At 54.7% G+C, this 56,665-nt stretch carries 58 protein-coding genes and 3 pseudogenes (2 of these 61 only partly in view); 31 read left to right on the top strand and 30 right to left on the bottom strand.

All coding sequences use genetic code 11. The annotated features are described in order from the left end of the window. The 4 genes from L901_RS08915 to L901_RS26995 form a co-directional block, all read right to left on the bottom strand. A protein-coding gene (locus L901_RS08915) for a hypothetical protein (RefSeq protein WP_245289631.1) crosses the window boundary here: on the bottom strand, nt 1-1,507 show its 5' portion. Its footprint begins 257 nt before the window's first position; 1,507 of the gene's 1,764 nt are visible here — the first part of the coding sequence; the start codon lies at nt 1,505-1,507; its stop codon lies beyond the left edge, outside the window. A gap of 9 nt (nt 1,508-1,516) precedes the next feature. Further along, entirely contained in the window at nt 1,517-2,041 is a 525-nt protein-coding gene (locus tag L901_RS08910; protein ID WP_059755723.1) for a hypothetical protein, read from the bottom strand. A 206-nt stretch (nt 2,042-2,247) separates the two neighbouring features. Then, entirely contained in the window at nt 2,248-2,481 is a 234-nt protein-coding gene (locus L901_RS08905; protein WP_059755721.1) for a hypothetical protein, read from the bottom strand. Nucleotides 2,482-2,755: 274 nt separating this feature from the next. Further along, complete coding sequence (locus L901_RS26995) at nt 2,756-3,073, bottom strand: hypothetical protein (protein WP_147401517.1); 318 nt, start codon at nt 3,071-3,073, stop codon at nt 2,756-2,758. Between the two features lie 211 nt (nt 3,074-3,284). On the opposite strand from L901_RS26995, the gene L901_RS08895 reads away from it, so the two are divergent. Further along, nucleotides 3,285-3,806, top strand: a complete 522-nt coding sequence (locus tag L901_RS08895) for a 2'-5' RNA ligase family protein (protein ID WP_059755715.1) — start codon at nt 3,285-3,287, stop codon at nt 3,804-3,806. Between the two features lie 40 nt (nt 3,807-3,846). Here L901_RS08895 and L901_RS08890 read toward each other — a convergent pair whose 3' ends face one another. After that, nucleotides 3,847-4,713: a dienelactone hydrolase family protein gene (locus L901_RS08890; protein ID WP_059755713.1), complete on the bottom strand. Its 867-nt coding sequence runs from the start codon at nt 4,711-4,713 to the stop codon at nt 3,847-3,849. Between the two features lie 472 nt (nt 4,714-5,185). On the opposite strand from L901_RS08890, the gene L901_RS08885 reads away from it, so the two are divergent. Next, nucleotides 5,186-5,893, top strand: coding sequence for a hypothetical protein (locus L901_RS08885; protein ID WP_245289630.1), 708 nt, complete (start codon nt 5,186-5,188; stop codon nt 5,891-5,893). A gap of 117 nt (nt 5,894-6,010) precedes the next feature. On the opposite strand, the gene aspS is transcribed toward L901_RS08885, so the two are convergent. Continuing rightward, nucleotides 6,011-7,327 carry an aspartate--tRNA(Asn) ligase gene (gene aspS, locus L901_RS08880; RefSeq protein WP_059755706.1) on the bottom strand — a complete coding sequence of 439 codons (1,317 nt, stop codon included), beginning with the start codon at nt 7,325-7,327 and terminating at the stop codon, nt 6,011-6,013. Nucleotides 7,328-8,149: 822 nt separating this feature from the next. On the opposite strand from aspS, the gene L901_RS08875 reads away from it, so the two are divergent. Further along, entirely contained in the window at nt 8,150-8,770 is a 621-nt protein-coding gene (locus tag L901_RS08875) for a hypothetical protein (protein WP_059755859.1), read from the top strand. A 337-nt stretch (nt 8,771-9,107) separates the two neighbouring features. Here the strand turns inward: L901_RS08875 and L901_RS08870 are convergent, their stop codons facing one another. From L901_RS08870 to L901_RS08860, 3 genes are all read right to left on the bottom strand, one after another. Further along, complete coding sequence (locus L901_RS08870; RefSeq protein ID WP_059755703.1) at nt 9,108-9,698, bottom strand: nucleotidyltransferase family protein; 591 nt, start codon at nt 9,696-9,698, stop codon at nt 9,108-9,110. Between the two features lie 126 nt (nt 9,699-9,824). Continuing rightward, nucleotides 9,825-10,211 carry a GNAT family N-acetyltransferase gene (locus L901_RS08865; RefSeq protein WP_059755701.1) on the bottom strand — a complete coding sequence of 129 codons (387 nt, stop codon included), beginning with the start codon at nt 10,209-10,211 and terminating at the stop codon, nt 9,825-9,827. A gap of 180 nt (nt 10,212-10,391) precedes the next feature. Further along, nucleotides 10,392-10,958, bottom strand: coding sequence for a peroxiredoxin (locus L901_RS08860; RefSeq protein ID WP_059755699.1), 567 nt, complete (start codon nt 10,956-10,958; stop codon nt 10,392-10,394). 356 nt (nt 10,959-11,314) lie between these two features. Here L901_RS08860 and L901_RS08855 point away from each other — a divergent pair, with 356 nt between their 5' ends. Beyond that, the gene (locus L901_RS08855; RefSeq protein ID WP_059755697.1) at nt 11,315-11,950 is read left to right on the top strand and encodes a hypothetical protein; all 636 of its coding nucleotides are present in this window, start codon (nt 11,315-11,317) and stop codon (nt 11,948-11,950) included. Nucleotides 11,951-12,687: 737 nt separating this feature from the next. Here L901_RS08855 and L901_RS08850 read toward each other — a convergent pair. Beyond that, a complete protein-coding gene (locus L901_RS08850; protein WP_059755694.1) occupies nt 12,688-13,062 on the bottom strand; it encodes a metalloregulator ArsR/SmtB family transcription factor in 375 nt (124 codons plus the stop codon). 132 nt (nt 13,063-13,194) lie between these two features. On the opposite strand from L901_RS08850, the gene L901_RS08845 reads away from it, so the two are divergent. Beyond that, a complete protein-coding gene (locus tag L901_RS08845) occupies nt 13,195-14,181 on the top strand; it encodes an acyl-CoA desaturase (RefSeq protein ID WP_245289629.1) in 987 nt (328 codons plus the stop codon). Nucleotides 14,182-14,321: 140 nt separating this feature from the next. Here L901_RS08845 and L901_RS26990 read toward each other — a convergent pair whose 3' ends face one another. Beyond that, nucleotides 14,322-14,978, bottom strand: coding sequence for a DUF930 domain-containing protein (locus L901_RS26990; protein ID WP_156430050.1), 657 nt, complete (start codon nt 14,976-14,978; stop codon nt 14,322-14,324). A 562-nt stretch (nt 14,979-15,540) separates the two neighbouring features. On the opposite strand from L901_RS26990, the gene L901_RS08835 reads away from it, so the two are divergent. From L901_RS08835 to L901_RS08815, 5 genes are all read left to right on the top strand, one after another. Then, the gene (locus L901_RS08835) at nt 15,541-16,200 is read left to right on the top strand and encodes a hypothetical protein (RefSeq protein WP_082710562.1); all 660 of its coding nucleotides are present in this window, start codon (nt 15,541-15,543) and stop codon (nt 16,198-16,200) included. 856 nt (nt 16,201-17,056) lie between these two features. Beyond that, a complete protein-coding gene (locus L901_RS08830; RefSeq protein WP_059755685.1) occupies nt 17,057-17,443 on the top strand; it encodes a transposase in 387 nt (128 codons plus the stop codon). Next, nucleotides 17,440-17,793, top strand: a complete 354-nt coding sequence (gene tnpB / locus L901_RS08825) for an IS66 family insertion sequence element accessory protein TnpB (protein ID WP_059755682.1) — start codon at nt 17,440-17,442, stop codon at nt 17,791-17,793. Before L901_RS08830 ends, tnpB begins: the two co-directional genes overlap by 4 nt. 68 nt (nt 17,794-17,861) lie before the next feature. Continuing rightward, complete coding sequence (locus L901_RS08820; RefSeq protein WP_059755679.1) at nt 17,862-19,406, top strand: IS66 family transposase; 1,545 nt, start codon at nt 17,862-17,864, stop codon at nt 19,404-19,406. A gap of 213 nt (nt 19,407-19,619) precedes the next feature. Continuing rightward, a complete protein-coding gene (locus tag L901_RS08815) occupies nt 19,620-20,441 on the top strand; it encodes an LON peptidase substrate-binding domain-containing protein (protein ID WP_059755676.1) in 822 nt (273 codons plus the stop codon). A gap of 145 nt (nt 20,442-20,586) precedes the next feature. On the opposite strand, the gene L901_RS08810 is transcribed toward L901_RS08815, so the two are convergent. Together L901_RS08810 and L901_RS08805 are read right to left on the bottom strand one after the other, a co-directional pair. Beyond that, nucleotides 20,587-21,210 carry a histidine phosphatase family protein gene (locus L901_RS08810; RefSeq protein WP_059755673.1) on the bottom strand — a complete coding sequence of 208 codons (624 nt, stop codon included), beginning with the start codon at nt 21,208-21,210 and terminating at the stop codon, nt 20,587-20,589. Nucleotides 21,211-21,371: 161 nt separating this feature from the next. Further along, a complete protein-coding gene (locus L901_RS08805) occupies nt 21,372-22,244 on the bottom strand; it encodes an ornithine carbamoyltransferase (protein WP_059755670.1) in 873 nt (290 codons plus the stop codon). A 266-nt stretch (nt 22,245-22,510) separates the two neighbouring features. Between L901_RS08805 and L901_RS08800 the strand changes: the two genes are divergently transcribed. Continuing rightward, nucleotides 22,511-24,736: an ATP-dependent endonuclease gene (locus tag L901_RS08800; RefSeq protein WP_059755666.1), complete on the top strand. Its 2,226-nt coding sequence runs from the start codon at nt 22,511-22,513 to the stop codon at nt 24,734-24,736. Continuing rightward, nucleotides 24,718-26,589: a UvrD-helicase domain-containing protein gene (locus L901_RS08795; protein WP_059755663.1), complete on the top strand. Its 1,872-nt coding sequence runs from the start codon at nt 24,718-24,720 to the stop codon at nt 26,587-26,589. Before L901_RS08800 ends, L901_RS08795 begins: the two co-directional genes overlap by 19 nt. Nucleotides 26,590-26,831: 242 nt before the next feature. Here L901_RS08795 and L901_RS08790 read toward each other — a convergent pair. From L901_RS08790 to L901_RS08780, 3 genes and pseudogenes are all read right to left on the bottom strand, one after another. Beyond that, nucleotides 26,832-27,751, bottom strand: a pseudogene (locus tag L901_RS08790) (ornithine cyclodeaminase family protein). A gap of 113 nt (nt 27,752-27,864) precedes the next feature. Next, nucleotides 27,865-28,353, bottom strand: coding sequence for a hypothetical protein (locus L901_RS08785; RefSeq protein ID WP_059755660.1), 489 nt, complete (start codon nt 28,351-28,353; stop codon nt 27,865-27,867). A gap of 103 nt (nt 28,354-28,456) precedes the next feature. After that, nucleotides 28,457-29,095, bottom strand: coding sequence for a CatB-related O-acetyltransferase (locus L901_RS08780; RefSeq protein ID WP_059755657.1), 639 nt, complete (start codon nt 29,093-29,095; stop codon nt 28,457-28,459). A gap of 668 nt (nt 29,096-29,763) precedes the next feature. Between L901_RS08780 and L901_RS08775 the strand changes: the two genes are divergently transcribed. Next, complete coding sequence (locus L901_RS08775) at nt 29,764-30,063, top strand: hypothetical protein (RefSeq protein ID WP_147401519.1); 300 nt, start codon at nt 29,764-29,766, stop codon at nt 30,061-30,063. Between the two features lie 426 nt (nt 30,064-30,489). Then, nucleotides 30,490-30,888, top strand: coding sequence for a hypothetical protein (locus L901_RS08765; RefSeq protein ID WP_059755648.1), 399 nt, complete (start codon nt 30,490-30,492; stop codon nt 30,886-30,888). Between the two features lie 319 nt (nt 30,889-31,207). Here L901_RS08765 and L901_RS08760 read toward each other — a convergent pair whose 3' ends face one another. The 6 genes and pseudogenes from L901_RS08760 to L901_RS08740 form a co-directional block, all read right to left on the bottom strand. Further along, nucleotides 31,208-31,663 (bottom strand): helix-turn-helix transcriptional regulator, encoded by a 456-nt coding sequence (locus L901_RS08760; protein ID WP_082710552.1) that lies wholly within the window; start codon nt 31,661-31,663, stop codon nt 31,208-31,210. 170 nt (nt 31,664-31,833) lie between these two features. Beyond that, on the bottom strand, nt 31,834-33,000 hold the full coding sequence (locus tag L901_RS08755) for an MFS transporter (protein WP_059755643.1): 1,167 nt from the start codon (nt 32,998-33,000) through the stop codon (nt 31,834-31,836). 242 nt (nt 33,001-33,242) lie between these two features. Beyond that, on the bottom strand, nt 33,243-34,838 hold the full coding sequence (locus tag L901_RS08750) for a hypothetical protein (protein ID WP_059755640.1): 1,596 nt from the start codon (nt 34,836-34,838) through the stop codon (nt 33,243-33,245). A gap of 222 nt (nt 34,839-35,060) precedes the next feature. Continuing rightward, nucleotides 35,061-35,597, bottom strand: coding sequence for a GNAT family N-acetyltransferase (locus tag L901_RS08745; RefSeq protein ID WP_059755636.1), 537 nt, complete (start codon nt 35,595-35,597; stop codon nt 35,061-35,063). Between the two features lie 436 nt (nt 35,598-36,033). Beyond that, nucleotides 36,034-36,153 (bottom strand): annotated as a pseudogene (locus L901_RS27680) (hypothetical protein); the annotation flags it as partial. 300 nt (nt 36,154-36,453) lie between these two features. Then, a complete protein-coding gene (locus L901_RS08740) occupies nt 36,454-37,086 on the bottom strand; it encodes a hypothetical protein (protein ID WP_059755632.1) in 633 nt (210 codons plus the stop codon). Between the two features lie 124 nt (nt 37,087-37,210). On the opposite strand from L901_RS08740, the gene L901_RS08735 reads away from it, so the two are divergent. Beyond that, nucleotides 37,211-37,735, top strand: a complete 525-nt coding sequence (locus L901_RS08735; RefSeq protein WP_147401521.1) for a hypothetical protein — start codon at nt 37,211-37,213, stop codon at nt 37,733-37,735. A gap of 28 nt (nt 37,736-37,763) precedes the next feature. Here L901_RS08735 and L901_RS27675 read toward each other — a convergent pair whose 3' ends face one another. Together L901_RS27675 and L901_RS08730 are read right to left on the bottom strand one after the other, a co-directional pair. Then, nucleotides 37,764-38,003, bottom strand: coding sequence for a helix-turn-helix domain-containing protein (locus tag L901_RS27675; protein WP_245289628.1), 240 nt, complete (start codon nt 38,001-38,003; stop codon nt 37,764-37,766). Then, the gene (locus L901_RS08730; RefSeq protein WP_245289627.1) at nt 37,907-38,518 is read right to left on the bottom strand and encodes a hypothetical protein; all 612 of its coding nucleotides are present in this window, start codon (nt 38,516-38,518) and stop codon (nt 37,907-37,909) included. Before L901_RS08730 ends, L901_RS27675 begins: the two co-directional genes overlap by 97 nt. Nucleotides 38,519-38,664: 146 nt before the next feature. Here L901_RS08730 and L901_RS08725 point away from each other — a divergent pair, with 146 nt between their 5' ends. The 4 genes from L901_RS08725 (at nt 38,665) to L901_RS26985 (ending at nt 41,137) form a co-directional block, all read left to right on the top strand. Next, on the top strand, nt 38,665-39,408 hold the full coding sequence (locus L901_RS08725) for a hypothetical protein (protein WP_059755857.1): 744 nt from the start codon (nt 38,665-38,667) through the stop codon (nt 39,406-39,408). A 122-nt stretch (nt 39,409-39,530) separates the two neighbouring features. After that, on the top strand, nt 39,531-40,289 hold the full coding sequence (locus L901_RS08720; RefSeq protein ID WP_059755625.1) for a hypothetical protein: 759 nt from the start codon (nt 39,531-39,533) through the stop codon (nt 40,287-40,289). Between the two features lie 84 nt (nt 40,290-40,373). Then, complete coding sequence (locus L901_RS08715) at nt 40,374-40,820, top strand: hypothetical protein (protein WP_059755622.1); 447 nt, start codon at nt 40,374-40,376, stop codon at nt 40,818-40,820. Between the two features lie 80 nt (nt 40,821-40,900). Further along, complete coding sequence (locus L901_RS26985; protein WP_147401523.1) at nt 40,901-41,137, top strand: hypothetical protein; 237 nt, start codon at nt 40,901-40,903, stop codon at nt 41,135-41,137. A 50-nt stretch (nt 41,138-41,187) separates the two neighbouring features. Here L901_RS26985 and L901_RS08705 read toward each other — a convergent pair whose 3' ends face one another. Then, nucleotides 41,188-41,847 carry an AsnC family protein gene (locus L901_RS08705; RefSeq protein WP_147401524.1) on the bottom strand — a complete coding sequence of 220 codons (660 nt, stop codon included), beginning with the start codon at nt 41,845-41,847 and terminating at the stop codon, nt 41,188-41,190. A gap of 167 nt (nt 41,848-42,014) precedes the next feature. Between L901_RS08705 and L901_RS08700 the strand changes: the two genes are divergently transcribed. Beyond that, on the top strand, nt 42,015-42,602 hold the full coding sequence (locus L901_RS08700; protein WP_283956562.1) for a recombinase family protein: 588 nt from the start codon (nt 42,015-42,017) through the stop codon (nt 42,600-42,602). 35 nt (nt 42,603-42,637) lie between these two features. On the opposite strand, the gene L901_RS08695 is transcribed toward L901_RS08700, so the two are convergent. Then, complete coding sequence (locus L901_RS08695) at nt 42,638-43,120, bottom strand: hypothetical protein (RefSeq protein ID WP_059755613.1); 483 nt, start codon at nt 43,118-43,120, stop codon at nt 42,638-42,640. A gap of 96 nt (nt 43,121-43,216) precedes the next feature. On the opposite strand from L901_RS08695, the gene L901_RS08690 reads away from it, so the two are divergent. From L901_RS08690 to L901_RS08680, 3 genes are all read left to right on the top strand, one after another. Beyond that, nucleotides 43,217-44,779: a hypothetical protein gene (locus L901_RS08690; RefSeq protein ID WP_120356931.1), complete on the top strand. Its 1,563-nt coding sequence runs from the start codon at nt 43,217-43,219 to the stop codon at nt 44,777-44,779. A 683-nt stretch (nt 44,780-45,462) separates the two neighbouring features. Next, a complete protein-coding gene (locus L901_RS08685; protein ID WP_147401526.1) occupies nt 45,463-46,131 on the top strand; it encodes a hypothetical protein in 669 nt (222 codons plus the stop codon). 72 nt (nt 46,132-46,203) lie between these two features. Beyond that, on the top strand, nt 46,204-46,767 hold the full coding sequence (locus L901_RS08680; RefSeq protein WP_059755604.1) for a hypothetical protein: 564 nt from the start codon (nt 46,204-46,206) through the stop codon (nt 46,765-46,767). 288 nt (nt 46,768-47,055) lie between these two features. On the opposite strand, the pseudogene L901_RS27670 reads toward L901_RS08680, so the two are convergent. Next, nucleotides 47,056-47,231, bottom strand: a pseudogene (locus L901_RS27670) (YegP family protein). Nucleotides 47,232-47,580: 349 nt separating this feature from the next. Here L901_RS27670 and rpsU point away from each other — a divergent pair. The 4 genes from rpsU (at nt 47,581) to chrA (ending at nt 51,768) form a co-directional block, all read left to right on the top strand. After that, a complete protein-coding gene (gene rpsU / locus L901_RS08675; RefSeq protein ID WP_035263866.1) occupies nt 47,581-47,811 on the top strand; it encodes a 30S ribosomal protein S21 in 231 nt (76 codons plus the stop codon). A gap of 316 nt (nt 47,812-48,127) precedes the next feature. Continuing rightward, complete coding sequence (locus L901_RS08670; protein WP_059755601.1) at nt 48,128-49,228, top strand: flagellin; 1,101 nt, start codon at nt 48,128-48,130, stop codon at nt 49,226-49,228. Nucleotides 49,229-49,549: 321 nt separating this feature from the next. Beyond that, nucleotides 49,550-50,362, top strand: coding sequence for a sulfurtransferase/chromate resistance protein (locus L901_RS08665; RefSeq protein ID WP_059755597.1), 813 nt, complete (start codon nt 49,550-49,552; stop codon nt 50,360-50,362). 5 nt (nt 50,363-50,367) lie between these two features. Further along, a complete protein-coding gene (chrA, locus tag L901_RS08660) occupies nt 50,368-51,768 on the top strand; it encodes a chromate efflux transporter (RefSeq protein WP_059755853.1) in 1,401 nt (466 codons plus the stop codon). Nucleotides 51,769-51,910: 142 nt separating this feature from the next. Here the strand turns inward: chrA and L901_RS08655 are convergent, their stop codons facing one another. Continuing rightward, the gene (locus L901_RS08655) at nt 51,911-52,510 is read right to left on the bottom strand and encodes an NADPH-dependent F420 reductase (RefSeq protein ID WP_059755595.1); all 600 of its coding nucleotides are present in this window, start codon (nt 52,508-52,510) and stop codon (nt 51,911-51,913) included. A gap of 26 nt (nt 52,511-52,536) precedes the next feature. Further along, complete coding sequence (locus L901_RS08650; RefSeq protein WP_059755594.1) at nt 52,537-53,289, bottom strand: 3-oxoacyl-ACP reductase family protein; 753 nt, start codon at nt 53,287-53,289, stop codon at nt 52,537-52,539. Nucleotides 53,290-53,400: 111 nt separating this feature from the next. On the opposite strand from L901_RS08650, the gene L901_RS08645 reads away from it, so the two are divergent. Continuing rightward, nucleotides 53,401-54,330 carry a LysR family transcriptional regulator gene (locus L901_RS08645; RefSeq protein WP_059755593.1) on the top strand — a complete coding sequence of 310 codons (930 nt, stop codon included), beginning with the start codon at nt 53,401-53,403 and terminating at the stop codon, nt 54,328-54,330. A gap of 27 nt (nt 54,331-54,357) precedes the next feature. On the opposite strand, the gene L901_RS08640 is transcribed toward L901_RS08645, so the two are convergent. Continuing rightward, entirely contained in the window at nt 54,358-54,882 is a 525-nt protein-coding gene (locus L901_RS08640; RefSeq protein WP_059755591.1) for a DUF6428 family protein, read from the bottom strand. A gap of 43 nt (nt 54,883-54,925) precedes the next feature. Between L901_RS08640 and L901_RS08635 the strand changes: the two genes are divergently transcribed. The 3 genes in view from L901_RS08635 to L901_RS08625 are tightly spaced (at most 52 nt apart) and all read left to right on the top strand, a layout consistent with a single transcriptional unit that may run on beyond the window. Further along, on the top strand, nt 54,926-55,267 hold the full coding sequence (locus tag L901_RS08635; RefSeq protein WP_035242396.1) for a helix-turn-helix transcriptional regulator: 342 nt from the start codon (nt 54,926-54,928) through the stop codon (nt 55,265-55,267). 17 nt (nt 55,268-55,284) lie between these two features. Continuing rightward, nucleotides 55,285-56,487, top strand: coding sequence for an arsenite efflux MFS transporter ArsK (arsK, locus tag L901_RS08630; protein WP_059755589.1), 1,203 nt, complete (start codon nt 55,285-55,287; stop codon nt 56,485-56,487). 52 nt (nt 56,488-56,539) lie between these two features. Next, nucleotides 56,540-56,665, top strand: partial view of a sulfite exporter TauE/SafE family protein gene (locus tag L901_RS08625; RefSeq protein WP_059755587.1) — the 5' portion only. It continues 681 nt past the right edge of the window; only the first 126 of its 807 coding nucleotides appear in the window; the start codon lies at nt 56,540-56,542; its stop codon lies beyond the right edge, outside the window.

Below are 56,665 nucleotides of genomic sequence, written 5' to 3'. Positions count from 1 at the left end.
ACCCCGTGCCACACCCAATCTGGATAAGGGTGTAACGGCCGGCGAAATTTGGTCCTTCGCGCATACCGTTACGAATACGAGTTCTGAAACTGTTGAATTCGCGATCACGTGCTTTGAAATCCGGCATAACGGTCTTGCCCGAAAACCGACCTCGAACGGGAAAACTGGACGGGTCCGGTCGCTTGAACGTCGGGCTCAACACAATCCCTGCCGGACTTTCCTGTTTATAGGATTTTGCTTCGCAGGCATGCCAGCGCATCTGATATCCGTATTCCCCCTCACGGCCGTAACACCATCCTGCAGCCTCCAGCTTGTCGCCAATGGCTTCTCGTCGTTCACAGGCCACATTTGTTTCCGGCAAGTCACCGCTGCCGCCGCGGCAGGCAGCATTCTGGTCCGCCCACTGGGCTATCAAACTTACAGGTTGAGAGACGTCCTTGTCCGTCTGGATAACTTTGCTCGTTTCGGAAAGGATCACACCAGCTCTCTGGTCCCAAACCAGAGAAAATTCGGCGGAGCCGGATGAAATCCGGTTCCCGACGTCGCGTTTTGTGTACCAGTCAACAATTCCGTCAACCTTGCAGGTTTCCGTGCATATTACCTTCGTCGAACCTGCATTCACGCTGTAGGCACGGACGGGCCATCTATTCGCAAAGTTGCGTTTTTCGTCAATCACGGCAGCCTTCGGCGTCGTTTTCCCATAGAAATCGACCGTGTCGGCATACGCATTTTCCATAAAGGCGAGCGCCTCCACATTCCTACGAGACCAGGCGTCATAGTATGCCGTGACGAAGGATGATGCTTTTTCCTCAGTTGTTGGTGGAGGAGCCTCGGTGGCGAGTGGGGCCTCAGTAACAGCTTTTGGAGCGACCTTGGACGCTGAAGCAGATTTGGTCAGATCGGCTAAGTTGCCCCAGGTGACTTTATAGTTCTGCATCTCGCTAGCCGTAAGATACCGCATATCGTCACTGGGAACCGACAGGCTCAGTTGAAGCAGTTTGGGATCGACATCCATTTCGACGAGGTACGTCATGATCTGGGCGGTTAGCGCCTGAACGGCCGCGACTGCGATGTGCCCTTCGAGACTGGATTCTGGGGAGAAAGAAGACTGGTGCACTCCGATCGCGCCGGGCTCCGCCTGTCGGTTTACACCTCCCACGAAAGCGAGTGCGCAGGCAGAAGCACATTCGGCAGAACGAAGCTGAAGCGTGGATAGTCCGAGCGAGCGTATCATCCTCCCATACGCCATCGCCGTTGCAACATTGCCGCCGTTGCTGTTGAAGGTGATCAATTTGGCACCGCTTGCGGCGACTTCACGTGCAAGTTGGTCAGGATTGTCCGATGTCGTGAACTCACCCTTCAGCAGGAGAACAGGCGAAGAGCCGTCGATTGGAACACGCTCAAAGGTGATATCGGCATATGCGGCTCCGACCCAAGCCAAACCGTGGTCACTACCAATATAATACGCTGAAACACGACCTCTGCCCCCGTCCGTCCTCAGGTGCATGCTATCGTGTCAATCACCACGCGCAATATGGAAAGCTGCCATACTGGGTTCGATGACTGCCTCCAGTAATTCAGCCGAGCCGAAATGCCGGTGAAGCACGTTCGGATAGACGAGCAGGCCATCCTCGCAACGATTAATGTTCATCATCTCAATGATGAAGGCCTTGCGGAATACGATGCCGAAATAGATGTGGTCTGGGTTCTGCTCCCATGTTGGGTCGATTGGGCAGCCATTCTTGTCGACAAGCCAAGCGTGCTGCATCGGGATCGGAATTTCGCCGTTGAACGCGTAGCCTTCGGCATAAAAAACGTCATCGCGTTCGCTGGCTAGTTTTGCCGCGTTTGCGAAACAATGTCTCTTGGGGCCGCGCTCAAGCCAGGCGGGGTCGTCTCCAGCGGAAGGGAATCGACGTCCATAGAGCGTAAGTGCTGAGACCGGTCCAAAGGCCCGCGCGTTCGCTGCACTTTCACGGAGATCATCGAGCAGGAGTTTCAGCGCCATTTCCGCTTTGGAGCCGTGAACGATATTTTCCATTTTTCAAAAGTCCCCGAGGCAACGTTCGCAATATGGCCGAAGCAATACGATTAAATGAGTATGGATGTTAAGCAGCAACAAATCTGTACTCGTAACGATGATCCGGCGTTTGAAGTCCGGCATTACAGTTTCCGCGAGCCTGCGCGATGATGGTGCGTGGCCTGGAAACGGCCACCCCTCGCTGTTGTAGGGGTGGCCAGAGGACGTCAGCGCAAAGTGCGCCTATTGGTGAGGTACTTTCTGCGGGTTTGGAAAATATTCCCGTCAAAAAGACCGAAAGATTTCCAACCGGCTTCCTTGATCTCACCATACAGAATACGGACCATGACAGCGCCATCACCAAGGTCCTCAATAATGGAAACCGTGAATGAGCCGCCGATCTCGGAATTCACGTCAAAGACGTCTTCGCCGACAACCGGCGTGGTCGCGATAGCTCGCATAAGTGCTCCAATGCTCGATGAAAATTCGGGCGTGGCGCACAAGCGAAAGGATGAACTCGCGCTTATGCGCTTAGAGTTCGAACTGCCTGAGCAAAAGTATCTGAGTCATGATATCCCGCTGTATAGAAATTCTCGCCGACGGTTTGTCGTAGCTGTCCTGCCACAAGCGACAAATGTCGTCAATCAGCCGGATGCAGCGCAAGTTATACTGACTCTGACTGTTCTCGGCCCTTCGCTGCCGTTGAATGTCACAGCAGAGTAAGAACAGTCGATGTCAACTGATACGCTCTTGTCCTGCTGCCTCGAAGAAAACATGTCCACCTTCGATGTGGCGATCAGTGACGAGTAATTTAACAGAAATCGAGCGAAACGGCTCACAGGTGAAGCTAATCGTGGCGATAGTTTCCTCGCCGATCGATGCCTTCCAATAGGTCCGCGATGCGTGTACACATGGCAGATATTCAAGAAGTGGTCCATTTTCGGTAAGGACGTCAGATAAGCGGGGCCTCGTGGCAAAGGTTACAAGCCGTGCGTTTGGCGAAAAAACATCATCACCGGCGCACACGCTGCTCCGCTCGAAGACGATCTCCATTTACGCTCTCCATGTTCGTTCAGCTCTGAGCGCCAGCCCGCACTTCTCGAAATTCCGATTACAAGCTCATTTGTTTTACTAGATTTTGCGGCCGCCGCAACGTGGCTAATGGCGCGATCCTGACATGACAGGCTTCGGCCCAAAGCAGACGCTCGACCCGCAGCACCTAGTTGATGTAAGGTCGAACAGAAGCGCACAATGGACGGAATAGATGCCTTATGGAATCTGCCTGAAGAGCCGCAACGCCACAGCAAGTGAAATCCTGAAACTGTGGGACGAGGCAAGCTTATTTGAGGCCAAAGGCTCGATGCAGGAATTGGGGTACCCGCCGCATTTGACGCTTGCCGTGTTTGAGCAATCGCCAGAAGACGTTAGCGCGATCATGGCGGAGGTGTTTTCGGCGCAGAAAGAACTTTTGATCACATTCGACGCAGTGAAATACTTTGACAATGAGACCATGGTTCTTTGGGCAAAACCCCGTTCGAACCACGCTCTGTCAGATATACACAGCAGACTGCACAGTCACTTTGATCCGCTGAGCTGTCACAAACATTACCGCACTGGTCGTTGGGTCCCTCACTGCTCCCTCGCGACTGCGGTGCCGCAGTCTGCCAAACCAGCAGCAATCCAGTGGGCCGAAAGCCGAAGGCTAAAGTTCACCGTCGAATTTGATGTAGCAGATTTTGTCCAGTTTCCGCCGGTCGTGGTGCGACACGAACTGCGATTGAATTGAATGTCCGTTTTCGCCCCCGACCGATCGTCGCTCGTTTCGCCTAATTTCCGATCTCATTGCGAAGGAAAGCAGAGACGTCACGATTAGATTGCGCGGTTGCTGCGGCATCATATTCGAGCTTATGGCCGAAATAGACCGTGCCGGCGTTCGCAGTTGGTACGTCGAAATCATGAGCAGCTCCAGAATACACGTGGAGCCGTATCTCTGGGCCGCTGCCACTCAAGTTCTCAAGGCGCTGTCGGCATAGCGCTGGTGGCCCCCAGTCATCCAACTCGCCTATCATGATAAGCATTGGAACAGTTGCATCGCCGTCATTTGGAGAACAGGTCGGGTAATACGCAACGGCAGCTTTGAACTTCCGCGTCATAAGCTGCTCGATGCCGTAAACCTTGGTAGCCTCCAGCGCGGTCACGCCGCCCGCCGAAAAGCCTATCAAGGCTACTCGATCTGCCGCAACGAAAGGGTACTTTGATAAATAATTCAACGCCCCATAAGCGTCGTAAACCCGATCAGTAGTCGTAAAAAGATTGTCACTACGGGTGTTTTGGCACGTCGATTTCATTTCACGGCTCGCAAAACTGTCGACCGCAAGTACCACGTAGCCTTGTGAAACCAGGCGACCTGCAACATCGTTCTTCAGCCTTGGGCCAAGTCCACCGCACCCGTGTAGGACCACTATTGCCGGGAAGGGACCCGCGCCTTCAGGCCGGCTCAGATAGCCCACCAGCGGAGTGCCTGGTTGGGACGGAACAGCTTCGCCCCTTTGCTTGGCAAGCCTTTCACGTAAGGCACTGGGCTTCACAGGTTCACTTGAAAAGTGGACCTCTTCAGCGGCCATGGCAGAGCCATGAGCCATCCCGATCAGGGTCGCAGCCGCCATCAATGCAGTGAACGTCTTGGAAAACATTGATCCTACCTCTGGACTGAAGAGATACTAAGCGCACGCGATCGGATCGACAATCACCAGTGTTGGCGGCGAGCGAGAGACGCCTATCGGCCCAATGAAGACATCTGAGGTAGGTCTCTGGTTAGTCCGACCGCATCGCGCTAAAACTCTGGCTACGACAACGGGAACTCCCGAGGATCGCATGCTGGTTGGTTTAAAGTCAGGCTTTACAGTCGATCCTCTACGTCGAAGTTGGGACGGGACAGCCGCTCGTCCTTTGGTCTGGACTGCGTGGTATCCTGCTGATGACGGATCAGTCGCTACTGTCCCCTTGGAAGCGTCTTGGTTCAGGAGAGAAGCCGTTGCGGCCAATGCGCCGGTATCCTGCGCCTACGCTTCTTTTCCGCTAGTCCTCCTTTCGCATGGGACAGGAGCCACGGGGGTCGCTCTTGAGTGGCTTGGCTTCCGGCTGGCTCAGCAAGGCTACGTCGCCTTGGCGATTGATCATCACGGCAACACAGGGTCAGAACCGTACCGCGCCGAAGGGTTTCTCTGCATGTGGGAGCGAGCCGCTGACTTCAAGGCCATTCTTGACCAGTCTAGCTGGCGGAGCGAGTTAGGAGTTGAGATCAATAATCATATATTTGCGGCAGGCTTTTCCGCCGGAGCCTACACCGCTCTGTTGTTGGCCGGTGCGCGCGTTGCATTCTCGCAGTTCGAACCGGACAACCCGTTGAAAAGCCCTGTCAGAGGGCCACGAGAGTTTCCGAACCTCGCCGATGAACTCCCGAACCTTTATGAAAATCCGGTTTTCCATGCTTCCTGGGATCGACGCCGCGCAGACTTCTCGGATGCTAGAGTCCGTTCGGCACTGGGCATTGCACCGGGACGCTCTGTCTTAGGCTTCTCACAAGACAGTCTTCGGCACATCACGATACCGATTCAATTGATAGGTGGGGACGAAGACACGATCGCTCCGCCCACGCAATGCTGCCAATGGCTGTCCGAACACATACCGCTTTGTAAGTCCAAGGTTCTAAGCGGCGGCGTTGGCCACTACACGTTCTTGCCCGAAGGTTCTGAAACCGGGCTGACCGCTGTCCCGGAACTTTTCGCTGATCCCAAAGGACTTTCAAGAACTGCTATCCACGACATCGTAGCGAGAAAGGCAGGAGACTTGTTTGCAAGCGTCTCAAAGTAGTTTTCTTGCTGGGCGTTTTCCCACGGCTTCATGTGGCCTAAAACGGACTTATGGGTTGTGAAGCAGCACCAGACGACGCGCGATCAACGCGCGCCGTCTGGTGCATGTAGCGGTCACTCAGGGCCGCAGCCGCTTCGGTGTTCGGCTGAGCAATGTGACCTCCCTTATGCTGGCGGCGTTGAGGAGGCGCATCATGATGCGACCAAGCCCAACCCCCATACCTCCGTGGGGCGGGCAGCCAAAACGAAAGAAATCAAAATAGTCGGACAGAGCGTCCAGCTTCAATCCTCGTTGCTCTGCCTGCGCAACAAGGCGGTCGTGGCGATGCTCCCGTTGCGCACCAGTCGTGATTTCTAGGCCACGCCAGAGGAGATCGAAACCCTTCGTAATGTCAGGGCAACCCTCATGGCGCATATGATAGAAGGCCCGGCTGCTCGCCGGGTAGTCAGTTATGAACAAGAACTCATGCCCCGTTTGTGCAGCAATATGTTCGCAGAGGATTCGCTCACCTTCAGCATCAAGGTCGTCCTGTCGCGTCAGCATGTGACCGAGCTGGCTGAGGATTTCGCGGGCCTGGGCAAAAGTCACCTGTGGAAATGGTAACGTAGGTGGAGCGACTTTCACGCCGAAATGAGTCTCGATCTCAGGGCCATGAACCTCCGCGACCGCCCGGATGGAATGAGCCAGCCAGTGTTGTTCAAAGTCCATCAGTTCATGGTGGTCTTTAATCCAGCTGATCTCCATGTCGATGGAGGTGAACTCGGTTTCGTGCCGCGAAGTGAAGGAGGGCTCAGCACGGAAGACCGGACCGATCTCAAATACCTTCTCCATGCCGCCTGCGATAGCCAATTGCTTGTAGAATTGCGGCGACTGCGCGAGGAAGGCCGTGGTGTCGAAGTATTTGACGGAGAATACTTCAGCTCCCGACTCGCTTGCAGTCCCCATCAGCTTGGGCGAATGAATCTCGCAAAAACCGTACTGCTTCCAGAACTCGCGCATCGCCTGTTCCAAGGTCGTCTGTACAGCAAAGACCAGTTGTTGCTCCGGATAGCGCAAACTTACCTGCCGATGGTCCAGCCATTTTTCGAGGCCGGAACCGCGCGCTATGGGTATAAGGCTGTCAGCCAGCCCGCACACCTCAGCGCCGTCGAGTATGACTTCCAGGCCACCGAGTTTTACTGCCGGGGCAGCAACGACCGTGCCGGTGGCCATGAGTGCACTTTCGGGTGTCAGAGTATCGAGTGCTGAGGCGAGAGCTTTATTGTCCTTGTTCTGAGTAAGCTGAACCTTGCCTGTTCCATCACGCAGGATGATGAAACGCATGTGTTTTTGATCGCGAATTGTGTCGACGAATCCATGCAGCTTGACATGCTGCCCAATGCTAAGGGGCAGTTCTGAAATCGGGCAATCGTGCGAAAGGAAGGGATGCGACATGACTTTCTCCAGGAAAAACCGATACGGAGAAGCCACACCTACAGCCCTTCCGAAACCGGCAGGGCTATGGTGATTAATGAGCTACGCTAAACCGCGCACACACCATCCATGACCCCGGAGGGGTCATTATTATTGACGGTCATGTTGTGTCGCGTACTCATAGGGCGATTTAGCCGCAATGACAGACCTTTGTAAACCGTCAATCGTAAATCCCGATACCACCTTGTGACGAACTATTTGCCTCGACGATCGCCAGCGTTTTGGCGGTTGCGAACGATATCCGGATTCGGCGCTGAGCGGCAGACACCTCTCGGCCCGAAGCGGTTTTTGCGGCTCGGGAATAGATACGCCGCCGCTCCTTCGCACGAATGGGAGCTACGGCACGATCGAGCTCCGGTAACCTCAAAGTGCACAGGCCGCTTTGTTTTCCTCTGAATGAGCGTAGTTAGGTCACGTATCGAGCTGCCGGACCACAAATGTGCGATCCTCGGCCTAATGAGATCACAAGCGTGAAGCTTGGTATCGATGGCGAGGTTGAAGAGGGCCAACTCCCGGATCGCTCCACTCATTTCCAGACGGACTCGGATTGAACAGACGTTCTTCGGCTGAAGTGGACGCTTTTGGCAGGCTAGAATGCCTTTGTTCCAGGGACAGCGTGCATGCAGTATGGCGGTGTCCATAACCAAATCTCCGCCACGCCACCGTCTCGTCGCCACATGGCCCCAGCCGGCCTATCTCATCATGCGTCGACATTGGACCGAAGCCGTGAGGGGATCACAAAAAATCGCTCGAATGACGATTTTTGCGCGTTATGGTAGCGGTATGCGATGCAGGTTAGGGAGGTCGGCTGTGCTGAGAAGTTTATTTCTGTTGGCTGGTATAGTTTCGGCGGTTCCAGCGTTTGGACATTGCTTGACCCCAAAGGAAACCAAACAGGGCGTGCTCCTCACCAGAGAGCAACCGTTCTTCTCCGTCTTCTACAAACCGACGCAGTCAGGGTTAACCGAGCAGCGCCTGATGGCACGGCACGCTTCACTAGAGCCAATATCGGCGGAATATCTGCACCCCCTGCTCGTCACCAAACGGATCAGCGCGAAGGGCTTGCAAGAAGTGACCTACTCGGATGCGACGACGCTCGACGATTTGCCATTAAAGGGAAATTGGCGATCCGGTACAACGCTGTTCGTAAATGGTCAAAAAACGGTTGCGGGCACGACCACCATCACCTTCGAGAGATGGACCGAGGAAACAATTGGTTTCTGCTCGTATCCCGTTTGGGTGGTGAAAAGCCGCGTGGAGCTGCAAGGACTGTCTCCGATAATCTTTGAACAATATTACTCTGCCAACCTGAACCTCGTGCTTCGCTCGATCAGACTCGATCCGTCGGGACATCCCATTAGTGAAGTCCGATTTGACCGGTTTCAGATTGGTTGGAGCAACTGACAAATGGTGACGGTAGGACAGGACTGCTTCGTCGGATATCCGAGACATTCGCCTACCCAATCTTGTCGATTTGGGATTATCACCAAAGCCTGCTCTCTGCACGACGGTGGTGCCTGCTTCGACGCGTGGGCCCAACGTGCTCGACTACCGTTACGGCCGCAGACGGGGTTGCCGCAGTCGACCTTGCGACGACTCGTGCTGGCGCATTATCTGCAAGCGTCCGATCTTCCTCTATCGGCCTATTGCGGACATACTCAGTCGTAAAAATCGGCCGCGAACTCTGAGTTTTGCGACAGAAATTCCCTTTTGATTTGAGTCGCGGCCGACTGTCGCGTAATTAGGATTTCTGCGAATCTTCATCACGCCAAGGCACAACGGAGAGGTCAGGCCAGACAGCGATCCACCGCGCAGTTTTAGCATCGTATATTTCGCGGGTGATTTGCTTCTTATTCGCTCGGACAACCCCGTTCACCAGATCGTCCGTTCCAAACGGAGCATTGAGGAGAAGGGAGTCTCCGATGGGCTTCACGCCGATTGCTGTCGCCGTGGTGGGAAACGTGGTGATGGCCTCGGCAGTGGAGGTGTATGGCATAATCTGATGCCCGAACTTGCCCTCGTACCACATATGCACCCGAGCTTCATTTTTCACATCGATCCATACTGGCAGATGTGAGAACGCCGCACGAATTCTTGCCGCCTGCCGCGCTTCCCCGTTTTCCGTAAGGTCGTCCGAGTCAAAATAAACGATATCAATATCGGAAATGCCGTGGGTAGATGGCAGATCGAACGTCCGGTTCCAAACGGTTTGAGCGATAGCGCCTGCGACCAACCAACAATCCGGTAAGGCTACGTTATCCCACCCATCGATGATGGGCCGAAGCAATGGACTAGCGAGAACAGCGGATCGAATTCCTTCGTGCTGGTCCATCCTTGTGATTTCCTTTCTTGTCAAGAAACTCCCGATTAAAGCGACGCTTGTTTTCCTGACATCTGCGACGGAACAGAACAAGGAGTTTCGCGGCGGCCGCAATGGCCAGAGAGCGACCGATTTAAATCACTTGAGCTTGATGAGTCCTGCCTTGGTCGGCCGAAATCCGCAACTCTGATAGAATGAGCTCAGATGCGGTTCGAAGTCGACATGTAACCAATTCGCTCCGCGCTCTCGCGCTACATTTGTGGCTTCTAACACCATGCGGGCAGCGATACCTCTTCGTCGCATCCGGGGAATAACGCAGGTGTCCAGGATGAAGGCGTGGACACCTCCATCCCACGCCACATTCACGAAGCCGACGAGGCGATCATCTTCATAAGCCGCAATATGGGCAAGGCTGCGTGACAATATGCTGGAAAAGTCTTTTGGCCCTTCGCTGCCCCAGGCTTCTAACCAAAGCACATTCAGCTCGTCTTGGCGCGGGAACGGATCAATCCGAAACGTCACCATGTTGCCGCTCTCCAGTTATTGTGCACGCGACGTTTTCGAAGATAGTCATGGTCAGGCAGTTTTCTACACCGTCTCGATCAGGAAGACTATGTCGTCGGAATTCGCTGCATCGAAGAGTTGCTTGTCCCAACAGACACTGCTTTCTGCCATGAGGATTGCCGCCGCAATTGGCCAAAACACTCATCCGCGTGCTTTCGAATGATAGTTTGTTTGCAACCAGGCGATCACTGCCTCGGCGTTTTTATCAGGCGGGTCTACAGGGTAAAAGACATGCCTGATCCTGCCATCTTCGATGATCATCGTCAGCCTTTTGAGCAAGGTGAAACCACCCGCTTCAAACGTCGGCAGGCTAAGGGCCTTCGCAAGAGAAAGTGAATGATCGGAAAGTAATGGAAACGGCAAGTGAAGCCGGTTTGCAGCCTCTTTTTGATACTCGGTCGTCTGCGTCGAAAGGCCAAAAAGATGGCTGGCCCCTAATCCCTTCAGCTCCGCGAAATGGTCGCGAAAAGCGCAAGATTGAGGTGTGCAGCCTCTAGCCCCGGGTATGGCATCCCATCCGTCAATCGCATTGCCACCCGGCGGGCTGGTGCGTGGGTAGGCATATACGACGGACAGACCTGGCCCTCTAAGGTCGACAGTCGTGCCGTCGGTTGCTGCCAATGTAACATCCGGCATTTCCATCCCTGGCAAATGCTTCGCTGCGCCATCGTCATGTGGGATCAATGATGCCACAAAGTTGTTTCCCATAGCCACGCCAATGTCCTCTCGGTCGTCAATGCGAGAAAAGCTAAACGAATTTCACGCCGCTGCAATATCTCCTATTGGCGCTCTTTGGCATTACAAAAATTGACCGAAGCGGTCATTGCAGGACTATGTCCGCGCTTGAAATAAAGGTGGAAAGCGGCATGTCGATTTCAGATTGGCTATGGAAGAAGCAGCCGTTCTGAAGCGAACCGGACTGCCCGGCCCTGCCTAGCCGCCAACCGCTTCGGGGAGAAGCAACAGTTACGAGCGGTCTGTTCCTGAAAGATGTGCCATGACAAAATATACCATCAACCGCTATCTTGCGAAATCCGCGAAGAGTTTTCGTACCGGAGAACTGCATGAGACATTTCAGACTTGTTTATCAGAAACATCCTCTCGACCTTTCAGTCGAAGAGCCACGCATCACCTTGCGGGCCTCAAGTGGCTCTTGGCCTGGTCAGGAGCTGGAGGACTACGTGGTACTGGATTTAGAAGTGAAATCGCCGAAATTTTTCTTCGATCCCAACAATGATCCCGAGGATGACGTCTCTCAGTGGTTGAATCCGGGTCTGGATACACAGTGGCTCAAAATTCCGTTGAAGCGCTTTAAGAACCGTGATTTTCGTAGCCTTGAAGAAATCTTGATAGATTTCCAGGGCGAAGGAACTCCAAACGCTTTGACTAGGGAAGATTGGTGGGAAGCCCCCGGCCTCATCACCATTTACAGCGACGAGTTCTTCTCTCGCGCGGAAATCTCCATCCGTTACGATGGTGGCGGCACGTTTTCTGTTCAGCTTTCTGGTACAACCCAGTTCGACACCGCCTTTGACATAGCCTTCAGTGCTCCTCTGACCGTCAAGCTGGTCGGCTATCGCAACTCGGCGACCGCAGACGATCTTTTGGGCTGGTTCGACCGCTTTTTGAGAAAAGACGACTTCACTTTCACGCCGCTGCAACGAGGTGAAGACCTCTATCTCGATGGTGCGGTCAAGTAACCGCCGCGCCAAGCGCGCTGAGCGTTTCGAGGGCGATCGGCGCAAATCCACAAATCATGTAAAGATCAAACAAGGACTATTAGGCAGCTTGGGACTTTGGGTCGGTCTTTAGGAATTGCGCGACAATCAATCAGAAAGGTGTCCATACTTCGCTGCCGTCAAACCCATAAAGCAGCCCCTCTTCCGATCCGACACCGAGAACGGTGGGCCATTGAAACGAAAAATCATAAATATACTCAGGAAGCGTATAGTATCGCCTCCTCCCAATATCTACGATGATGGTATGCCGTTCGTAGAGTTGCAACATCCAGCTTGCGGCAAAAAAGTTGGAGTCTGCTGTGAATGCAAAATTAGAACCCCAGACAAATCCCAGTAATCTAACCCCGTCTATGTATGCTTCGCTATAGCAATCGCCATGGGGTGGTTCACGGAGATTGCGCAGCATTACCTCATGGCGTTTGTCGGGAGAAACGAGAAGATAGTCACAAAATCCTCCGGCCTAGATACTGACGCCATCCGACTTAAACTCGATATGCTCCATTTCTATTTCCCAGTACCCTCATAGAATATCTGTTCCCTGGCGACTGATTTCTCACGAAATCCCGAAACCTGCCACAGGTATGATCCTAAGATGGCGGCGATCTACAAGGTCAGCTCTTAGTGGAAATCAGTACTCTGACCATGCCGCACCAATACAGCATCCGTTAAGGTAAGTACCTGCCAGCGCCACCCACTCGCTACCGTGAACTCGTTTTTGAATCGGCAATCTGGCGGCTTTCTTTCTTGAGCGGACGGGCGATCGGACAGACATCCTGTACAAAACTGTTCAGCGTGTTGGCCAAGTTGTTGGGAATGATTGAATAGTGGATGAACTGGCCTTGCCGTTTCTTGGCGATCAGCCCGGCATTCTCGAGGACGCCCAGATGCTGGGAAATTGACGGTTTCGACATGTCGAAACGTGCCGCAATCTCGCCCGCCGTCAACGAGGTATGTGCCAGATAAGCCAGAATACGCCGGCGCGGTGCCGAAGCCAGAGCTTCGAAGACGCGCTGGAAGGAGCCATCAGAACTCAACGCCTCTTCCATTCCCTCATTCGACTTCTCATTCGTCATGCCAAACCTCGAAAAATATTTTGTCTATTGCCTAAATACCTAAATTAAGGCAATAGGTATTTAGCTCATGAACTAAATATAGATTCATCCGCGATTTTGCAAGGCGAGAGCAATGGGAAGTGGGAGTTAATGATGCCTTCTGTAGTGACCCAGACCCTTTCAACCGAACGTATGATTTCCGGCCCAACAAGCAGTGCGATCGATGGCGATGTTGTTTGGGTGCCATCGAAATCAATCTGGACCTGTTCGCTGACGCTGATTGCATTGGTTTTTGGCCCGGCTACTTTCGGCTGGGACGCCTTTGCGCTGTTCGTGGTAACAACGGCGATCACTATTTGCGCCGGTCATTCGGTTGGCATGCACCGCCTGCTCATTCATCGTTCGTTTCGGACCAGCAAGACAGTCGAATACATTCTCGTTTATCTGGGCACGCTGGTCGGCATGGCCGGGCCCTTCGGCATGATCCATGCCCATGACATTCGAGATTGGGCACAGCGCCAGCACGAATGCCATCCGCTTCATGCCCATCGCCGCTGGTTCCTTGCGGACGCCTGGTGGCAGATGCATTGCGCGGTGAAACTGCGCCAGCCGCCCACATTTCTCATCGAGAAGGCTGTGCGCGAAGACCGATTCTACCAGTTCCTCGAAAGGACGTGGATGGCGCAGCAGTTGCCATGGGCAGCGTTGTTCTTCTTCGTCGGTGGTTGGAGTTGGTTGGTATGGGGGATCGCGGTGCGCGTCTCGGTCTCACTAACGGGGCATTGGTTGATTGGCCATTTCGCTCATCGCCGCGGCCACCAGGGCTGGAGCGTCGATGATGTTGCCGTTCAAGGCTACAACCTGCCCGCCTTCGGGCTGGTCACCTTTGGCGAGGCCTTCCATGGCAACCACCACGCTTTTCCGCAATCCGCACGCCTGGGCCTGGAAAGAGGCCAGATCGACCTTGGCTGGACCCTCATCCAGGTTCTCATGGCGCTGGGACTAGCTAAAGAGGTGAAGTTGCCAGAGAATACGCAGCCTCGCGACGGGCTGCGGCGCGTGGCGGGGGAGGAGGCTTATGTTCCACGAACCTGTTTGCAGACATGCAAAGGATGCCCGATTTCGGCGGGGCGGACTTGAACTCTCGGCGTTTCCGTCTGTTGTTGGGCTCGAGAAGACGCCTGTTTTGACCTAGTCAAATGACTCCTCTTCGTCTGGCAGGTTGTGATCGGCCCACTGTTCTCTTGGTATAGATTCGCCGACGACAAATTCGAATGCACTCACTTTTTTGTGTCTGGCATAAGGTCGCATTTAAATCGAAGGCGAATCCAGCTTTTCCCGCTATGCACAGCCGCTCCTTCAGCCAAGAACGAATTTCGTTCAAGCTTCGTATCGGCCATTGCGTAGGCGACAACGCGGTCAGGCTTTAGCTCCTTGTTGAATTCAGCAACTTGGGCCATCGCTTCGAGATTACAAAGTTGTTCGATCTGTTCGGCGGGAGCGAGTTGTGAAAGAGCTTCCTTAGCCTGGCTGCTACGACGATCAGCCAGAATTACTTCAGATAACATGCGCGTAGGCTTTACAGGCTGAGACGGATTGTCCGTTGGTTTTGATGGATTTACACCTGATTGTCCTGCGCTTGCTTCCTTGAACTCTCGCGCCTCTTCTACCTTTCCGGCTTTTGGGACAGCGACCTGTGGGAACACTGGTTGCGAAACTTTTGGCGTTTCGAGTTGCGGAATGATTTCGACCGCTATGCTGTCCTCTGGTGGAGCCGTTCCTTCAGGAGCGGAAGGTAAGAGCAATGCAGAGCGATAACGAAGATGGCGTGAGCCAACGCTGAAATGAAGATGACCTTGGGAGGCGCTTGGCGTTCTGGGGGCGTCGTACTGGCAATCGAGGTACGCCGTGTGTTGCCCAGAGCCATGGCGTTTCAAGCGTCCTACTGAAAGCTACAGGTCGCACCTGTCGCGACACTCAAATCACTCAACTATTCCTGATGATAGTGGGTTTTCTGACCTGTGCAACGTCTGCAATTGGCGCGAAGCAGAAAACGATTTTCGACATTGTCGCGTTCAAATGGCAATCACCGGTTAATGATGGCAGCATTGGACTGGTTCTTCACGAACAGATGGAATGAGGCATGGCCACCGTCCGTATCGCCAGTGCACAAGCGCCAGAATTCAGAGGTAACATCCGGGCTGCGCTAGCCATGCCGCCCAAGTCATGACTGAGGCATCGGCGCTCGGTGTTCGATTGCTTTGTTTTCCCGAATGCTTCCTGCCGGGTTATCTGCTTGATGAAGATGACGCACGGCAACGTGCGCCTGACCTATCACCGCCTGCATTTCGGTAGGCTACTTTCGGTTAGAACTGCTACTGTACATCAGTTCAGCGTGGTAAAATGACTCAATGTCATGGAGATACAAGCGCACTCATGCTGAAACGACGTGATCTTGTGGCCGCGGGAGGTGTCCTGGCAACCCTTGGATGGCCGCGAATGGCGACTGCGTCACGCTATCCAGCGCCTGGAGATACGCCGGGGGCACCGTTCGACGATCCTAACCTGAAGCTCGCGATCCTATCCAGTCTGATCGACAAGCAGCTGATCGATCTCGGGACCCCACAACAGCTTGCTGAGCATGTTCTTGGACGGCCCGTCGATCTTGAGAACGAAGGCTACAAGCCCATTCCCGCAGTTCGAGCCTATCTGGATTGCTACCCTCTCTCGCCAGACCTTCTGAATCAGATCGACGAGCTTGTTCTGGATGGAGGAAGCTCCATCTATCGATATGTCTGGTTCTTCTGGGATGGAGAGGACGATATCTTTGACGTCAGCAGCCTTGCCGGGATCAAGCACTGCCCGAACATCAAGAGTCTTGATCTAACGTCGATGATCGGGACTGTGGACCTTCGTGACCTCCTGCCGCCATTCAAAGTCGAGACCATCAATGCAGGGATTGCGTTAGAGAACATCCCGGCTCTGCTCGGCATGCCCAGTCTACGAAGCGTCCGTATCCTCGACGACCAGCTCTACGAAGAGGTCACGACTCTGGGGCATCCCAATCGAGAGGTGATGGAATTGTTGAAGGCTAGGGGAGTCTCCGTCTGGGTCCATTGGGTGTCCAGTTACGATGAGAACCGCCCCGCATACCAATAACTGTGATCCTGGGTGCGCTTTCGGAAATTGCCGCAGCCAAGCGGACCATAAGGACATCGAAAGCGACCTTCACGAAAGATTTGGGTTGATGCCTTCTATTGGTGCTGAGCACGATGATGACTTTTGGGTCTTGGCGGTCATCAATGAACCAGAAATCGATTGACGAATAATTCGCACGCCACTGACTCCCCCTTGACCTCAACTTCGGTTGAGGTCGTACGAATTTGAGGCGGTCGCAGCCCATCGAAGGCGACCACTTCAGAGGAGGACGTCTTGGTCACATATTTTCGCTATTCGAAACCCAAATATTCCTACGGAACGCGTCTCATCGGAACCGTCGTTTTGCAGTTACTCGGCACCGGATTGTTGGCGTTCATCTTTTACGTGCTGGATACGCTTACAGCGAAGCCAACGATAACTTTCGGTCACTTTGTGCCATGCTTGGTGGGGAGCGTCGCTGGCTTTCACTTTGTGGCTTTTCGTCGGCCAGCCACGGACGGCCAGCTTAGCCGTATCGCACCATCGTTCTTGGCATTTGGGGCCTTTTATTGGCTTGTGTCCTATTCATTGCCTGACCTTTTACTGGCAAGATTGCTATCTGGGTTTGGAATGGGTGTGGTTGTTGCAGGAACTTTCCGACGTTGCTTTCTTGAAAATCCAGTCGTTCCACGCGTCCGATAGATGATAGTTGACCCTAACCGTTTTGGAACGTGCGCATTTCGGTTCAATTCACGACCGTAATCGGTACTTTGCCATCAAGGCAGCTTGAACCGTAACCGGTGTCCGACTCCCACATTGTCCTCGCCACCCTGATCTGTGATCGCCTTTCTATGGAACGAGCAACGGGAGTTTCTCCATGGAGAGTACACTGGAGGTTCTCACGACCAGGAAGTCTGGACGTGAGGTTCATCGGCACTGGCCGGACGAAGTCAAGGCGCAGATCGTTTCAGAGACCCTTCGGCCCGGCGCGATGGTGAATGAGGTCGCAGAGCGGCATGGCCTGAAGCCGAACCATTTGTCGACTTGGCGAACGATGGCGCGGCAGGGCAAGCTTGTTCTGCCTGCACCCGAGGATGCGGTCGAGTTTGCAGCGGTAGTCGTCGATCCACCCGTTGTGGAGCCGCTGGTCAACAAAACCAACCGCCCCGAGATCATCGTCGGTTCGGTCACGATCCGCCTGGAAGAAGGTGCGTCTGTCGCTCGGATCGCTGCTGTCGCGCGTGCCTGCGCGGTTCCGGCATGATCTTTCCGTCTAACCGCGTCCGGATCATGGTGGCGACCAAGCCTGTGGACTTTCGCAAAGGCCATGATGGCTTAGCGGCACTTGTCAAAAACGAGCTGCACAAGGACCCATTCACCGGGACGGTCTTCGTATTCCGGTCGCGGAAAGCAGATCGATTGAAGTTGATCTACTGGGACGGCAGCGGATTGGTGATGGCCTACAAGCGGTTGGAGGAACACACCTTCACCTGGCCGGGCATCAAAGATGGCCTGATGACACGGGGCCACGCGCAGTTCGAGGCGTTGTTTACAGGCCTCGACTGGCGTCGGGTCCGTTCCGTTGAGGCGAGAGCACCGGATGCCATCGAATAGATGCGGCACGATGACTCAGGCGGTAAATTCCAACGGCGAAGTATGGCCCGGTTTGATAGACTTCGAGCATGTTGGACGCCGCCGATCTTCCCGACGATATTGCTGCCCTGAAGGCGATGCTGATCGCGGCGCAAGCGCGTGAAGTTCGCAAGGATGACCGGATCGAACGGCTGGAGAAGTTGGTCGCCGCTTTCAAGCAGGCCGCCTTCGGCCGCAAGTCCGAGAAGGCCGATCCCGAGCAATTCGATCTTGCGCTGGAAGACCTGGAAACGGCAATCGCGACCGTCCATGCCGAAGACGAAGCCGATAGCCCCTCGGGGAAGCCGCAATCCAAGCCCCGCGCCAGCAATCGCGGTTCTCTGCCCGCCCATCTACCTCGCGTCGAGGAGGTCATCGAACCGGAAAGCCTGACTTGCGCCTGCGGCGGAGGCCTTCATTGCATCGGTGAGGACGTCTCCGAGCGGCTGGATGTCATTCCGGCGCAGTTCCGTGTCATAGTCACCCGCCGTCCAAAATACGCCTGCCGTGCCTGCACTGACGGCATTGCTCAGGCTCCAGCGCCTGCACGATTGATTCAGGCCGGGTTGCCGACGGAAGCGACCATCGCTCATGTGTTGGTGTCCAAATACGCCGATCACCTACCACTCTATCGGCAAGCCCAGATCATGAGCCGCCAGGGTATCGATCTCGACCGCTCAACACTCGCCGATTGGGTCGGGCGGGCTGCTTTCGAACTGCGCCCGGTCTTCAACGCCCTGATCGCCGATCTGAAGCGGTCGACGAAGCTGTTCATGGACGAGACCCGTGCGCCGGTCCTCGATCCCGGCTCCCGCAAAACCAAGACCGGATACTTCTGGGCCTTGGCCCGTGATGACCGACCTTGGGGCGGAGGTGCGCCTCCGGGTGTCGCCTTCACCTATGCTCCAGGTCGCGGCGGGCACCATGCCGAGCGGATATTACAAGGGTTTACGGGCGTCCTTCAGGTGGACGGCTATGCCGGATATAATCGGCTGATCGCAGCGGATCGTGTCGGTCTCGACATCCGGCTAGCCTATTGTTGGGCGCATGCGTGGCGTAAGCTGGTCGAGATTACCCGCAACGGCTCGGCACCGATTGCCGTCGAAGGCGTGAAGCGGATCGGCGAACTCTATCGCATCGAAGACGAGCTGCGCGGTCTTTCCCCAGAAGCTCGCCTCGCCGGGCGAAAGGAACGATCAGCGCCATTGATCGCCGACATGCGGACTTGGCTGGCGCATCATCGCACCCGCGTCGCTGGCAAGTCGCCACTCGGCGAAGCGCTCGCCTATATCGCCAAATACTGGGATGGCCTCGGCATCTTCCTGACCGACGATCGCATCGAGATTGACAATAATTCCGTGGAACGAACCATCCGGCCGATAGCACTAAATCGTAAGAATGCACTCTTCGCTGGGCACGACGCGGGAGCGGAGAACTGGGCGATCATCGCCTCACTGATAGAAACCTGCAAGCTTAATGCCGCCGATCCGTTCGCGTACCTGTCCGCCACGCTCACCCGCCTTGTCAACGGCCATAAGCAGAGCCGGATCGACGAGCTAATGCCGTGGAATTACCCTGAGCGTACACACGGCTGAAGTCCGCTGTCGGCCCGAAGCGGTCATCTGCCCAAGATTGACAGGAAACAGACCTATGTGCACAATCGATGTTCGGTAGATACAGCCTGCTGCTTGCGCCCCGTTGGGGTACGGTGAATGTATCGAGCCACTTATGGCTCCCTTTGCCCGGACGAACGGGTCAGCAACGCAAGCCCCTGACGCTCTCCGTTCGTTTATGCAAAGGATCATCTCATGCGCGATTTCCGGGATGCCAAAGCTATGGCGAAAACTCTACGCGAAGCGCTTCATGCCAAGTCGTTCACCCTCACCAATAGTGAGAGCCAGGAACTCATCGCTCGAATTTTTGGCTATCGAGACTGGAACGTGTTGGCCGCAAGGATTCAGGCGATCCAATCGCCTGCGACGTCGGTTCAGCCTAACACTCCTACTTCTGTCGGAGAGCGTATCCCCGTGGTTCCTATGAGGGACATGGTTTTGTTTCCGCACATGATCTCGCGAATTTTCGTGGCGCGTGACAAGACGAGGCAGGCCGTGGAACACGCTATCGTAGGCGATCGGCGTGTTGTCGTTGTCGCTCAGAGACGCGGTGTCGACGATCGGCCCAACACTCTCGACGCCATCTATCAGACGGGCGTCATGGCAAGCGTCGTCGATCGCCAGACACAGGTAGACGGGGCTCTCAAGGTCACCGTCTGCGGGCTTGAACGAATTGGCATTGTACGCCTTATCGATGGAGAACTCTTAGCGGCTGAGGTCGTGCCCATTAAAGAGCGGGGCAACCAGTCGCAGAAGGCAACCGCTCTTTCGAGTGCGGTTCTCGATGCGTATCAGACTTATGCTGAGGTCGATTATTCCGCGCTTCCCTCGGGAACCAAAGCGCGTTTCAGCCTGCCTTCAGTCGGCGATCCAAGCCTGCTAGCCGACACAGTCGCTCCTCTGCTATCGGCCAGTGTCGAAGAGAAGCAAAAACTCCTGGAAACCAGTGACGTCGTAACCCGCCTCGAAAGGCTCATCGAGCTGATGAGCGCCGGCCGTGTCAACGAAGTCGCATAAATCCTGACTTTGCGGTCGTCGCAGAAGGTGTTGTCCTGCGATGGCCGCATTGCTGCGATCTCTGACACAGCGATACTATTCGAAACGGCAATACGCTTGCGGTCAAGGTGCCAGAGAAACAGCGCTTACCTTGAACCCTTTGCGGTCATCGGACCAAGTGGACGGTGTCAGCGAACCGGATCATCGCCCTACTGCGGAAGAAGTCGTCTTGCCGGAGGTGGGTGATGCTTCCACTAGGTGCGGCATAGGAGATAAATCCACAAGCATCTACGGGCACCTTCATCCAGGCCGCGATCACCAAACTCAGCGTGAAGCCGTGGGTGACGACAACTTGAGTTTCGCATTTTCGACCGAGTATTGCGTCGATATAGGGATAGACCCGTATCGCCACATCACGACGTGACTCCGCTCCTTCAATGCTGCCTCGATGATCGAGTCTATCGGTATCGGGTGCGGGTATGTAACGCGCGTCAAGCCATTCCTGTGGCTTCCCTTCAGCCACACCGTAGCTGATCTCGCGTAGCGCCTTTGTCTGCGTTACAGGCCGTCCAAAGCGACTTCCGATGCAATCTGCTGTCTGGTAGGCCCGTTTTAAGTCAGATGAGAAAATCTCAATCTCATCGTCACCGATAAACGTAAACAGTCTCTCAGCCAGTGCGCGGGCGTCTTCTTGTCCCTGCGCCGTAAGACCGGTATCGAACCAGCCTCCGACCTTTCCCTCTATATGGTGGGCAGACTCGGTATGTGTTACGATGAACAAATCTCTCATCTTAATGCCCTAAGAAATCACTTGCCTTCGCGTGTAGCCGAAATTTAGTGGAGGGAACAGCATGTCTCCTGTTGGCGCTGAGCGGCAGACGCGTCTCGGCCCGAAGCTGATTGTCAGGACCGCTTTGCAAGTGTCCGCGATCGGCCCAAATCGGTCATCCGTTACGCCGTGGCCCATTCCATCAATGCGTTTTGGGCATGGAGAAGGAATGCTTTTGCAGAACGGCTGTGACAAATCTTGTGTCGCATCGCCTCGATCGTTACTTCCTGACCTCTTGCAACGGGTGGGCATGGGAGAAATATCGCGTTGTTCTTGCATTCATTCAGAACCGCTGTAGTGATCTGATAGTCGATCAGTTCAGCGTCATGAATATTCGTCGGCCATGAATCTGTGATGATCACGTCCGCCTCGAAGATGTGACGGATATCTTGGCTTACTTCGAAATTAGTGTTGATGAGTGCCGGGTCGGTAACGTGCCACCGCTCGGGATACACCTGAACAACGTTTATCGGCAATGACTTTGAAGCTTCGACCCATGAACGCAAAATATTGGCGTCAGGGGCGATGCCGACGACTTTGAGCGTGTCCAATGAACCTCTGATTTTCCTCACATAGGCCAGATCGCCGAGTGTTTCACATGGATGATTGGACCTCGTCCGCGCGTTGATGACTGGAGCCTGCATGGCTGATGCCGATTCCTTCAAGGTAGCCAGTTCCTTCGTTCTGACGACAAGGAGGTCGAACCAATTGTCGAGGTAGCCAGCGAGGTCAGCAGTAGTTTCTCTGGCATTGAAGCTGATCGGCGGTTGAACCACAATGCCGCCCATCGCCTTTGCGCCGAGATCGAAGGCGGTGGTATTTCGCCATCCGGTATCATCAACGATGAGGCCGATGCGCTTGCCTTTCAAGGTTTGCGGCACGGTGTGGCTATCCCAATCGGTGGCGAGCTTTTCAGCTCTTTCGAGCAGGGTTGTCAGGGTATCGATTGGAAGAGAATGGAATTCGAGAAAATCTCTATTGGCTTGAAAAGTCATATGACACCGATTTCGAGCTTGGTACGATTGCTGGCAAGATCGCCGGCGAAACAGCAGTTCCCAAAGTATTCGGTTTCGCCGTTGGTGACCGCTCCCGGCCCATTGCAGACATGCTGATCCAGATTCAGCTTCTTCGATTTGCTACGGAGTTGCAGGAAGTAATCCGTAAGATATCTATTTTTTGGACTCAGTCCAATTTCTCGTAGAGCGCGAATCGCATATCACTAATATATCTATGGTTATTGGTGCAGGTTGCGAGCGCTTCTGTGAAACTAAAAAAGCTCCAGATCGAAAATTTCCGATCCCTCAAGAACCTTGAGGTCGATCTCGAAGAGTATCTTTCGATAATTGTTGGCAAGAACAATGTTGGGAAGACCTCGCTTCTAGTCGCATTGGAACGCTTTCTAGGTAGCTCTCAATCCAGTTTCGATTTTGAGGATTTCAATCTGGATTTTCGGCAGCATGTCGCAGCATTGGCCGAGAGCAAGATTCAGCCTGACGACCCATATCCGTTTTGTGGCATCAGGCTTCGCGTCTTCATCGAATATTCTGACGATGACGATCTGGGCAACGTCGGTAACAAGGTGATCATGGACCTCGATCCCGATAACAAGTGGATCGTGTTGGACTTCCTGTACCACCTCTCATCGGAGTATCTCGAAATCTTGCGGCGGGACTTCAAGGCTCACCAAGACAGGAAGAAAGATAAAGCGCAGGACGTTCTCAAATTCCTTCGCGAAAACCACAGAGAGTATTTCAAGGTCGCCAGGCGAAGCGTGCAATTTGATCACCTCGATCAGAAGGTTCAGGAAGATATTTTCGTTGATCTCATCAAGGAATCTATCCGTATCGACGATATCATTTCATTCAAGCGCATCGCGGCGCGTCGTTCGGTTTCAAACAAAGAGACTGACAAGACGCTATCAACGATGTCGTCGAGAATTTACTCAGCAATGTCATCCGACGCGGGAGATGAGGAGGTTTTCGACACGTTCAAGGAGGCGCTCAGCCATACGGACGTCCAGTTAGACACCATCTATGGTAAACTCTTCAAAGAGGTCATCGATGATGTGAGACGATTTGGCGGGATTAAGGAGGGCGATACACAGCTGCAAATTAGGTCGACGTTGCAGCATCGTGAACTGCTTGAAGACAACACAACCGTCATGTACGGGCAGGGAGCAGAACTGCACGTCCTGCCCGAAAGCTACAATGGCTTGGGCTACCTAAACCTGATCAGCATGATCTTCGATATCAAGATCATCCTTAATGAGTTCAAGCGAGGAAATAAGCCGAAACCCGCTGATATCAATCTCCTATTCATTGAAGAGCCTGAAGCCCATACTCATCCGCAGATGCAGGCGGTTTTCATCAAGAATATCAAGAACCTCGTCGGACGGTCCGTTTCAAACGCGGATGGTATTAAGTGTCCTCTCCAGACAATTCTCTCGACGCATTCGGCACACATTGTGGCCGAGTCTGATTTCGACGACATCAAGTATTTCAAGAAGTCCGGTGGAACCACTGTGGCCAAGGGCCTGCGCGACTTGCACGCCATGTACAAGGTTGCCGGGAAAGACGGCCATTACACCTTCCTAAGACAGTATCTGACTCTCCATCGTTCGCAGCTTTTTTTCGCCGACAAGGCGATTCTAGTTGAGGGCGACACAGAGCGAATCCTTCTTCCCGCGATGATGCGCAAAATTGACCAACTCGACGAAGCGACCGCTTTCGCAGACACTGAAATCGCCCCGCTGCCTTTGATGTCGCAGAACATCTCGGTAATAGAGGTCGGTGCACACTCTCAGATTTTTGAAATATTCCTCGACTTCATCGGCGTGAAGACGCTCATCATCACTGACTTGGATTCGGCCGTAGAGCGGCAGCGCATGAAAGACGGCAACCTTGTAACCAACAAGAAAGGGCAGCCAGTTATTGATATCGTTGCCCACCCGGTGGAAGGCGGAACCCACACGACCAATGCTGCCCTAAGATTTTTCTTCGGAGTCGGCTCCGCGCTCACATATTTCCTGGAGCTGGCGCTTGAACACAAGACCGTCAAGAAGAAGCCAGATGCCGTCTGGGCTGCGGACCCCGCTGGCGAAATCATGTGCGCTTACCAGGTTACCGAGACCAACGCAGAGAACGAAACATACTGCGCTCGGAGCTTTGAGGATGCGTTTTTCCACGTCAATCGAGCATTCATGACATCGGCCAGCGCGGTGGCCGATGATGACGACCCGCCGAAGTTTCCAAGTCTCAAACAAGGGGCACTGGCCGAATTCATCGGTGGCGGCAAGCCCGATGTAATGGCTGATAACGGAATTGATAAGAAGCCCTCCTTCGCCATCGAGATACTGCTCAACAGCGAAACGACTAAGCTGACAAAGACAGATAAGGGCGGCCAAGCACGAGATTTCACTCTTGAATTTAGCAACTGGAACATTCCGAAATACATTCACGAAGGTCTAAGATGGATCAAGGCGGGTTGAAGCTGGAGCCTGAGGTCGAGCGTGTTCTCAAACATGTCGCCGACGGCAAGAATTTCCTGCTAAGCGGTGGAGCTGGGAGCGGGAAAACGTACTCCTTGGTCCAGGTCATTGGAGAGCTGCTGCGGACCCAGCCAAGCGCGTCCATTGCTTGTATCACCTATACGAACGCTGCGGTTCGTGAAATCGAGTCACGCGTCGCGGACGAGAGACTGGCCGTCAGCACCATCCATGATTTTCTCTGGGCAGCTATCGGCCCGTTCCAAGCCGAGCTGCGCCTTGTTCTGATCGATTTGATGACTGGAGATAGCCCTCGCATTAAGCCCGGGAGTATCGCTGTTTCCGATGGGATGTATGACGGAAAACCGATTGAATACAAGGAGTTCAGAATACTAGCAGAAGGGATCATTTCCCATGACGAGGTTATCACTCTCGCTCACGGTGTGTTTGAAAAATACCCGAAGATACGAGAAATCCTCCGAGATCGTTATCGGTACATTCTCGTCGATGAATACCAGGACACCTCACCCGACGTCGTCAAAATCCTCCTCGATTTTTTGCCCTTGGCTCACAGGAAAGGCGTCTGCGGCTTCTTCGGTGACAGCATGCAATCGATCTATGATGAAGGTGTTGGATCGATAAAGGATTATGTGGCAGTTGCCTCTGTGATGGAGGTTCAAAAGGTCCAGAATCGCCGAAATCCTCGCCTCGTGTTCGAGCTTGCGAACCGCTTGAGATCAGACGGGATCGTGCAGAAAGAATCTGATGACGAAAATGCTCCGAATATGCATGACGGTGCCGTGAAGGATGGATCAATCCGCTTTTATTACGCGGCGGACGGAGGCGACAAACTCGATGCCGTGCGGAAAACCCTCGGATGGGACTTCAATGAGGTCGCTGGGACCAAAGAGCTGAACCTGACGCACAATTTGATCGCGCCGCAGGCGGGGTTTGGCGATCTCATGGAAATCTACGACAAAGACGGGGTGCTCAAATTCCGTGACAGGCTCCTCGATCATATCAAAGGCAACGATGACCTTACCAAGTACGACGCCGACACATTCGGCGAAGTCATGGCCAAGTTCCCGGGAGTGGCTCCGACGCCCGGGATGAGGGATTTTATCGACGCCCATCCAGACTGGCTGACAGATGCAAAAAGCTGTAACTTCCTGGTATTCAGGCGCATGTATGTCGATAAGGACCAACTCGTCGACGACAAAAAGCAAACCGAGGAAGAGGCCGCACGCAAGGGCTCACAACGATGCCCGTTTATCAAGCACATCTTCAAAATCCTAGACGTCGTTCACCTCTATAATCAGCGGAAATTCAATGAATTTCTGAGGCGTACCGAGTTCAAGCTTGGGTCAGCAAAAGACAAGGTGCAGCTTAGGGAATGTATTAACGAAATCGGGGCGATGAGCGACCGTCCGATTATCGAAGTCATAGATTACGCTGAGAAACATGGACTGGTCCGCAAGGATGACGCTCTCACCAATTTTGTGACCCGCAAGCCCTACCTATTCAATCGCGTGTCGCCAATAAAGTGCTCATCGTACCTGGCGCTCTATGAGTATCTCGAAGGCCGAACGACCTACTCAACGCAGCATAAGATCAAAGGACGAGAATTTGATCGCGTTCTCGTCGTTCTCGATTCTGGGGGGTGGAACAAGTACAATTTCACCTATCTGTTCGAGGGTGGCGGGACAGCCTCCGTCCGCGAGCGCACGGAAAAGCTGTTCTATGTCTGCTGCACGCGGTCAAAAGACTCGCTCGCAGTGTATTTTCGGGACCCTTCCTTGAAGGTCATAGCAAGAGCGAAAGAGTGGTTCGGTGACGGAAATGTCATCGCCGTTTGATCATTTTGCGGTAGGATGATCATTCACTATGCTGATCAGCTTAACCTCCCATCTTGTTGGAAAGACATCCTGCGTAGATCGGCGCGGCAAATGAGTATCAGTATTTGCGTGCGGCCTTCTTAGCGCCTGTGTCGCTATTCGTGGTATCCGGTCAAAAGCTCTATCTGAACCAAACCAGACATCAAATAGGTTGCAAAATACGCTAGGGGGCCATGACAGCTTCAGCTTGGCAGACGTTTAACTTACAAATTGTCGAAGATTGCCGAGGCCACCGCGACTTCAGTACCCGCCAACCCGACGGAGCAGAACAGGGTCCTTTGATCCGCTGACGTCCGACCGGGTACCTTTTCTGCAACGATATCAGAAAGCTCCACCATCCGATTCTCATTGCCTGAACCATTGAGGAAGAAGGGGGAGGTGTAGGCTCGCGTCTGTTCGGAAGAATCTGTCGCTATAGTGCTTGCCATATCCGCGATATCGAGTCCGAGTTCATATCCCTCGAGCGTTTTAGGGCCAACCGTGTTGACATGCACACCGCGCTTCAGATCGGCCGCACGGACAACCGGCTGGTTGCTGGACGTGGCACAGATGACGATATCAGCATCGCTCACGGCCTCATAAACACTGTCTGCTGGCCTTATCTCAATTCCCAGGTCCGCTTCCATTTCCCGCGCGAAAAGGCTTCGCCGGGTTCATCGCGGCTGTAAACGCGAGCAGAACTGATTTTCCGAACGGCAACTGCAGCTTCAAGCTGGCTTCGCGCCTGGAGCCCGCTACCCAATACCCCTACGACACTGGCGTCGGGTGAACTGAGGTGCCGAATTGCGACGCCCCCTATCGCACCGGTTCTGATCGCGCCAAGGCGTTCCCCGAGGATAAGCCCTTTCAGCCGCCCGTCATCCGCACACCAAACGGCGACGATCTGGGAGTGTTCCGCGCCCTCAAATGTCTCGTATACCCGAAAGCCCGCGAGAGGTTTTTCGCCAAGGGCGCCTTCAACTGTAAAGATCAGATCGCCCCGCCCGGGGAACGAGATATGGTGTCGGGGTGGGGATATTGTTTGGCCAGCAGCGCGATCGCGAAGAATATTTTCTATAGCTTCGATCGCAACGTTCATGAATGAGCCATTCAGAAGGTCACTGTCGCTCAATATTCTTGCCATCATCGAAACTCCAGTTTCAGCCAGTTTGCAACCTGAACCGACCTTGAGGTCAATAGGCATGGTTAGTTTGAATCGCTGCCTTGGCCGGCGTGAAGCCGAAGCCGCCTATTACCTCATGGGAACTGAATTGCCTGACGTAGTGTCGCGATGGCCTCTGCTACAGACGGCCCCTTGATCAGTGGCGGATCAGGCCGTTCACAGAATTCCCGCCATACAAACAATGTGAGCTCCGCGCCGTCAGTTTGCATCTCCTCCGGTCCGTTCGAGAGTTGCTGGAGGAGTCTATAGCGGTGATCCGTCCAGAAGAGGTTTTCGACCCACTCATAGATTGGAATAGCGTGGAAATGGATCGGATACCCAAGGGAATGCCCGTAGCGGCTGATATAAATTTTATTTGCACCCAAGCTCTTCAAGGCATGCTGAACAACCGCGAAGACCCGCCCCATCGAGCTCAGCGCCTCGACGGAAAGATCACTCAAATCGTTCGTGACTTTCGTCGAAGCTATGATGAGATAGCCGGGAAGCGCCGAGTTGACACGATGGTTTATAGACCAATGAGCAGTTTGGGCGATATGAAGGTGCGGTGGAATATCCTGGGTCATCGCATTAATTTATCAGGGTAGCTTGTGGCCGCAACGTCTGGTGTACGGCGCAATCCAGTTGAGAGAAAAGGAGCCGTTTGCCGCTGGTGGAAATGCCGAACACTCACCCGTAGGCCAGCCTGAGCGCAGCCATGTTACCGCTGCTGAGCGCCGCCAAGTTGGCTTCGATTTTCTCGATCGGCCAGTCCCACCAGGCGAGACGATGCAGTTCGTTGATGACTTCGCTGGGATAACGCATTCGGATAATAGATGCCGGATTTCCGCCTACAACTGCATAGGGCGGTACATCTCGGGTAACAACGGAAGCGGCAGCGACAATCGCACCCGTGCCTATGTGAACGCCTGGCATGATTGCCGAGTTCTGGCCAATCCAGACGTCGTGGTCCACGATCGTGTCCTTGACGGGCAGGTCTTTGTAACCAAAGGTCTCCGGCTTGAAGATACGAAACGGGTAGGTGGTGAAGCCGGTCATCGGGTGGTTCGCCGAACTGGTAATAAAGTAGCTTCCCCTCGCGATCTGCACGAACTTGCCGATTACCAGTCGCTCGCGCACGCCATGACCGAGATATGGGGCCAGGATCAAGGCCGTGTCTTCGGGCTTTCCAGCATGAGTATAATAGCTGAAATCACCGATCTCCATCCGCGGATGATCTATGACGTTCTTCAGATATACGGTGTCCCGATAAACAGCTCCGTCGGGGAGCGTAATCGGATGGATGGCATTTGCGTCGAGAAGAGCCATACAGAACCTTTCGAATGCCAGCCGGTCTGCGCGGCATCCTATTAAACCTCGCGGGGGACTGTCAGGCTATTTTCTCCCGACCGAGAAATCCATCACGGGTTGCGTATCGCTCCGATGAATAGTTTTGATGGCCACCGTCGGGGTTGAACACATCTACCTTCTACGACGTCTCCGTTAGGGCGCTTTTGTGCAAGCAAGCACATGAAAGTCACCATGCGCCGCCCGCAGACCGTGCCGAAAATCTAAACCACCTTCAAGTCGCTATAGTACCCGCGGGCCTTGAGCCTTAGGGTTGCAGGATGGTCGTGCTTCAGCAATGACCACTGTCCATGAACCTTTTCGTATTCGAGGCCAGCATCAGCTTCCTTCCTAAGCTCCTCAAAGGTGTTGATAACCTTTGGATCGCCGGACCTTAGGGCGAGGGGTTCTTAGAACTCAAGCTGGAACTCGAGTTCTGGAATGGCACCGCGTTCCAAGTTCCTTCGCATCGATACGAGTAGTGGTGGGAAATCCATATTCGTCATGCCCGACTCCTAGTAGCCTATGTATTCACCGACAATTGTCGGGCCTTATTTCATCGGCCGCAACTCGTGTTGGGGATGCCTAGCCTGGAGTTCAGCGGTCAGGATCATCGAATATGAGAAAGGAGTGCCATAGGAGCAACGAATGTGGCGATGGGGTCGTCATCTTCTGTCATGCTTCTGCCTTGGAAGATCGTTCATGTCATGCCACAAAACCGCAAAGCTCACGGCTTGAACACAAAAAAGGATAGCAAGATGTCCGAGCGAATCCAACGACTGCTTAATAAACCTGATGGCGGTTTAGTTGACGTGCTAGAAGGGCTGATTAGTCAAGTTGTTACCGGAATTGACGAAGGACGCGACACCGCAGGGCAAATAGATGATATTAACAAACTCTCAGGCGGGCAAGATTTCGTCTCCGGAACATTCTTCAAGCTTTACAGTTGAACAAGCGAACGGGAGTTTGCGGAGTTGGCAGCAATGGGACCGCCTCCGCACGTCGCCAACATGGATCAGTCCGATGTAGTCCAGTGTTTATACATTATCAGAAGTGCAGAAGAGCCGTTGGCGAGCTTTTGCCTCAGTATTTTGCAGCGTAGCCTCCCGAACGTGCCAATAACGGACATTATATTCGATCGCGAGAACGACCCGGACGAGGCGGAGCTTGCCGAAGAAATCTTGTCGAAAGCCGTAGCTCCAAACATTATTTGTCTGTGAGCGGCGCTCCGCCGCTTCTCGGAGTGACCTTTCCCCCTGACCTTGTCTTAATACTGATGCCATCGGGGCTGTAGCGATCGGCGTATCCGCTTCGCCGCCTTGCTGAGGCTAAGTGGCCAAGAAATTGACTAAAATGGAACAATAAGGAGATTCTAGTTGGCTACCTCAGACTATCACCTTATGCCGCCACCTCCGGCAGGCCGCGACCGCGACCTCTGGCTTCAGCACGCGGCTGGTCTCATTATTTTCGAAGATGTGCGCGGGTATGCCCGCGAACGCGTCGATAGAGGGCTTGATGAAGCCGCTCTCCAAGCCTCGTTCAAGGCTATTGATGATGTGTTGTACGGCCTGATGATGGTAATGGATGGCGTCACTGGCCAGCTCACCAATGGTTCAGAGACAGTCCGTCTTACGGTGAACGCGGAACTGGAGTTGAAAGGAGCGCTCATACAAGCGTTGAACCTTCGAGATGAGGGAGATGGAATGTGTATGGGGTTTCACGGCTGGCTCGAAGGAGACTACGGAGAGCCGTTGCCTGCTGCTCCCGCGAGGTGACGCATCGTAGAGGGCGAAGCGAACGAGGCCAGCCAATAGTTGCTTAGTAAGAGAAACATATGGAGCGAAAGCCAAAACAGCTCATGGTGAAGGCCCTGCGTGTGATTAGGCATGGAATAATGACCGCAAAGGGCTCACAGCAGACTTCAGAGATTTGTTCTCCCCGAATGATTCCACGGGATCAATTCGCCGATCCGGCTCTGCTTGTGGCGGTTGACGATGGAGGTGAGCGCGGCTGTCAGATACCCGGGCGATGGACGCGCCTTCTTCCAGAGGGATGGTGATAGGGCCGACGATGATCTCGGGACGGTTGGGGCGATCATGCCATTTCGGAGCTTGCCTCCAGGAATCTCGTGACCTCTTTCAATAGACCGATGAGCTCTGGCATCGCCAAACAATAATAGACGACAAGGCCGTGGCGTCGCGCTTTAACGACCCCCGCTTCGCGCATTTTTGCGAGATGCTGCGAAAGCGCTGACTGCGATAAATCGACCTGGTGGGCCAACTTCGTCACGCTTTGCTCGCCGCTCGCCAGTTCTAGCACGACCTCGACGCGTTTTGGGTTCGACAGAATGTTGAGCACCTCACCACATCGCTGGAAATATACCGCGTTCTCTAACTCAGCCGCTTTCTGCATATTGGCTCGCCCCCGCAGATTTCCACGGGTTCTATCATAATATTTGCCGGAATAGCCACCTTTTGGAAAGTGCAGGATGGTACCTTTAGGGCGGTCCTGCGGAGGTTGCCAATTCGCATCGTTTCGTTCTCGGCTCATTGAAAATCTTCTTTGGCTTTATCGGTTTCAATATGGATTTCGTAAATGAAGTAAGTTTGTTCTGCATGCCGTGGGTTTGGGCTGGTCGAACCCGTGCATTGTGCACGATCTTATTTATTGCAGATATCTAAGTCCCGGTTTTGTCGCAGTAGAGAGCTTTGAGGTCCCGATCATCCAACCATGACGCCCCACGACCGCTTGCGGTTCAGTTGCCACAAAACCATGAAAGCTATCGTGCTGAGAACTCCAAGCATCGCGAAGACCGCATGGGCTCCGATACCCGCCATGAGCGCAGCCAAGACCGGTGGTGCCAGCGCGTTGATCAGATTCATCGGCAGGGCAATGGTTGCCATTGCGGCGGCATAGTCGGCCTTCTCAAAGAAGACGAGGGGCATTGTGGCTCGGGCGACAGCGAAAGCTCCACTCCCCACGCCGTAAATCACGAGAAACCCTGCCACCGACAGGAATCCCTGGCCGCCTATCCACATTACCACAAGACCGATGGGTATCATTGCGCCGGACACGATCCCGGTGGACAACCCGTCCCATCGTTGCCCACCGAGCAGGTCAATCACGCGCCCGCCGACTTTGAAGACCCCCAGAAGCGATGCAATCGCGATGGCTTTGGCAAGGTCCATTCCCGTCGCCTGCAAGAGCTGAATACCTACAGCCTCAATGCCAAACGTAACAAAACTGTTCAAAGCGATGGCGGTCACAAGAAGGGCGAAGACAGGACCCTTGTGCGCACTTCTTTTGCTGATGGCCGGTGCGGTCGCTGTTCCAGTTGCCGGCAGGCCGATTAAAACCAGGGGGCAGATGACCAACGCCATGATACCCGCATAGACGAGAATGGTCGCACGCCACCCAACCAATCCGTCGAGAAAAGCGGTGATGGGCCAGAAAACGCTGCCCGCCAGACCCGTCACCAGCATCAACGTGCCGATAAGGCTCCGCGCCCGATCCTCTGCGTAATCCGCGATATAGGCATAGGCCGATGTCGTCAGGAACATGGAGCCTGCAATCCCGATCAATACCCAAGCCGCCCAGAATACCAACAGGCCCGGAGCCAGCGCGAGCAGGCAGAGCCCGCCCGCGATCATCCCGGCTCCCGCAGCCATGACGGAACGCGGTCCAAATCTGCGAAAGGCACGGCCTGTCCAGGGGGCAGCAAGCCCCATCGCGACGAACATCACAGAGGTGCCGACAAAGATCATCGGCAGCGAGGTTTGGAATTCTGTCGCGACTGTCGTCGCAATCACGGGCAAGACACTCACCATGCCCCAGCCGGTGATTTGGGTCAGCGCAAGAAGGAACAACACAAAGAGATGACGTTGCATTGTTCACTCGTAGAACCGAATTGTGACGCTCAGATAACAGCGATACCGCATCGGTTGCCGTAGACGGATAGGCAAGGACGGCACCGTGCTAGAACCTTAGTGAGATGGAGTGGAAATGGGCGTCAGGCGGGCTCTTTCGCAACATAGATGCCGCTAAGTCCGCATCCGTGTTTTAACTACTGTCACGACCCTGCCCATGCGCCTAGCGGGCCAGCACTTCCTTCAAACTGGACTGCCGTGGGTTAGTCTACGACGATCGCAACCTTTGACGACCAGAATTCGCCTGGCGCTTGGACGAAAATGGACGTCACGCCACTGATCGATGAGTATTTCTCCCGGAAACGTTCGAAGGACGCCTCCAGCTTCGCGTCGTTGAGCTTCTCAATTATCGCTTTGCTCGACTGCTTACCGACCAACGACCTCACGCCGTCGACGTCCTCCGCGTTCACCGTCATCGGAAAGAAGACACCGACCCACGTGCCCATGAGATCAAGGGACGAGACATAGGCCGTTTTTTCGCTTTTGAGTTCGATGGGCGGTTCGCTGTCGTCCACGACACTGAACATGCCATCGGTCGTTTCCAAGACCCGCGCGAGGTAGCTCAATTGTCTACTCTCGTCGCGCGCTCGAGCCATCGGAAATCCTACGTCCTCCAGATCGGCATGCGACAAGATTTTGCGAACCAGGCCTGCAAGGCTTGCGTACTGGTCAAACTTGTCGAAGGCTCGCGGCGGTTCGTCGACTTCCATGGCGAGCGGTTCGCGATCGTCTGCAAACAAGGTGACACGGAACCTCCCGCGGGCGAGGATGCCGTTGAATAGAAGGTAGTCCTCCCATGTCTTTGCCGTGTGGTGATCGGCCAGAGAGAAGTTATCAGGGTACCTGTAGGTCCATCCGCCGCCGCCAAGGATGATACGACCGAGCGGGGTTTGCGCCGAGAGCCTGATGTTGTCTTCGCTCAAGATTGGCGGGCCTATCATCGCAATGCTAGCTGTGGTCCTCACCGCTGCTTCCGTGACTGTCGACTTGAGTTCGAGCGTACCATGGAGGCTGTGGTGCGGTTCGAAATGCAGGGTGCCGGGACCAGAAGCGTCCTTGACGGGCAGCGGAATCGAAAATCGGTTCTCGAAGAGATTGACGTGGTCGGCGGATAGGGGGGAGAGGCCTAGAAACTTGTCCGCGAGATCATCTTCCGACCTCGTCGTCACGCTGAAGTGCATTGTAAATCTCGCTTGGTCGAACCCAAGTTCGTCCAATTGCCGTATCTTTTCCTTTGCATAGTTGGCCATCCCTGCGCCGGGCAGCGCCATCAATGTCCGGGCGAGTTCGGTCTGCGACGCCTCGACCCATGAGGCATTCGGCACCTTGATCGAGATCGAATTCTTATGGGGCTGAACGCGTCCCCTTGTCGACGCGCGCCGCATGCGCTTGAGGATCGACGCGAGCTGGTCATCCAAGAGGTGTATGATCGCCATCGATTTGATGGTGTCGTCAGCCCCAATCCTGAAAACGCATATAATCGCCGGCCTGGTGTCTTTCGTAAGGCGCTCGGCGACCGACATCGAGATGCGTACGGTGCTGTTCTTGGCAAGGATTGTCTTGACCTGAGCGATGATCTGCGTGGGCGCAGGCCGTTTGTCTAAGGATCGCTCGGGCGTCGCAGGCTGCAACGATGTCTCGACGACGAAGTCTTTTCCAGTCTTGTCGGGGAAAACGATGCTACACTTCAGCTTAGCCTTCAAGCAGAGGGCGTTGAAATGCACTTCACCGATCGCCCCGAGTCGATCGAGCTCATCGCCCTCCACCGGCTCGTCGCGTTGTCCATGTTGAAGATGCATTCGGTGCCTCCGAACCTGCCGCGCTGATAGCAACCTGCGATAGATACCTCTGACTAAGACTTACTACTAGCCTTTGCTAGGATTTCCACGCCAAAGATGCCGGCGGCGATTGGAAATTTTACCCGAGTGGAAATCGGAGTTCGTGGCTCGCACGTTGAACAGGCGGTTGCCTAACGGCGGACGAGGGCTTGCAATTCGATGAGTGTTCTTCTGCTGAACCAATCACCGTTTCTCACTGATGTAGAGGTAGCGGTCGACAAAGACGCCGCTTTCCGCGAGCTGTTTCCGATAAACTTCTTTTCTGTCGTGCACTCGTTGCGCGACTTTTTGGGATGGTATGTTTTCCGGGCTGGTGATGCTGACCACTCTCGGCAAACCGAGGCTGTGAAATGCATAGTCGCGGCAGGCGATTGCTGCCTCGGTTGCGAAACCGTTTCCCCAGAAATCACGCCATAAATGATAGCCTATTTCTGGCTCGGGACCTGCAGGGGTTTCTTGTTGTGTAATACCACAATCGCCGACGACTTCTCCTGAGGATGCATCGATGACGCACCAAAGGCCGAAGCCGTGCCGATCGTAGCTGTCGAACGCGAGTTTTTGAAACCATGTGCGGATTTCTGAGGGTGACTTGGTACCCGGATAAAACCGCATACATACGGGGTCGGCGTAAATCCTGCCAAGCGAAACCAGATCGGTTTCCTCGATTCTGCGGAGGCACAGTCGTTCCGTCTTTACAAGGATTGACAAGTTGCCCTCCATCTCTTCTGCGGCGTTTTACCCTCGGTCCAGGCCGGGTTTTAAATCGGGACGAGCGCAAACTTTCATTTACCACAACGCGGATTGCTGAATTCCACGCCGCGCATATGCCGTCTTTGCCATTATGTATCCGGTGATAACAACAACCGATGAGGTGACATGATGTCAATCAACTCGGGTCATGCTCGATATTTCCCGCGACCCACACCCACTACTGTCAGCCCATTGGAACGGGCTATCCTGCAACTGGAAAAGATGATCGACGCGCAAAGACTGAGTGCGCTTCCGGCACCGTTTGCTCTTCACAAAGCCAAACGCATTCTTGAACGATCTCGCGAAGGGAGGCCGTCGCGGAGGGTCGCGAATGTGTACGACAAGCCTAGAATAAGCGGTCGAACATCCTGTGGTGACATAGAAGTTATGCGCGGCAACTGCGCACTCAAGGTCTGCTCAGTCTGGCCATGACGACCTTGGGATGGTCGCCGATTCGCTCTACATCCAGTATGCCAGAAGCTTCGGCCAGATCGTTCAGCCTCGCATATCCGTAGTTCCTAGCGTCAAAGTCAGGTGACTGCTTGGCTAGATGCCCACCAACACAAGCGAGGTTCGCACGGCGATCTTCTTACGCGGATGCGTCGACGGCTTGCGGAGTATCTCCAGGGCGGCTTTGTCCAGCTTGCCGCCGGCGGCTACGCCCTGCGATGCAGGAGCCTTTTTTGGCCCGAGTTTCCGTTTGACACTGAAGCTTTAGGCTTTGCCGCCGCTTTGGCGTAGGTGATGGCCGGTGCGTCGCCTGCGGTCACTGAACTGAGGACATCGACGTAGATGAATTTGTCGCAGGCCGTGATGAATGGACGATTCAGTATTTGTCTACCGATTGGTATATAACTCTTTCCGCGCACTTGGCGAAGGACTGGGCTTGAGTGGCGTCACCAGGCATCCCGGTTTCCGTTGCGGAGAAATCCATCTCCGCAACGATAATCTTATCGGTGGCCGTCAAAACGTATGTGTAAAGACGGGAATCGTCGGACATTTCTGACGTCATGCCAAAAACGGACGGATTGTCGAAGCGGGTAAACGCAGAATGCCCTGCCGGCTCGTGCGACCTGATTTCTTTGGCCAGGGTGTTGTCGTCACTCGTTCCCACATATGCCTTTTTCACGGGAATGACGGTTTCAACGCCCTTTGAGTCCGTCTTCGACAGGAAGGACGATAGGAAGTGAATGGGGACCTGTCTCTCCGTTACGGGTGGAAACCGCAGGCCGTAGGTGAAAGCGAGACGATATTCAAATTCGCCTTCATCCCAATAGGCGCTGTATTCCAATTCGCAATAGAAGATGCGTGTTGGATCAGTCAGGTAAGGCCTCGATTTGAAATCAGTGTGAACCGCAGCATTCTTTGCATTTACAATTTGTGGCTTGACGGCACCTGCCGATGTCGCGGGCAAAATAACCACTGCGGTCACGAAAACTGCGGCTTTAAATATAGACATTCGATCCCCCAGGAAACGACATCAAATGTCGCCCCAATTTATGGAGATTTTCTCAACGATCATTTCCTAAAGTAGCTTGTTCAAGCGAATTAGATGTTTGGGTAAACATAGAGGTTTCCAGGGGATGACACGTATAGCCGTCGCAACGTTTGTCGCATTTATGATGTTCGCTACATCAGGTAGCGCAGCATGGTTTGCGCGATTGGACAGCGGAGACCGCCTCGCGATTACGGGAATCGCTACTGACAAAGACGGTGTTTCATCCACCGTCACGTTGACATGCGCCGATGGGCGGTTTGCAGTTGAGGTTTTAACGCGGTCGAACGCACAAGTGGTTGATTTGCCCTCTTACTCCGGAACGAAAGTCGCAATCTCATACAAGGTAAGAGGCGGCGAGGTTAAAAAAATGCAAGTCGAAGGCGTTCCTACGCTCGTCGCAGGCGGTATCCTTGGCATCGTCAGCGATTTATCGGTTGAACAATCGAGGGCAGTTTTTGCTTCTATTGCCAGAGGGTATCCTCTCGATATTGAGATTGCGCATCCCGACCTGATATATGATGTCGGAAGAAAACATATTGCGGCCGAAAACTTTTCGCAGGCAACAATTGCGATTAGTGACCATTGCCAAGGACTGAAATCGGCCGGTTGATTATCCGGACGTCGGTTCCGCCATCTTCTCAGCATGAGCCGTCACGAGCATGGCAATCAAATGCACGGTATTCCGCTCTGTACCTGATCTTCAAACGCTCGATGCGGTGTTCTAACGTTCGCGGTGATACGCCGAGCGTTTCCGCGATCTCCTTGGCCGTCGCGCCTTCGATCAGAAGCTGAACGATGGCCTCATCGGCGACATCAAGTTTCTCGTGTTGCTGAGGCGGGCTGAGCAGGAACTGGGCGTAGACGACGATATAACCCATTGCGGTCTGCCGGTGTTCTTCTGCGGGATGAGGATACGATCATAGCCAAGGTTCACACCGAATAGCCGTGTTTTCACCAACTCCATGGATGGCTGCTGGGATTCCATGACCTGGCGAAGTCTCGGAATAACGGCGTCCTCCATGTATTTCTGATCTTTGAAATCCTCGACGTAACAGTCGGCGAAAATCTTGTTGATGTTCAGAATGCGAGACGTGAAGCCTGAATGCCTGATGGCTTTCATGTGCCATTTCTTTGGATTGTCGCTTGTTACAGTGAACAGGGTCAGCCGCATCTTGATCGAGAGATGGCCGAGGACCTCGTTGTAAACGGTCGCCGGCTTGGCGGCATCTCCGGGGCTGGTTTGAAGCCAGTTGTCTATCATGGTGCGGGTGACCGCGCTGAATGGTGTCTCTTTTGCCATCGTCGAAATATGAATTCCAGAAATTGATGTCTGCCAATAGTGCGTTTCGGTGATCTTGCGCAGGGTATTTTTACCCTGGTCTTTCAGCGTCATGTTGACGATGTGCCGAGAAACGAGGTCCTGAATTTCGTCGCAGGGTAAATTCCCCCTCGGAAATTCTCTCGTAGGTAAGACGTCTCCCCCGATTGTCCTCGACGAGGCGACTCAGCGTCGAAATCTACTTCCTTATGGAGCATCAATTGAAAAACATCATTCTATCGGTCCTGCTTTTAAGTGCGGCGACGGCGGCTTCCCATGCCGCAGAATTCGACATTAGCGGAATGGCGCTCGGCATGAATGCCGATCAGGTTGTTGCCAGGTATCAGGAACTGCGTCCAGACGGTCAATACAGCTTCTCGAAATGGAAGCTTCCGGAAGGCACTGAGTGGGTTGCGAACGGACGGACCTTGTACAATGACCTGAGCCGTCCTGACGACATGGAACACGAACGCATGCAGTTTGCCTTCACGGGCCTCGGAAGCGGCAACAAGTTGTTTGCTGTCCGTCGTGAGTTGAAGTTCAGACCATCCGAACGCCCGTCCATGGATGCCGTCTATACAGCCGCTGTGCAGAAATATGGCGAGCCTTCCAATATGGACAAAGGTGAGACGAGCATCTGGGCGGTATGGAAATTCAGCGCCGTCGACGCGGCCGCTGAGAAACTCAAATCATCACCCGCGTGTATCGGGACGAGCGACTTCCCCGTCGGACTTGATGACCATACCGCAGGAAAAGCCAAAAAGAGTGCGGCCTTCTGTGGCTTGTACATCGAGTTCACAGTCCGCGGTACCGAGACCGGCCTCGCGACTGAGCTCGACATGGGCATGATGAACTACCTTGATCTCGTCCGAGATTTCGAGGCCGACAATCAGGACGCGCGAAAAAGGATAGATGCTGCGAGGGCGAAGAACATGAGCAGCGCCGCTCCGGCACCCAAGCTCTGACAGAGCTCACACTTGAAACCACGTCGTGATTTGCGCGGTCGCGTGCCACCCATGCCGCGCGACACGAGTGCCGCCGCCTTTCCACGGTGGTCGGTATCGTCAAAATCACAGGAGCTCGCTGCATGCAATCGACCGTTATCACATCTGTCTTCCTGCTGTCGATCTCGGCTTCTACCGCCGTTGCGGATAGGGTTGCTAGCCGTGAAGAGTTCCGTGGGCGCTGGTCACGGGACTGCGGCAATGACCAAACCTGCCACCTCGATATCGATGACATGAAATCGAGAACGGTGATCCGGATCACCTTCTCAATGGAGGGCAAGGGGTCAGCGTGCACATGGTCGGTTGATGCGATTTACGACAAGGAATTCGGTGGTCCTGTGGCTCAAGACCCTTACGGCAACTACTATTTCTATTTGACGCGTCAAGAAGACGGTCGGCTCTATTCATCCGGCACGATGTTGTCGACTTGTGGTCACCAGCCGACCGATCAATACTTCACCGCGGACGCGCAGACGTCGGTCGACAACCGTGAAGTCTTCGACCACAACGGATCGGCGGTGATCGTGTCACCCAGTAAGGGAACCATCATCTATCGCGATCCCAAAAAGTCGATCGCAGGCACCGTCAAACCAGGTGCTTTACTATTCAAAGCCAACGCGCCTTGGGACCCGTACGACGATAATGCTATGATTCACGGAACAGCTTATGTCTTCAAGCAGGGCTGCGATCCTGCTCAGTATAGTGTTTCTGGCCATCAGCAAGGTTGGCATACCCTTGTTTTAAAAGGGGCTGCACCTGTGCGGGAGAAAAACGGGTGCAAAGTTGTCGGCTACAATAGGAAGAGTAATTCCACCCTCAAGTTTGTCAGTTGGGGTGACTGATCTGCTGCAAGACGCAGGTGACCCGTTCTCATGGTCAGCAGTGGAACCATCGATTTTTCGCCGGCACGCGGGTAAACCGTTCAGATGATTGATGCTCGCAGCCTAAACCACCTCTATGAGACCCTTTTTCAAATCGTCGAACAAAAAGCCGCCGTCACGTTCGATCCAGAGACCTTGGCCGCTATCGTCGGCTTCGAGGTCGGAGGGCCAATCGCCCTCCGTACTGCCGCACAAAACAAGATTTGTATCACAAGCGAACTCGTGATGTATCCGGAACAGATGATCAGCGCGGAAGGCCTGCAGCGCTACGAGCTTATGACTGACGGTCATTTCGAGCTGGACGTCGCGCGGACGCTTTTGACTGCCGTGGGTGCCATGTCGCTCTCGACGACGCTTGGTGACGGCCATACGATTGATGTGTCAGCGGTTACCGACGGCGAAGGCCCTTCGACTGTTGTACTGAGCCTTTATGCGAAGATTGAGTTTGAGGGTAGCAGCTATGGCATCTACCGTCTGTCGCCAGCCACGTGACTGCGTCCACCATGAACTGCCCTTAGCTGGCTCGGGCAGTCGCCGCCAGCTGGTAGATGCGTCCCTCTGTCGCTGAGCTTGTGGACAAATTGATCGAGGTCGGTTGTGAAATCCGTGCAATCGGCGCTGTTGGCTATACAGTAGTTGATCCGTTGGATGACGAAGAAGTGTCGGCCCGTGTCCATGCCGTTCTGGAGGATTTCGGACCACGCGATCATCTCTTCGGCGATATCATTGCATCCCTGAATACGCTCGGACGCGTCGTTCCTCTCGAAACTCATGACGCCATTCCATTGCAGCCCCCTTCGTTACAATAGCCCGCAACGTCCCGGATACAGAATTGTGGGCTTCCCAAGTTGAGTGAAACCTATGAAGCGGAGTCTAGGTTTTTGGCGATTAACAGTGGAACTATCGATTTTACGTCGGCACGCGCCTTCATCTTCTCAATGCGGTGTTCCACCGTTCTTGGGGAGAGTTCGATGACGTGACCGATTTCGCGTGCGGACAGTCCTTCTCGGAGCAATTGAACGATAGACAGATCGATGTCATCCAAACGGACGTCGCGAACGACGGCCGAGATAGAATGGACCTCGCCGAGAATGCCGCACCAGGTCTTTTTTACCGACGGATCGGGTACAACTATTCCACTGGCGACGACCCTCGCATTCCGAATGACTTGATCGATTTTGCCGATGATAGGGCGGCCGTTGGCAATCGCTTTCTGGCAGACCCCGATGATGTGCTGCTCGAGGAGAGGTACCCTAGAGAAGTCGCGGAGACTGTCAGCGTTTTGAAGGGCTTTGGCGTCGATCAGGCTGGTCGGAATCCCATATCGGTGGATGAAGTCCATATGCCAGTTGGGTGGCGCATTCACCATGTCAACGACGACCAATACCATATTGACTTTCAGGAGGTCTTTCACGGAACGCCAGATGGTATCTGGCAAAACTGACGGTTCCCCTAAATTTTCCAGACACGCATCCGTCAGCCGCCTCGCGAGGTCGGCAAATGAAACATTCGGTTTCACTGGAAGGTCGTCCAGACGGACAGAAACGAACGGTTTTGTCACGACGGACCGGGGGTTGTCGTTCTACGCGTGATTACCTCTCACTGTTGAATTCAAGACCTGAACGAGAGACTGAATGCCCCTCCCGCGAAACCGTTCGTTTCTGTCAAGTCGTGATCTGGAATGGAATGTGTGAAATTGAAGGTTTCATCGGCGACATGACAAGGATCGGTTACGCGCGCGTTTCAACGGTTGACCAGCATCTTGATTTGCAGAGAAACGCCCTTCGTCTGGCGGGGTGCGAACGTATATTCGAAGACCACGGCGTCTCAGGAAGCCTCCAGCAAAGAGGCGGCCTGACTTCGATGCTGAAGGCGCTTCGACGCGGCGATATTCTGGTCGTCTGGAGGCTTGATCGTCTCGGAAGGTCGATCACCCATCTGATTTCCATGGTCGAAACTCTGAAACGCCGTGGAGTCGGCTTCGTGTCCCTGACTGAAAGCATAGATACGTCGTCGGCGGGCGGTCAGTTGATATTCCATATCCTCGCCGCGCTTGCCGAATTCGAGAAGTCGCTGATCCGAGAGCGAACCATCGCCGGCATTGCGGCTGCGAGAGCACGAGGTAAATTGCCCGGGCGGCGTCCTGCGCTTACCGAGGGACAATGCAGGGAAATCAGTGCTGTTCTGAATGCCGGCGCATCCGTTCGGGAAGTCGCTCGAAAGTACAACGTTCATCCTCGGACGGTCGTCCGGGGGATACGCCGGTTGGCGTGAAGCTGAGATGGTCCGCCTGCCTAAATCCTCCGGGATTAAAGCACCTGTGGCAATGCGAGCGCAAGCGCAGATGATAGGACAATAAACACAGCGAGAACGATCGACTTCATCGCGCTCCTATCTCTCCTCCTTCTTACGATAGCTACGAGGAGAGCCAACAAAAAGAGAACCAGCAAGCCGTAATAAGCCGCTCGAAAAACATTGACGAATTGATCGCCGAATGAAGCGTCTTCCAATGGCTTCGGTTGGAGGTCTGCAACCCCGAGAAGAACGATGTAGTAGGCGATGAAGACCGATTGGATGACGGGGTTGCGTCCCCAAATCGCAATCACTGATATGAGGGGGCCGATACCGGCAAACGATATGATTGCATATCCGAGAACTGGGACGGCGGTTGTTTGCCAGAACGCGGCGGAATTCTCGACACTAATCGCAACCCATAAGCAGATTGCAACGGGCACTGCGCATAAGGCGAAAGCCCATTTCAATTCGTATGATGTGACAGTTCCAGGCTTCATGGGGCGACCTCGCATCTAACGTTTGACAGAGATAAAATCACCATATAGTTGTATTAGTGTTTACTTATTGATGATTGCACCACAAGGAGTGTAGAAATGCTTCCAGTGACATCAAGCGTACTCAATCTTTATCTCTTCGGCCAAACAGGCACGCCGAGCGACCTCCTCCAAAACACATGGGCCAATCGCTCCAATGAAGTGGGCGAAACTGTAGATTTGGACACTGCACAATTTATGACAACAGGTGCCGGCCGGTTTGCAACGGGAGCACAGTCGGCCCTCGTGCAAGCATTTTTCAATTCGGGCAATACTTTAGCTGAAGGTATATACAGTAAGGCGCAATTGGCCGGAATACTCGGGTTGTCCTCCTATGGGATAAATTTCCAGGCATACGAATACGCTGACGCCACAAATGATTGGGCAGAGCGTACTTTAATTTTTGGATCACAGGCCTTCAAGCTGGATGACGATGTTGTTTTCCGCGTCGCCGCTGACGGCACTCGCACCATTGAAAATTATCGAATAGTCCCGAATGAAGCTGTTCAGGAGAATTTCGATTTTGTGTCCAGCAACCCTCTCACGATATTGGGCAACATATATCTTGAATCTGTGATTGATCCCTCGACCATCGGTCGGACGGTCAACATCAATTTTACGGGACCGGGGCAGGCTGCTACGACCTACACTGAGAGCGACTATTTAGCGGATTTGGGAAATGTGGCGGCGTGGCAGGCCAACAGTCCGAGTATATTGGACCTTCCATCTGCAATGACATCATTGGCAACTGAAGCGTTCCAAGATGGGATTACCGCCTTTCTCTATAATGATAAGCCCGTAGTTTATGGCAGCGCCGAAGACGATATACTGACGGTTCCTGATAATCCATTCTGGTACAGCTATTACCAAAACGGTGTTGTGATGATTGGAGGGGACGGAGACGATGTAATTACTGGCACCTCAGCTGATGACTTGTTCATCGGAGGCGAGGGTGCTGACATTTACAATGGGGCAGGTGGTTATGATACCGTTTCTTATATCGCCTCGGCATCCGTAAACATCAACCTCGACGATATGTCACAAAATACGGGCGATGCCGAAGGTGACGTGTATAACGGCATATCGCTAATTGTTGGCAGTAAATTTGCTGACAGTTTCCGCGGCGTACAAGGTGAAGAAAATCACTTCGATGGCGAAGGTGGTGACGACACCTTCGTTTTTAATGATCGGCTGGATACGGCGACGGGTGGCGCTGGAGCGGATATTTTCAAAATTGAATCGTATCTCAATTCACCTACGATTGGCTGGTTTCCAGCCTTCTTCGTGCATATGGACGAGTACGACTTTAATGCTCCCGAATATTTTAACTACGCCGTAGTGAAGGACTTCAATCCGGGAGAAGGTGATAAGCTCGATTTCTCGCAATTTTTTGACCTCGCCGAAGCCAGATTGGATGTTCCTGACGGTTCGTATCAGGCTGTGATTGATACCCTGGTGCAATTTGAAAAATTAAGTTGGCAGCAGGGAAATAACGCCGTCGTGCGTTTTGCTCTGACAAGCTACACCGACAATCCAGAAGATGGGTACGACGTATGGTACGCGGGCGTTGTTCTTGAAAATTTTGACGCTTCGAGTTTAAACGGCGGTATGTTCCTGGTCTGATAGTCGTTTATCCATAAGCACGGATGGTCCCCTCTGGTCGTTCCCGCCGCTGACGATGTCAGTGGCGGGTCGACGGTATATGTCAGTTTGCCTTCAGCGTGGCGGTGTAGCTTGAGGGGGTGTCCGCATAGGTACGCACGCAACAGGTACGTTCCCGCATCCACTTCGTACTCAATGCTGGCTTCACGGGAGAAGGCGGTACTAATCAGAACGCCATCGCCACCTCGACTGCCAACCAGACGAAGATCGAATGTGACGTCCGGTTGGTCAACTGCGATCCTGACGCGGGTAGCGTTCGGAAGCGTGAAGGCGAACCATGCGTCCTTCATCGGCCCTTCGCCAGTTCGCCCATCGAAGGTAAGGACTCTTTCGACCTTACCCAAATCGGCAGGCTGTTCCGTTGTGCCTGCGGCGACGTAACGAGATTCTGCAAAAGCGGGCGTATCGGCCGCGCCAAGGAGCGCGATGACGACCGGCAACAGGCGCAAAACTGGTAGAAGTCTATTCTGCATCATTCCCTCTCCGGACAGCCCGCTTCCACAGAGGTGCTCCAGGAAGCCATTTGTGCGCAAACCACCCCTGATGGACATGTTTACATTAGCCTTCTAGTGTTCACTTCAGGTCAAATCCGGTGGCATGTTGCCGTTCAGGTATATTCGGCGAAAAGAGGAGAGTGAGTGCCCTTGAACAGTGTAACGTCAGCAGAGTGGCAGGAATTTGTAACCCGGAGGTCGGGAGAACTTCTAAACTCCGCCGTGGCCGAGGCCCTGTTGAGGTTTCAGCTGGTTCCCGGCGGGCCCCAAAACGAAACCGCGGACGCGTGCATTCATCGCGGCGATCTCACGATTGATGGGGATTTCGTTCCGACTTCATGGATCACTGTGATCGACGGAAACCTGCATGTCAGCGGCAAGGTCTCAACACAGATTGAGGGGGGCGATGGGCATGTTACCCTCGTTGTTTTCGGTGATCTGAACTGCGGCAGCGTCGATAATGACTGGGCCAGCATTATCTTCGTCACCGGAGATGCCGTCGTCAGGGAGTGGGTTTTCGCGTCCAGGGAAGACTCGTCGATGGTTGTCGGTGGCGATTTCAGGACGCCGATTTTTATCGGTGCCGATATCTGGGTATCTGTCGGCGGCTCGGTCGAGATGGAATACGGATACGGGTATGCAGTCGCTCTTGCATGGTTCGCTGATGCCTATGGCGCACCCCAGGTACGGCCGACATATGGTTGGCGCGAGTTGACCATGAAGCTCGGCTTGGGGCATGGTCGTATTCGCGAGGAGCAGCTTGTGGAATTGCTGGAAGAGCGTTTGCGAACGACAGGAAGCCTGTTGCGCCCGGTGTGAACGCCGGGGCATGATCCTCAACTGGCTGCATCCATCCCGCACGTTTACTTTCGGACGCGGCGGTCTGATCCCATGGACGATGACGAACCGGAGAAGAAAATGAGGAGCGCAGAGCGAGCAAGTCCGCTTCGGTATCTTGAGATATTGACCATTGGCAGCTTCTGCGCTGCATTTTTGAGTTTCGGGGTGGCCACGGCGATGCCGGCGGACATGACGGCGGAGCGTCTTCTCACTATCTGTGACGCGCCCACCGTGCGGACCGCGATGATCAAGGGTGACGAACTTGGCTGGCCGCGGCTGACCGATGCGGAAACAGAGGAATGGCGTCGTAGTTTCGTCGCCTATAATGGCGGTTCGGTGGACGTTGTGGGCTGGCGGCAAGAGAAGGCAGGCGGAGTCGAGTCATTGTCTTTTTGGCTTGCTACTGGTCCGAACGGACACAAAGCATGCGCATATTCCACGCCAAGACCTGCCGGTTTCCTTGATGCGTTATCGGAGAGGCTTGGCGCACCGGATAATCTGGACAAGAATGACGCGATCGAAAGTACGACAGCCTGGTGGAAACGAGGTGCGGTGGAGTATTCTTTTGTTCAGGTAGGTTCGTCCGCCGTCATCAATATCGGCTCAAGTCGGTGAGGTCGTAGCGTATACCTCAGGTGACGTCGGCACCAATCAGATCACGTGATCATGTCGTAGGGCTTTTATTCTTGCTATTTAACATTATGAATCATAACTAATGTATAGCGGAGGTGGGGACATTCCCCTCGGCAGTTATGATCTCAATTGACCGGTCGCCACTTTCCGCAGTTGGCCTTTGCCGCAGAGAAGTCGTCTCTCCAGAAATGAGTGGACCGACTGGAGTGGGGTCTTTGTGTCTTTTTGAGAAAAAGCGGCGCACCCAACTGGGCGGGCCGCTTTAAAGCCTTAGCTATTGTCTTCGGTAGGCGCGTCCGGACCATATTCTTGATCGAGGCGATTGCGTTCTGCGCGCTCGCTTTGGAGGAGTAGCCTTCGGTCGCAAAGATCACTTCACTGTTGTATTTGAAGCGAACGCGGAATTCGCCAGCCTTATCTTTATAAATTTCAAACTTATGCGCCATATTGCTTTCCTCCGTGTTGGTGGTGATTCGCACAATTTAAGCGTGCCATTCGTAAAACCCAGCCGCAAGTTCATTGCGCACAATCCTTTCCGGCGCAGGTTTAGGGATATCTGTTTTGGTTCGATCGTTTCAGGATCAAAAACACGATCTCTGCCCCATGCGCGGGGTGTCGAGACTTTTTTGCATTAACCAGAAGACTGACCGATAGCTGCACGACGCTGCGTTGGCCCATAACCTGACACGGAAGGCTGATCTTTCTGTAAGAGGCCTATCACAAGGAGATTGTCGATCTTGGATTCAATGAAAAATTGAGTATGGTAGCGCACCATTTTCACCTCCAGAGGATCAAATGCAGGTTTTAGTACGCGACAACAACGTCGATCAGGCGCTGCGCATTCTCAAGAAGAAGCTTCAGCGCGAAGGCATTTTCCGCGAAATGCGTCTTCGTGAAGCTTTTGAGAAACCATCGATCAAGAAAGCGCGGGAAAAGGCTGAAGCAGTCGGCCGTCAGAGAAAGCTCGCCCGTAAGCAGATGCAGCGCGACGGACTTCTTCCTTCAAAGCCGAAAAAGAGTAGGTGATCGCGGTCGTCAGTAGATAGGCTTTTCGAAAATAGACCGTTTTCTCGCCAACTCCGTGCGTTTTTAAAAGCGTCATGAGGTAAGCGTTTTCTGTCTGGTACCAGACTGAATTATCTCGACATAAAACGGTAAACTGTAAGGGTCGGAAACGCAGGGCGCATTTTGGCCTATCGAAATAAAATCCGTCGGCAGAGAATCTTTGAGACAGGGTATTTTTACCCTCTCAATTTGCCGCGGTTTTAACGCCGATGTCCGAAATCTGTCGGTGAAGCCGCATATGGCTTCGTTGCTACAGATTGCGGACATCGGATTTTGAATGAGCAATATCCTGACAAACGGTTCGGCGATGACGGCGTTGAGTACGCTTCGCGGGATCGGCGCACAGCTCTCCAGTGCATCGCAACAGATGTCATCGGGCCTCCGGGTCTCAACGGCGTCCGATAACGCCGCCTATTGGTCGATTTCGACATCGATGCGCTCTGACGTTGGTGCGATGGAGGCCGTCACCGACAGTCTTGGGCTGGCGATGGGGATCGTCGATACCGCATATGCGGCGATGGAAACCGTGCGGCAGTCCTTCGTCGAGATCAGGAACCTGGCGATCACCGCCAGCGACATGCCGCAACCCGGCATGCAGGACGCGATCAAGCCGACCTTCAGCCTCGACCCCGAATACGCCAAGTCGGACGTCTACAAGATCGACGTCAGGATACAGCAGCTACAGGACCAGGCGAAGGCGGCCATGCCGTCGGCGTCGTTCGCGGGCGTGAACATGATCTACCACGGCAAGAACGAAGACGTGAAGGCAAGCGAACAGGTGTTCTCCTTCGTCATCGGATATGCGGACGGGAAGGTGCAGACGATGGATGTCAGCGCCATGGACACCTTGCTTCTGAACGACGACTTCGGCAGCTACCCGACGACGTATCCGGGTGAGTTCAACCCGGAAAAGACATTGTTCGACGGCAGCGATATCATTGACGCGCCGGGATCGTTCACGCCCGCCGCGATCTACTGGTACAACATCCCGGTATCGAACCCCGTCACGGGCGACCCGGAGGCCTATCCGGTCAATCCCACCTATATCCTCCAGTCGATCGAAAGCCATGTCGTCCGCTTCGGGTCGGACAGGCAGGGTCTATACAGCAACCTCGTCGCCAACATCGACAGCAAAATCCAGCAGCTGACCTCCAAGATGGCCTATGTCGGGTCGGTGCAGTCGGCACTCGACCTGTATGACGAAAGCAACAGGAAGCGGATCAGCACCGCGACACGGGGCATCGGGCGGCTGGTGGACGCCGACATGGAGGTCACAGCGGTGAAGCTGAGAGCACTGGAGACGCAGCAACAACTGGCGATCAATGGGCTACATCTCGCCAATTCCCAACCATCCACGATCCTGCAGCTTTTCGGGTAAGGAAGTTGGAAGCTTTCAGCCTGATGATCATCCCGCCCGGTGTCTGCTTATCGCTCGCGTCATGGAACACGAGAACCTCGCTTTCTAGCTGGCCAGCGTTTGCGCTCCAACGCATTCGAAGCCGCGCATAATTGGTTACGCTAGTTGGACTATTTTGGTCGGCCTGATTTCGTCAGTTACGGGATGTCTGGGGCAAGTGCGGGATGGGCCTTGACATCGCTCGGCGGCGGTGCAAATTTTTAGATATGGGGTAGCGATCACCCCACGAGGCCACGGCCGAAGAATCGCGTCCTTTAAACCCGAGAACCGGAGGGACGCGTTATGCCGTCATTTCTTGAAATTACATCCGAGAAGCTAAACCGCATCATCGGCCTGCCGAACGCGCCGATGATCATCGACGTCCGCAACGACGAAGACTTCGCTACCGATCCCCGCCTCATACCGGGGTCAGTGCGCCGCGATTACCGCGTGGTCACGGAATGGGTCCACGAGCTGAATGGACCGTCCGTCGTTCTTTGCCAGAAAGGCCAGAAGCTTGGCCACGGCGTTGCCGCTCATCTCCGAGCAGCTGGCAAAGTTGCAGAGGTCCTCGAAGGGGGATTTGAGGCATGGCGTGAATCAAAGGCAGCTCTTATCCCCGTTGAAAGTCTGCCACCCCGTGACAGCCGCGGGAGGACTGTTTGGGTCACTCGCTCGCGGCCGAAGATCGACAGGATTGCCTGCCCGTGGCTGATCAGGCGTTTCGTCGACCCGTCAGCGGTATTCCTGTTTGTTCCTGCTGCAGAAGTCTCGGCAGTTGCCGACCGGTTCAATGCCACACCCTTCGACATTGAAGAAGTATTCTGGAGTCACCGCGGCGAGCTTTGTACTTTCGATGTCATGGTCGAAGAATTCGGCCTCGGGACCGAACCCATGCTCTGTCTCGCGACGATCGTTCGGGGAGCAGATACATCGAGGCCTGACCTGGCCCCCGAAGTTGCAGGCCTGCTGGCAGCATCGCTCGGCCTCTCTCGCATGTTCAACGACGACCTCGAGCAACTCGAAGCGGGCATGACACTCTATGACGCGTTCTACAGATGGTGCCGTGACGCCACCGACGAAACGCACAACTGGCCAAACCCGAGGAAGGGATGACGACCATGACCGACCTCACGAAGGCCAGCGCGCACGATGACGCAGCAGGGAACGACATCGTTCCGCTCTCCGAAGCGATAAAGGTATGGACGCGTGTGGCGGCGCTGAGCTTCGGCGGCCCCGCTGGCCAGATCGCGGTCATGCACCGTATCGTTGTCGACGAGAAACGTTGGGTGGGTGAACACCGATTCCTCCACGCGCTCAACTACTGCATGCTCCTGCCAGGGCCGGAAGCCCATCAACTCGCCATATACATCGGCTGGCTACTGAACAAGACAAAGGGCGGCATGATTGCTGGCCTTCTGTTCGTGCTGCCTGGTTTCCTCTCGATCCTGGCGCTCAGCTACATCTATGTGATCTTCGGCAACGTAACCGCAATCGAAGGCATGTTCTTCGGGCTGAAATGCGCCGTCCTTGCTGTCGTCGTACAGGCGGTAGTCCGCATCGGCAGCAGAGCGCTCAAGAACAAGGTGATGGTCGCTATAGCTGCGGCGGCCTTCGTCGCGATCTTCTTTCTCCACGTGCCGTTTCCGCTCATCATTATCGCTGCCGGCATTATCGGCTGTTTTGGAGGAAGGGCGGGCTTCGGCGCTTTCAAAGCTGGCGGGGGCCACAAGTCCGGGTCGGGCAAGATACTCGAAGATAGGGATTCTGTCCTCGGTGAGGAAATCCCGGATCACGCCAAGCCTAACCTTTTATGGTCGCTGAAGACTTCAGGTGCTCTGGCGGCGCTCTGGCTCATTCCAGTCGCGGTACTCGTCCTCGTACTCGGTTGGGACAATGTTTTTACGAAGATCGGCCTGTTCTTCAGTCAGATGGCTGTTGTGACGTTCGGCGGGGCCTATGCAGTCCTGGCCTATGTCGCGCAGGCTGCCGTGGAAAACTATGGCTGGCTTCGTCCAGGCGAAATGCTTGATGGTCTCGGCATGGCGGAGACGACTCCCGGTCCCCTCATCATGGTCACGCAGTTCGTCGGGTTTTTGGCTGGTTACCGCGATCCGGGCACGTTGACTCCGTTGACCGCAGCGACCCTCGGCGCGATATTGACGACGTGGGTAACGTTCCTGCCGAGCTTCCTTTGGATTTTCGCCGGAGCGCCGTTTATCGAGAAGATGCGCGGCAACTCGGCGCTCGGCGGCGCAATGTCAGCAATCACTGCGGCTGTGGTTGGCGTTATTCTCAACCTTGCGGTCTGGTTCGGGCTTCACGTGCTATTTTCCGACGTCAGGTCCGCTGCGTTCGGCCCACTCACACTGGACGTACCCGTGCTCGGTTCGCTCATACTGCCATCTCTGGTCCTGACGGTCTTGGCGGCCATCGCCATTTTTAGGCTCAAGCTGTCGGTCATTACGACTTTGGCCATATCGGCCTTGCTTGGGATCGGCTGGACATTGGCGGTGGCGTGAAGCGTCCGCCTTTGTGTCGTCCTTTCTCTGGGGAGACCAAGGCGTTCATTTTACTCTTCGAGGCTATATGAGTGGTGTCCGGGAGAGGCATGTTATCAATGATGGCGTTCGGCCGGAGGCGAGAGCTTCCGGCCGACGTTCGTCATCCAAACTTCACGAGGTTAAGTGCTGGGAGCGGACCGCCTGGAAACTGCACCAGTTTTCCACCGATCGAGACCGCACCGAGGTCAATCCCCGCGAAGCCCAGCTTGGCGATCAGCGCTCCCACTTCGGCCTTCGACCGCGCGTCGTCTCCCGAATAGAAGAGGACGCGGCTGCCACCTTCGGCGCGTGGATCACCAGAGAGCAGATGCGGAGGGAGATGGTTGAACGCCTTTACGACACGAGCGCCCGGCACCAGGCTTGCGAAGACTTCCGTCGACAGCCGGCCATTGAGTTCGGCCGGCTGAAAGAGCGGACGCTCGATCGGGTTGTTGGCGTCGATGACGATGCGGCCGGCCCAATCCGGAACACCCGCCAATGCCTTTGGCAACTTCGACCAAGGCACGGCGACCAGCACGAGATCGGCCTTGGCCGCTTCCTCGATGGTGCCTGCCGTGATGTGTGGCGTCAGTTCGGCTGCGAAGTCCCGAAGCGTCTCGGGACCCCGACTATTGGAGATCATTGCGGCGATACCGTTCCGGGCAAGCGCGCGGGCGAATGCGGAGCCGATCTCGCCGGCTCCGATGATACCGATAGACATGGGGAGTCTCCAGGTTGGATTTATGATCAGGCGGTGAAGCCGCCGTCGGCGACGATGTCAGCACCGGTCACGAAGGCAGCCTCCGGACTGGCGAGATAAGCCACGACGCTCGCAACCTCGTAATCCTTGCCGTAGCGGCCGATCGCCATTCCGGGGCCGACGATCTTCGAGACGGGACCTCCATCCGGATTCATGTCGGTGTCGGTCGGGCCGGGGTGCACGGTGTTCACGGTGATCCCCTTGGGGCCGAGGTCGCGAACGAGGCTGCGGTTGAAGCCGGCGACAGCTCCCTTCGTCAGCGTGTAGAGAGAGGCAGTCGGGAAGGCCGCATAGCGGACCATCGACGAGCCGATATGGATGATCCGTCCGCCCGACTTCATGCGGCGCGCAGCTTCCTGCGTGCCGACGAACACACCCGTCACGTTGACCGCGATCATGCGCTCGTAGTCTTCGAACTTGATGTCCTCGATCGGACCACCGAGTGCGATGCCGGCATTGTTGACGAGGATATCCAGGGAGCCGAAGGTTTCCTCGGTCTTGGCCACGGCGGCCCGAACCGATTCAGGATTTCCGGAGTCGGCATGGATGGCGATCGCACGTCCGCCTGCGGTTTCGATTTCCTTTACGACTGCCGCTGCCTTTTCCGGCGATGCGCTGTAGGTGATGGCTACTGCGGCTCCATCAGCAGCAAGACGCTTTGCGATGGCGGCACCGATCGAACGGGACCCGCCGGTGACGAGAGCGGTCTTGCTGGACAGTTTCAGAGAGGTGTTGGTCATTGCGATAACTCCGTTGCTTGGTTTCGATGGAGTGAATATCGCCCTCTTATTCCTCTTTTATTAGATGCAATTGGCTGTTATTGCTTTCAAGTAATCGTTGAAAGAGGCATCATGGAAACACTGGCAAATCTGGAGTCCTTCGTCCGTAGCGCCGAGTATGGCAGCTTCTCTTCAGCGGCCCGCAGGCTGGGGTTGACGCCAGCGGCCGTAAGTAGGAACGTCGCGGCTCTCGAATCCAACTTGAAGCTCCGGCTCTTTCAGCGCAGCACGCGAAGTCTGACGCTCACGGAGGCTGGCGAGCGCTTCCTTTATTCGGTCCGTGACCACTTGGAGAGCCTTCAAGGTGCGATTGCCGAGGCATCCAGTGAACAAGCGGAGCCGGGAGGCGTGCTGAGGCTCAGCATGAGCCCTACCTTCGGAGTGGAATACATCCTTCCGACCTTGCCCGAGTTCATGCACCGTTACCCGCTAATCAGGCCAGAATGGATGTTCGAGAACCGTCAGGTTGACTTGATCGCCGAGGGCTACGACGCGGCGATCGGTGGCGGATTCGAGCTGACGCCGGGCATCATCGCAAAAACCCTTGCCTCCGCCCACATCATCGCGGTTGCCTCGCCATCATACATGCAGGACCGCGTTCCGCCTCACGATCCGTCCGGGTTGATCGAGCTGGACGGGATCGTCATGCGTTCATTGCGGACAGGTCGAATTCGGCAATGGCAGATGCGCAACGTCGCGGGCGAAGAGCAGCCGGCGGGGCTGAAGGAGAAGATTGTCGTCAACGACCCGGCCGCAATGCGATCAGCCGCGGTTCTGGGGCTTGGCGTCGCCATGATCGCCAAACCCGATGTATTGCCATACCTTGAGAACGGTGAGCTTATCCGTCTTGTCCCAGCTTGGTACGCGGATGCGGGTCCGATTTCGATCTACTATGCGAACCGAACCTTGCTACCCACCAAAACCCGAGTGTTTATTGATTTCATAGGTGAAGTCTTTCAACGCGAAAGGTGGCCAGAACGGTTTGCAGGTACGTTGGGATAGTCCGCTATTGGCGCAGGTCGCGAGTTATCATCGTGAGCAGCATTCAGTCGGTATATGGGTGCCGCAACAGGCGGTGGTCCTCGCGTTGTTTTCGGCCAGCCAGCGGTCACGCGGTTTGCAACTCGCTGGTCTCGGAATCAGCGAGACATTAAGGACGCCGTCGGTGTCCACAGGTTCTTCCGCGCAAAACAGTTGCATCGGTCGAACGCCGTCGCTGACCTCGAATGTCAGCTTCGCGGAGCCGTCGAGACGGACGTGTTCGGAAACCTTGCGGACGATGGCCGAGAACTTCCCGGCTGTCATATGGGTCCGTTCGCCTTCCTCGATATCCCAAAGCTGCACGAAAATTTCCGACCAGGCTTCCGGATTTGCACCGCAGTCGAGCGCGGAGAACTGGCCAGCTTTGACCTCGGTCACGTGATAGCCAGGCTTCACGGTCTTACCATCGTACAGGAAGACCAATGGCAGGTCCGGTGTCTCTGCCGCCCTGCTTAGTAATTTCCCGAGCGAGATGTCGGTTTTGTCGAAATGGCTATTGTCGATCGTGCTCATTTGTGGATATCCTCTATTTCAACAATTCAAGGATTATTGAAATATGGATGATCGTCAAGCCCTCTCTTCGTTCGCCGCACTCGCACAGGAAACCCGTCTCTCCATCGTGAGGACCCTGGTCGTCGCCGGCCCTGAAGGTCTAGCCGCCGGCGCGATTGCCGAACGAATGGGCGTCTCGCCATCGAATGTCTCGTTCCACCTCAAAGAACTCGAGCGCTCCGGTCTCATCGTCCAGCGCCGGGAGTCGCGTTCGATCCTTTACAGCGCAAGCTACGACACACTGGCCGACCTCGTGACGTTCCTGATGGAAGACTGCTGCGCGGGACATCCCGGTATTCGTGGGTCCGTCGAGCGATCCGCCAGTTGCTGCTCAAACGAAGCATAGGCTGAAGGAATACGTCATTGCATTCGACCAAGGTTCCAGCGCGCATCGTCTCCGCTCTCGGTGTCACGCAGATCATCGGCTACGGCACTCTCTACTATTCCTTCAGCATCCTCGCCCCCGGGATGGCCAAGGATTTCGGCATCAGCGTGGAGCGGGTCTTCGCCATCTTCTCGGTCTCGCTGTTCATCGGCGGGCTGTCTGCTCCCTTCATCGGCAGGCACATGGACAGGATCGGCGCGGCGACCGTGATGACCCTGGGATCGGCATTTGCGGCGTTCACCCTGGCGCTATGCGCGTGGTCACCATCCATGGCACTCTTCGCCCTTGCGATCGTCATGCTGGAGGTGTCCTCCGGGATGGTCCAGTATCAGGCGGCCTTCGCCACACTGGTCGAAAGCGAACCTCGGACGGCCTCCCGTAGCATCACCTATCTGACACTCATCGGTGGCTTTGCCTCCACAATCTTCTGGCCGATTGCTGCCACACTGACCGGATACCTGTCTTGGCGCGAAATCTATCTTGTGTTCGCCGCGCTGAACCTGCTCGTCTGCATGCCGCTGCACTACTGGATCATGCGTGACGTGAGGAACGGCTCCAATACGGGCGAGATACGAACCCGCGAGGTGGTCGTTGGCGCTCTTGAGCCGCAGGCGCGCCGCCGTGGCATGCTGCTGGTCTCCTTCGCCTTCGCGCTGTCGGGCTTCACTCTCGCCGCGATACTTGCCCACATGGTGCCGATGCTCGGCGCGATCGGACTTGGCAGTGCGGCAGTAGTGATCGGTTCCCTGTTCGGTCCGGCACAGGTCATGAGCCGCCTGATCAACATGGTCTTCGGAAAGAGCCTGTCGCCGCCGGCGCTTGCCATTGTGTCCGCGGCGCTTATGGTTGTCGGGGCGGTGATACTCGGGGTGTCAGGTGATTGGCTGCCCGGTGCGGTGGCTTTCGCCATCTGTCTGGGCCTTGGGTCAGGGATCAACAGCATCGCTCAGGGGAGCCTCCCACTCTATCTCTTCGGGTCCGCCGGTTACGGCGCGATCACGGGCAAGATGGCTGCGGCAAGGTTGGCGACTGGCGCAGCCGCACCGTTTGCATTCGCGGCGGCAATGAACCACTTCGGGACAACCATCTCACTTTTCGTGATCGCCGCGCTGGGTACGCTTGGAATCCTCGCGTTCATCGCGGTCGCCTCATCGGTGCGTGGCGACCGCGTTGCCTCATAATGGAAGAGCGTACATAAGAGTCCGCGGATCACCGTCATGAAAGCCAAGCCCCGTGAACACTCCGATCAAATCCACGACGTCACGCAGTCATCCGGCCGCTTTCGGCGGCGGAGCCATCATCAGCGCACTCGGCGGGTTGATCGGGCTTGGAGGCGCGGAATTCCGTCTGCCGCTGCTC

Source organism: Agrobacterium sp. D14 (assembly GCF_001526505.1).
Taxonomy (GTDB): Bacteria; Pseudomonadota; Alphaproteobacteria; order Rhizobiales; family Rhizobiaceae; genus Agrobacterium; species Agrobacterium leguminum.
Note: the sequence above shows the minus strand (reverse complement) of the source record. Positions and strands in the feature narration are given on the sequence as shown.

Coding starts and splice junctions, on each gene's coding strand:
- L901_RS08910 (WP_059755723.1), bottom strand. CDS start 2,041: ATGGAAAATATCGTTCACGGCTCCAAAGCGGAAATGGCGCTGAAACTC.
- L901_RS08905 (WP_059755721.1), bottom strand. CDS start 2,481: ATGCGAGCTATCGCGACCACGCCGGTTGTCGGCGAAGACGTCTTTGAC.
- L901_RS26995 (WP_147401517.1), bottom strand. CDS start 3,073: ATGGAGATCGTCTTCGAGCGGAGCAGCGTGTGCGCCGGTGATGATGTT.
- L901_RS08895 (WP_059755715.1), top strand. CDS start 3,285: ATGCCTTATGGAATCTGCCTGAAGAGCCGCAACGCCACAGCAAGTGAA.
- L901_RS08890 (WP_059755713.1), bottom strand. CDS start 4,713: ATGTTTTCCAAGACGTTCACTGCATTGATGGCGGCTGCGACCCTGATC.
- aspS (WP_059755706.1), bottom strand. CDS start 7,327: ATGTCGCATCCCTTCCTTTCGCACGATTGCCCGATTTCAGAACTGCCC.
- L901_RS08875 (WP_059755859.1), top strand. CDS start 8,150: ATGCGATGCAGGTTAGGGAGGTCGGCTGTGCTGAGAAGTTTATTTCTG.
- L901_RS08870 (WP_059755703.1), bottom strand. CDS start 9,698: ATGGACCAGCACGAAGGAATTCGATCCGCTGTTCTCGCTAGTCCATTG.
- L901_RS08865 (WP_059755701.1), bottom strand. CDS start 10,211: ATGGTGACGTTTCGGATTGATCCGTTCCCGCGCCAAGACGAGCTGAAT.
- L901_RS08860 (WP_059755699.1), bottom strand. CDS start 10,958: ATGGGAAACAACTTTGTGGCATCATTGATCCCACATGACGATGGCGCA.
- L901_RS08855 (WP_059755697.1), top strand. CDS start 11,315: ATGAGACATTTCAGACTTGTTTATCAGAAACATCCTCTCGACCTTTCA.
- L901_RS08850 (WP_059755694.1), bottom strand. CDS start 13,062: ATGACGAATGAGAAGTCGAATGAGGGAATGGAAGAGGCGTTGAGTTCT.
- L901_RS08845 (WP_245289629.1), top strand. CDS start 13,195: ATGCCTTCTGTAGTGACCCAGACCCTTTCAACCGAACGTATGATTTCC.
- L901_RS08835 (WP_082710562.1), top strand. CDS start 15,541: ATGGCGACTGCGTCACGCTATCCAGCGCCTGGAGATACGCCGGGGGCA.
- L901_RS08830 (WP_059755685.1), top strand. CDS start 17,057: ATGGAGAGTACACTGGAGGTTCTCACGACCAGGAAGTCTGGACGTGAG.
- tnpB (WP_059755682.1), top strand. CDS start 17,440: ATGATCTTTCCGTCTAACCGCGTCCGGATCATGGTGGCGACCAAGCCT.
- L901_RS08820 (WP_059755679.1), top strand. CDS start 17,862: ATGTTGGACGCCGCCGATCTTCCCGACGATATTGCTGCCCTGAAGGCG.
- L901_RS08815 (WP_059755676.1), top strand. CDS start 19,620: ATGCGCGATTTCCGGGATGCCAAAGCTATGGCGAAAACTCTACGCGAA.
- L901_RS08810 (WP_059755673.1), bottom strand. CDS start 21,210: ATGAGAGATTTGTTCATCGTAACACATACCGAGTCTGCCCACCATATA.
- L901_RS08805 (WP_059755670.1), bottom strand. CDS start 22,244: ATGACTTTTCAAGCCAATAGAGATTTTCTCGAATTCCATTCTCTTCCA.
- L901_RS08795 (WP_059755663.1), top strand. CDS start 24,718: ATGGATCAAGGCGGGTTGAAGCTGGAGCCTGAGGTCGAGCGTGTTCTC.
- L901_RS08785 (WP_059755660.1), bottom strand. CDS start 28,353: ATGACCCAGGATATTCCACCGCACCTTCATATCGCCCAAACTGCTCAT.
- L901_RS08780 (WP_059755657.1), bottom strand. CDS start 29,095: ATGGCTCTTCTCGACGCAAATGCCATCCATCCGATTACGCTCCCCGAC.
- L901_RS08760 (WP_082710552.1), bottom strand. CDS start 31,663: ATGAGCCGAGAACGAAACGATGCGAATTGGCAACCTCCGCAGGACCGC.
- L901_RS08755 (WP_059755643.1), bottom strand. CDS start 33,000: ATGCAACGTCATCTCTTTGTGTTGTTCCTTCTTGCGCTGACCCAAATC.
- L901_RS08750 (WP_059755640.1), bottom strand. CDS start 34,838: ATGCATCTTCAACATGGACAACGCGACGAGCCGGTGGAGGGCGATGAG.
- L901_RS08745 (WP_059755636.1), bottom strand. CDS start 35,597: ATGGAGGGCAACTTGTCAATCCTTGTAAAGACGGAACGACTGTGCCTC.
- L901_RS08740 (WP_059755632.1), bottom strand. CDS start 37,086: ATGTCTATATTTAAAGCCGCAGTTTTCGTGACCGCAGTGGTTATTTTG.
- L901_RS08735 (WP_147401521.1), top strand. CDS start 37,211: ATGACACGTATAGCCGTCGCAACGTTTGTCGCATTTATGATGTTCGCT.
- L901_RS27675 (WP_245289628.1), bottom strand. CDS start 38,003: ATGGGTTATATCGTCGTCTACGCCCAGTTCCTGCTCAGCCCGCCTCAG.
- L901_RS08730 (WP_245289627.1), bottom strand. CDS start 38,518: ATGACGCTGAAAGACCAGGGTAAAAATACCCTGCGCAAGATCACCGAA.
- L901_RS08720 (WP_059755625.1), top strand. CDS start 39,531: ATGCAATCGACCGTTATCACATCTGTCTTCCTGCTGTCGATCTCGGCT.
- L901_RS08715 (WP_059755622.1), top strand. CDS start 40,374: ATGATTGATGCTCGCAGCCTAAACCACCTCTATGAGACCCTTTTTCAA.
- L901_RS08700 (WP_283956562.1), top strand. CDS start 42,015: ATGTGTGAAATTGAAGGTTTCATCGGCGACATGACAAGGATCGGTTAC.
- L901_RS08695 (WP_059755613.1), bottom strand. CDS start 43,120: ATGAAGCCTGGAACTGTCACATCATACGAATTGAAATGGGCTTTCGCC.
- L901_RS08690 (WP_120356931.1), top strand. CDS start 43,217: ATGCTTCCAGTGACATCAAGCGTACTCAATCTTTATCTCTTCGGCCAA.
- L901_RS08680 (WP_059755604.1), top strand. CDS start 46,204: ATGGACGATGACGAACCGGAGAAGAAAATGAGGAGCGCAGAGCGAGCA.
- rpsU (WP_035263866.1), top strand. CDS start 47,581: ATGCAGGTTTTAGTACGCGACAACAACGTCGATCAGGCGCTGCGCATT.
- L901_RS08670 (WP_059755601.1), top strand. CDS start 48,128: ATGAGCAATATCCTGACAAACGGTTCGGCGATGACGGCGTTGAGTACG.
- L901_RS08665 (WP_059755597.1), top strand. CDS start 49,550: ATGCCGTCATTTCTTGAAATTACATCCGAGAAGCTAAACCGCATCATC.
- chrA (WP_059755853.1), top strand. CDS start 50,368: ATGACCGACCTCACGAAGGCCAGCGCGCACGATGACGCAGCAGGGAAC.
- L901_RS08655 (WP_059755595.1), bottom strand. CDS start 52,510: ATGTCTATCGGTATCATCGGAGCCGGCGAGATCGGCTCCGCATTCGCC.
- L901_RS08650 (WP_059755594.1), bottom strand. CDS start 53,289: ATGACCAACACCTCTCTGAAACTGTCCAGCAAGACCGCTCTCGTCACC.
- L901_RS08645 (WP_059755593.1), top strand. CDS start 53,401: ATGGAAACACTGGCAAATCTGGAGTCCTTCGTCCGTAGCGCCGAGTAT.
- L901_RS08640 (WP_059755591.1), bottom strand. CDS start 54,882: ATGAGCACGATCGACAATAGCCATTTCGACAAAACCGACATCTCGCTC.
- L901_RS08635 (WP_035242396.1), top strand. CDS start 54,926: ATGGATGATCGTCAAGCCCTCTCTTCGTTCGCCGCACTCGCACAGGAA.